The organism is Woronichinia naegeliana WA131 (assembly GCA_025370055.1).
Classification (GTDB): Bacteria; Cyanobacteriota; Cyanobacteriia; order Cyanobacteriales; family Microcystaceae; genus Woronichinia; species Woronichinia naegeliana.
Map to the genome: position 1 here is coordinate 4902076 of CP073041.1, position 57671 is coordinate 4959746.

The following is a 57671-nucleotide window of genomic DNA, read 5'->3' on the forward strand; positions in this document are numbered from 1 at the left end:
GGGAAACAATGTTCTAACTGGCAACAGTGCCAATAACACCCTCAATGGCGGCGATGGCAACGATACCCTCAATGGTGGTGCAGGCAATGATAGCTTGATTGGTGGTAATGGCAACGATTATGCCTACTATTACAGTTCAACTGGAAGTGTCACCGTTAACTTAGGAACAGGAATTGCCAGTGATGGTTTAGGAGGAACCGATACCCTCTCTCAAATCGAGAATGTTCAAGGCTCCAATATCGCAGGGGATAATATTACTGGTAGTACTGGCAATAATGTACTGTATGGTTATGGCGGCAATGACATCCTCAACGGTGGCGATGGTAATGACACCTTAATTGGTGGAGCCGGCAATGATAGCCTGATTGGTGGAAATGGTAACGATTATGCTTACTATTACTCAGCAACAGGAGTAGTGACAGTTAACCTTGGCACAGGAACAGCCAGCGATGGGGAAGGAGGAACTGATACCCTCTCTCAAATCGAGAATGTTCAAGGCTCCAATACCGCAGGGGATAATATCACGGGTAGTACCAGCAACAATGTACTATATGGCTATGGTGGTAATGATATCCTCAACGGGGGTGCAGGATTTGATACTCTGATTGGAGGACTAGGTAATGATATTTACCAAGTCGATAGCACTACTGATGTCATTACTGAAAATGCCAGTGAAGGAACCGACACCATTCAATCCTCTGTCACCTTTACCATCGCTTCTCTAGCTAATATTGAAAACCTGACTCTCACCGGTTCTAGTGCCATCAATGGGACAGGCAATACAGGGAACAATGTTCTGGCCGGCAACAGTGCCATTAATACCCTTAATGGCGGCGATGGTAACGATACCCTTAATGGCGGTGATGGCAACGATACCCTCAATGGTGGTGCAGGTAATGATAGCTTGATTGGTGGTAATGGCAACGATTATGCCTACTATTACAGTTCAACTGGAAGTGTCACCGTTAACTTAGGAACAGGAATTGCCAGTGATGGTTTAGGAGGAACCGATACCCTCTCTCAAATCGAGAATGTTCAAGGCTCCAATATCGCAGGGGATAATATTACTGGTAGTACTGGCAATAATGTACTGTATGGTTATGGCGGCAATGACATCCTCAACGGTGGCGATGGTAATGACACCTTAATTGGTGGAGCCGGCAATGATAGCCTGATTGGTGGAAATGGTAACGATTATGCTTACTATTACTCAGCAACAGGAGTAGTGGCAGTTAACCTTGGCACAGGAACAGCCAGCGATGGGGAAGGAGGAACTGATACCCTCTCTCAAATCGAGAATGTTCAAGGCTCCAATACCGCAGGGGATAATATCACGGGTAGTACCAGCAACAATGTACTATATGGCTATGGTGGTAATGATATCCTCAACGGGGGTGCAGGAGTTGATACTCTGATTGGAGGACTAGGTAATGATATTTACCAAGTCGATAGCACTACTGATGTCATTACTGAAAATGCCAGTGAAGGAACCGACACCATTCAATCCTCTGTCACCTTTACCATCGCTCCTCTAGCTAACATCGAAAACCTGACCTTAACGGGTTCTAGTGTTATTAACGGCACGGGCAATACTGCCAACAACATTCTTACAGGCAATACTGCCAACAATACTCTCAATGGTGGTGATGGCAATGACACCTTAAATGGTAATACAGGAGTCGATACCTTAATCGGAGGTTTAGGTAATGATATTTACCAAGTGGATAGCACCACCGATGTCATTACGGAAAATGCCAACGAAGGAACCGACACGATTCAATCTTCTGTCACCTATACGATCACCTCTCTAGCTAACATCGAAAACCTGACCTTAACAGGTTCTAGCGTCATTAACGGTACAGGCAATGCTGCCAATAACATTCTCACAGGCAATACGGCCAATAACACCCTAAATGGTGGTGATGGCAATGATACCCTTAATGGCGGTGCAGGCAATGATAGCTTGATTGGCGGTAATGGCAACGATTTTGCTTACTATTACAGTTCCACTGCCAGCGTTACAGTCAATTTAATAACGGGAACCGCCAGTGATGGTTTAGGCGGAACTGATACCCTCTCCCAAATTGAGAATGTCCAAGGCTCCAATACCGCAGGAGACAATCTCACAGGGGATGCCAATAATAATACGCTTTATGGCTATGGCGGTAATGACACCCTCAATGGTGGGGATGGCAATGATATCTTAATCGGTGGGACAGGCAATGATCTTTTAACAGGTGGTAATGGAACCGATACTGCCTACTATTACACCGTCACAGGAGCAGTAACAGCTAACCTGGCCACTGGAACCGCGAATGATGGAGAAGGGGGAACCGATACCCTTTCCCAAATTGAAAATATCCAAGGCTCCAATACTGCAAGCGATAATCTCACTGGCAATACAGGTGTTAACGTTCTTTACGGTTATGGCGGTGCAGATATTCTCACAGGTGGAGGCGGTAATGATCTTCTCTATGTCGGCAGTGATACGGTTAAAGACACCGTTAACTATACCAGTGGTGATGGGGTTGATACCGTTTACAACTTTGTACGTGGAGTCGGTGGAGATCTGCTCAAATTCACTGGCATAAACGCTATTGATATCCAGGTTTCTGGCACGAGTACCCTGTTTAAAGTGGGTGATGGAGTAACTGGTAACTCTGGCTTTGGTACTGGAACCTTACTATTAACCACCAGTGCCACGTCGGGTTTTGTGGCCGCTGATGTCAATGTCAATCTCCTAGGGGCAACCTTTGCTTTTAGTTAAGCCAAAATTCTGAATCACTACCCCAGGTTTCCTAAGAATGGTATCGTATGGGGTGATTAGTTTAGATCAACAGGAACAGTGACCCAGGGCATGACTTACCAGCGAGTATTACTGAAACTAAGTGGCGAAGCATTAATGGGCGACTTGGGTTACGGTATTGATCCCAAAATTGTGGCTGATATTGCTCAAGAGGTGGCCGACGTGGTCGCGCAAGGTGTACAGTTGGCGATCGTTGTCGGCGGGGGTAATATTTTTCGAGGAGTCAAAGCCTCGGCTGCGGGCATGGATCGGGCAACAGCAGACTATATTGGCATGATTGCCACCGTCATGAATGCCATGACTCTTCAGGATGCCCTAGAACAAATTGATATTCCCACCCGCGTCCTGACCGCGATCGCCATGCAGGAAGTGGCAGAACCCTATATCCGACGACGCGCGATCCGGCATCTTGAAAAAGGTCGGGTCGTTATTTTTGGGGCCGGTTCTGGTAATCCCTTCTTTACCACCGATACCACTGCGGCCCTTCGGGCAGCCGAAATTGATGCGGAAGTAGTGTTTAAAGCGACCAAAGTGGATGGCGTATATGATGCTGACCCCGTTCTTCATCCCAACGCCCGTCGTTATCAAAGCCTTACCTATGCCCATGTTTTGGCCAAGGATTTAAAGGTGATGGATAGTACCGCGATCGCCTTATGCAAAGATAATAGTATTCCTATTATGGTATTTAACCTCTCTGTACCAGGCAATATCGTTCGTGCCATTAAAGGTGAACCTGTTGGAACCATTGTTGGAGGCTCCTGTGAAGTTAGCTGAGATTAAAGAAAATATGACCAAAAGTGTTGAAGCGACCCAACGTTCCTTCAATACTCTACGGACTGGCCGTGCCAATGCCTCTTTATTAGATCGGGTAATGGTGGATTACTACGGGGCAGAAACGCCTTTAAAATCTTTGGCCACGATTAGCACTCCTGATGGAAGTACAATTACCATTCAACCCTTTGATAAAGGTAGTTTAAACCAACTCGAAAAGGCCATTTCCCTGTCCGATATTGGCTTGACTCCTAGTAATGACGGGCAAGTTATTCGTTTAAATATTCCATCCCTGACCACCGATCGCCGCAAAGAACTCGTTAAACTGGCGGGGAAATTGGCAGAGGAAGGTAAGGTTGCTATTCGTAATGTTCGTAGAGAAGCGATCGATGCAGTGCGTAAACAGGAAAAAAGTCACGATATTTCTGAAGATGAAGCCAAAGATCTTCAAGATGAAATTCAAAAAGTGACGGATTCTTCGATCAAAAAAATTGATGAGCTACTAGCAACTAAGGAAAAGGACATTTTAACGGTGTGATACCAAATTCTGTTTTCAAAGTCCTTTTTATTCCATGTAGGGGCTTAGTCTCTAAGCCTTACACTCTATGGATTTGAAAACCAAACCCCTACAAAATATTAACGGTGTTTTACAAGCGGATTTGGTATGAGATTTTAATTTTCTAAGCTGTTAATTCTTTAAAACCTATCTAGGTAGTGGGCTTAAACGGTTATTGATCTCAAACTTATCTAGGCAAGGGGCTTAAGCCCCTTGTTATGAAAATTTAGGTACAAAATATCAGGCAATCCAAATGCGCGATTACTTAAAATAATTATCTATAAATTAACAATAATGAATAATTTCTTATCAAGTAGTGGTTATTTAATCTTTCTGGTTACTTCTACCGCCGTTTATGCCATTTTTGGGCTGGGATTAAATTTACAATGGGGTTTTACCGGATTAATTAACTTTGGTCATGTTGCCTTTATGACCCTAGGAGCCTATGCCACTGCCCTACTGACCCTTAATGGTGTTCTCATGCCCTTTGCTGTTCTAGCGGGTATGATTCTATCCTCCCTATTGGGGTTATTAATTGGCACTTCTACTTTGAGATTAAGAGAAGATTATTTGGCCATCGTTACCATTGGTGTTTCAGAATTAATTCGTTTAGTGGCTCTGAATGAAGAATGGTTAACTAAAGGAGCTTTTGGCATTCAACGTTATCCCTTGCCCTTCGACTTTGAACCCAATATTTTCGTTAAATTTCTCTTTATTGGCAGCTTAACTATTTTAGCCATTTATGCGGAAGCGATTCTATTACGCAGTATTACTAGACAGTTCAAAGAAAATCAGCAAATTCAAGGCAAAAGTTATCAACCTCGTAAACCATTAGCTCTGATTATTTGGGGGGCGATCGCCACTTTTTTGATTGTATTTGCCTATGTGCCAGGAGTCGTTTCCCTTTACAACTATAGCTATAAAGCTGGTTTAATGTTGTTGACTCTTCTAGTTCTGGCCTTAGTTTATACGGGCTTAGAATTTTTGGTGCATTCTCCCTGGGGACGCATACTTAAAGCGATTCGAGAAGATGAAGAAATTCCTAGAGCTTTAGGCAAAAATGTTTTTTGGTATAAACTGCAATCCTTTATGTTGGGAGGCGCGATCGCTGGACTAGCCGGAGCCTTTTTTGCTTGGCAGTTAACAACCATTTATCCTAGCAATTTTGAGCCGTTATTAACCTTTCAAGCTTGGATTATTGTCGTTTTAGGAGGAGCCGGAAGTAACGCTGGAACAATTTTAGGCGCGGTTATTTTCTGGGCCTATGATTCTCTCACTCGTTTTATTCTGCCCCAATTAAATGCTTTTGATCAGAGTCAAGCAGGAGCCTTCCGAGTCATGATTATTGGTTTAATTCTCATGATCTTAATGGTTTGGCGACCCCAGGGGATTTTAGGCAAGAAAGAAGAATTAACTTTGGGACGATAGCCAATGAAATTCATCTGGGTCAGGGCTGGTTAGTCAAATTTCTGTTTCAGCCGGCGATCGCTCAAAATGAAGCCCAACAGACTTCAGACGTTTTAGCTTCCAAAGATTCCAGGGTTTAAACAAGATCTCAACTTGAGTAGAATCATCGACTAAATTCAATAAATGCTATAGATAGACTGCTTATCCCGTGGTGAGAACTTGGGATGACTAGCTCTGCTATGTAAATATTTATGTAAACCCTGGATCTTTTTGGGATGCTTCCCCTATACTCGCAGTTGTTTCTTGGTGCTAATATTAAGAAAAGTGTATTTTTTTATACTTAATTTAACAATTCCTTTATTTTCCTTTAATTAACCTGTGAATCCTTCGCCCTCTTTTTTTCCTGACTCTGATTCAGCAATCGAACAACTGACCCACTATGATGCAGAGGCGATCGCCCAATATTACCGTTATCGTCCTTGGCAACTGATCTGGCGCACCTTAGTTGTACTTTTGTCCTTTTTGCTTTTTTTCTTTCATCTTCAGTGGGATCAATGGCGAAATCAGGTTGAAACCCATAAACTACAGCGAGCTAGTGAACTGCGGGAATTATTAACTCGTCTAGGGCCAAGCTTTATAAAAGTTGGGCAAGCCCTTTCCACTCGTCCCGATCTGGTTCGCCGCGATTTTTTAGAAGAATTAATCAAATTACAAGACCAATTACCACCATTTAATAACGAATTAGCATTTAGCATTATTAAACGAGAATTGGGTTTAAGTGTTGATGAAGCTTTCCGAGAAATTTCTCCCCATCCCGTCGCCGCCGCCAGTTTAGGACAAGTTTATCGAGCCGTTCTTTATACAGGGGAAGAAGTTGCGGTTAAGGTTCAGCGTCCTAACTTGCGTCCCTTACTAACCTTAGATCTCTGTTTAATGCGCTGGGGAGCCAAAAATTTTGCGGGGTTTCTGCCCCTAAATTTGGGTCATGATTTAACGCTCATTGTGGATGAATTTGGCATTAAGTTATTTGAAGAAATTGACTATCTTCACGAAGGCCACAATGCCGAAAAATTTGCTGAGAATTTTCACAATGATCCAGAAGTTAAGGTTCCAGGCATCTATTGGCAATATAGCAACACTAAAGTTTTAACCTTGGAATGGATTAATGGTTTTAAATTGACTGATACGGATAAGATTCGAGCAGCCGGAATTGATCCCAATGTCATTGTTAAAATTGGTGTTACATCGGGCTTACGTCAACTATTAGAATATGGCTTTTTCCATGCCGATCCCCATCCGGGCAACCTTTTTGCCACCCTAGACGGACGCATTGCCTATATTGATTTTGGCATGATGGATCAACTGGAAAACAAGACAAAAGAAATTTTAGCCAGTGCCATTGTGCAATTAATTAATAAGGACTATAAAGCCCTTGCTGATGATTTTGTTGAACTCGGATTTTTAACCTCAGAGACCAATATCCAAGAAATTGTTCCCGCCCTGGAAAAAGTTCTAGGGGCAGCCATGGGGCAAAGCGTCAGGGATTTTAATTTCAAAACCATTACCGATGAATTCTCGGAGTTAATGTATGATTATCCTTTCCGGGTTCCAGCCCAATTCGCACTCATTATTCGTTCTCTCGTCACTCAAGAAGGTTCTGCCCTCAGTCTAGATCCCAATTTTAAAATTGTGGAAGTGGCCTATCCTTACGTTGCCCGTCGTTTGTTAACAGGGGAATCACCTCAATTGCGTCGTCAATTATTAAATGTTTTGTTTAAAGATGATCATTTCCAGTGGCAACGTTTGGAAAATATGCTAGAGATAGCCCGTTCCGACGAGAAGTTTGATATTTTGCCCACCGCTCAACTCGGCATTCAATATCTCTTTTCTGATGAAGGTCTGTACCTACGTCGTCAACTACTCTTAGCGTTAACGGAGGATGAACGGCTACATACGGCGGAAGTGCAAAGGCTTTGGAGTCTGATTAAAGATGATATTAAACCTCAACAAATTTTTACCGTCGCCATTAATGCAATTCGAGAGTTTTCGTTAATCAGAGGCTAAAATCAGAGGTTAGGTTATTGGCTAGGGGGAAAAATCTTCAGAGCAGGAAAAATCATCAAAGACTTGTTCAAGGTATCTCCTTAGCGAAAAAAATCTTCCTAGTAAACCGTCATTTTCGAGGGAGAGAGTTTTGTTGAAGACCCTCTGATTTAGGCAATAAGTCTTGTTGTAAGACGACCGCAACTCCTAGACTAAATAATGCCATTAGTAGAAGAATAATTAGAAAAACTTCGTGGTGAGGTATATTTATTGGGTTTATTTTAGTGAGTTTTCCGCCTAGCAGTCGATGGAACCAAGTGGGCAGAGGAGTGGAAATATAGTAGGGGATTTGGGGATCGACAGTTTCCATTTCGCCTTGACGCGATCGATGAATATTAGAAAATAACCAATAAATGGGTGTGCCTACACGGGTAAGCTGCAAGGTCGAAACACCATCTATTTCCGTGATCGGAATTTCTGAATAAAATAGCTGATAATTGGCTTGCCACTCTTGCAGACGTGTAACCAAAGGATTTAAGGCTTTTTTCAGCCGTTGCCAGAAAAGGGGATGGGGAGGGAGTTGATCGCATTTTGTTAAAATGATCGCCAAGGGTAAGGATAAGCCTTGATTAACAACTAATTCCACGACAGATTCGAGGGGCTGAAGCAATTTAGTGAGAGAAGCGGGATCATCGGCCGTTTGTACTAAAGAAGGTGCGTCCAAAAATAAGCAACAACCATCACTATGGTTCAACATGGCAGTGAAAGCTGGATTATGGACATGGCAGGATTCTCCTGGTACATCCCACCAACGAACTTGGCCTAACGTTTGATGCCCCCATTGGCTACGTTGTTTCAGTAGAAACTCAAAATTGGTGATTTTTAGGGTGGCGGGGGGATATTCTCCAGTTTTAGCTACATAAACTAAAAGATTATCAATGGTTCTTCGGGCATCTCGATCTTCACAGTCAAACCAGAGAAGACGCTGCTGCTCCGTATCCTGGTGAGATTCTAGGTAACAGGCCGCCAAAAAGACGGTTTTCCCAACTCCCCGTTGGCCAATACTTAGAAAACTATAAATAGGTTGTTTTGGTTGGCTGGTCATAGATTTGGACAGGAAGACGACGGTTCTATTAAAGCTGCAATTTTTCTGAAAAAGCAATATACATCTTCGTGAATCTCATCGGAAGTCATATTATTAGCAACAGTTTCACGAGTTAATTCAATTGGATAGGGTAAGGCAAGTTTAACTGCCTCTTGCTTTAACTGTTGGAATAAAGCATTATTATCTTGAAAGAGCAGTTTTTTGCCATCAACCACTTTAAAAATATTTGCTTTTACTTCATGCCAGGATTGATGAGGAGGAAGAGTCAAATTTTCACTACTAAAAAAATCCATAATGATTGGCTTAATTGGGTGATTGATAGACTGCTCGGAATTGCTGATTCCACTTTTTTGCAAGTAAGCTCTTAACCAGGCATCGGGAACTAACAAATAATTTTCAATGTTTTTGCGTTGCCATTCATAAAGACTAGGATTATTCGGTGGTGGATGAAAAGCCGTTTCGCTACTATCATAATCAAATAAAATTAAGCGTTTGGTTTTAGGAATAATTTGTCTCACTCCCTCAAAATGGCGATCGCTGTCCGACTTCATTTTATCTTTAGAACCACCACGCATCACCCGAAAACAAAGTTGACTGAGGATTGCTTGATATCCTAAAACCGAGGCCCATGATCGCAATAATCGTTCATCAGTTTCACCTTCCACATAAACAAGCAGGGGTGTTTCTAATTCCGTTAGCTGAGTGATTTCTAGATTAGAAACCTCTGCCATTGCACTCAAAATTGCTGGTTTTGCTTCAACTCGCTTCGGTATTTTTTCCAGTAATGAGATTACTTGCCTAATATCCACACCTTGAATAAATTCTTCTGCATGGGTAGCAATTAAAAATTGTGATTTCTTATTTCTTAAACTCTTATTTTTGAAATAGTCTAGAATTTCTCTTTGTAAATTGACATGAAGATGGGCATCTGGTTCATCTAATAAAATAGTCGTAGGACGATAGCCATAAAAAAAAGCCAATAGGGTTAAAATCTGATGAAACCCACTTCCGCCTGCAATGATGTCATATAATTTATCAAATTGTCGATATTCGCACTGTATCTTAGTATCGCGTTTGGAATTATATCTAGGTTCATTGAGATCAACATTAAACCAATTTTTAAGGACTCGTTGAATTTCTTGCCAATCCTCACGATTATTTTCCCAAACTCGCAATAATAAATTTCTAAGTACACTGCCTGGTTGAGCCTTGCCAATTTGTTGTCTAATGGGGCCATCATCACGTCTTTCTTCACTAGGTTCCAAGCCAGAAAAAGGAGGAACATAGGCAATTATCGGCAAGCATGAATTAATATTTTTTTCATCTCCTTCTAGTTGACGAAAACGCGCCCATCCTTCCGCAGGAATGGCATAGATTGTTTGTGGTGAATTATAGCGCAATCTTACGCCGAATGTATGACATTGAGGATTAGGTTCTTCTGTCATCCAAGTAACATCAATATCAATCAAAATATATTCTGGTTTTTTGGTTCCTTCTGGTGTTAAGGAATAGCGACGATCGGTTTTTTCCCGCCATAGGAGGTTAAATTCAGGAACAGGTAGAGCCGTAAAGTTAGGTAGAACAATTTGTGTTCCATTTTTGCCACGACGGTTGGTTTGGCGAAATTCATCAATACAGAATTGCCAAATAGTTAAAGCTTGTAAAATCGTGCTTTTCCCACTATTGTTTCGACCTACCAGTAGATCAAATTCCGAAAATTCGTATCGCTGCTCTGTAATACTTTTAAAATTTTTGAGGGTCAAATAAGTAATCATTGTTAGGAGATTGCTCAATATTGTGCTAGATGATTTTTTACATCAAAAAAGTTATCCCAAACAATATAGGGGGATGATTTTCGGCTTCTAAATAACCGACCAGGCGATCGCGGATAAGAACTAAGTAGCTGGTTGCAATTAAATATAAAACGTGGGATGGGCATCCTGCCCGTCCACAGGCTTCTAGCCTGTTCCACTATCTAACAATTAATTAAGCCCACTTACTTAGTCCCAAAAAGGTGATCAATGAACACAACGCTGGGACTTCAAAAATCCTACCATCCTTAAATTGATGATCCAGAAAAAGGATTACCCCTAAGTCCACTCATTCTATATAAAATAATCACACTAGTCATCCACCTCTAACGGGCCCCTATGAATCTTACCTGTCAACCTACGGAAGTATCGACGACAGAAGCAGGCATGGAAACGAAACCCAAGGCTGCTTGTTTCAACCTCATGGAACTTTTCTACCTGTAAATAATGCGTTGATAAATTATCCTGTGAAACGGTACGATAGGGCTTTCGAGCTCGCGTCAGATGTAATCAACGAAAATTTTACAGCAAGGAAAAATTTTGTCTAAATATCTTCAGTCCATATTCAGTTTTGTTACAGAATCCTAAAACTGTCGCGATCGCCGTCCTTAAGAATAGTAAAATAAGACGGTAATATTGAGAGTAGTCTTGTGATTGAACGTTATACCCTGCCTGAGATGGGCAACCTTTGGACTGATGCCTATAAACTCAAGACCTGGTTAGATGTAGAAATTGCTGTTTGTGAGGCCCAGGCAGAGTTGGGGTATATTCCCGCAGCAGCAGTGGAAGAAATTAAGGCTAAGGCCAATTTTGACCCCCAACGGGTTCTCGAAATTGAAGCAGAAGTTCGCCATGATGTGATTGCCTTTCTCACCAATGTCAATGAATATGTCGGAGATGCCGGTCGTTATATTCATCTCGGATTAACCAGTTCTGACGTTTTAGATACTGCCCTAGCCCTACAATTAGTGGCCAGTTTAGACCTCATCCTAGAACGCTTAGAAGATCTCATTCAAACCTTACGTTACCAAGCCCAGCAACATCGCTATACGGTGATGGTTGGTCGTTCTCATGGTATTCATGCTGAACCGATTACCTTTGGTTTTAAACTAGCCGGTTGGTTAGCTGAAGTTCTCAGAAACCGCGATCGCCTGGTGCGTTTACGACAAACCATTGCTGTGGGTAAAATATCAGGGGCGGTGGGAACCTATGCCAATATTGATCCCAGGGTAGAAGCGATCGCCTGTCAGAAATTAGCACTAGAACCTGACACAGCTTCTACTCAAGTTATCTCTCGCGATCGTCATGCCGAATATGTTCAGCAATTGGCCTTATTAGGAGCCTCATTAGAACGCTTTGCCGTAGAAATTCGCAATTTGCAACGCACTGATGTATTGGAGGTGGAAGAGTACTTTTCCAAAGGACAAAAGGGTTCCTCGGCCATGCCCCATAAACGCAATCCGATTCGCTCCGAACGCTTAACGGGAATGGCGAGAATTGTTCGTGGTCATGCAGTGGCTGCGTTAGAGAATGTGGCTCTTTGGCATGAACGGGATATTTCCCATAGTTCAGTAGAGCGGGTGGTCTTTCCCGATAGCTGCATTTTGACCCACTTTATGTTGCAAGAGATGACCAACTTAGTCAAAAATCTGCTCATCTATCCCGAAAACATGAAGCGCAATATGAATGTCTATGGAGGAGTCATTTTTAGTCAGAAGGTGCTGTTAGCTCTTGTGGAAAAAGGCATGAGCCGAGAAGCGGCCTATCAAGTTGTTCAGGGTTCTGCCCATCAAGCCTGGAATCAAGAAGGTGGCGATTTTGAAGCCTTGATTCGTCAAGATCCCAAAATCACTCAATACCTAACACCCGCAGAAATCACCACTTGTTTTGATCCTCAAGAACATTTGAAAAATTTAGAGCAAATTTACCAACGCCTAGATATTTAAGCAAAAACAATTAAAAACGGTTATCCTAGGCTTAAACAAAAAAATAGCTCAAAATCTTTCACCTCTATCAGCTAAAAATGTTTAAAAAGTGGAATGTTGATGATTGGATGAACCATATCTTAATGCTGGTAACGCTTTTGGGGTTGGCCTATATCTGGTTTGGGCATTAAACCTGGATTTGAAGCCATTAAGTCTGTTTTTTTGTTGTCCTTAACCTTCGGAGTGAAAAAACGATGATTAATCCGAGAACCGTCTTTGCCTCAGGGATAATTTCTGCGTTAATTGGGGCCATGATTGGCTATGGGGCCGGTTATCTAGCCTTGAATCGTCATGGCAACAGCCAAATTTATCGTTATAACAGTCAAGCTTACGAACAGTTATATACACATAAATTTGTCTGGATTGGGGCGATCGCTGGTTTGTTGATCGGTATGGGCCAGGATTGCGTTCTACAGATGAAAAGGGAACAGGAAAAGGAACAGAAAAGCTCTCAAGATTCCTATTAATTTAAACCCGAAGGCGGATCGCCTTAAACCCTCCTAAAGTTCCAGATCTCGATGGCTAAAAGCTTTAGCCTCTGAACCACTATAGTGAGCAACAATTTGACCATTGCCCTGAAGTTGATATTTGTAAGTGACAAGACCTTCTAAGCCCACGGGGCCACGGGGCGGCATTTTCTGCGTGCTAATTCCCACTTCTGCTCCAAAACCGTAGCGGAAACCATCGGCAAAACGAGTACTGCAATTGTGATAAACGCCCGCCGCATCCACTTGATTTAAAAATAGTTGGGCAGTTTCCTGATTTTCGGTGACGATCGCCTCAGTATGTTTAGAGCCGTAGGTATGAATATGTTCAATGGCAGCGGCCAAAGAATCAACGACTTTAATAGCAAGAATTAAATCACTATATTCGGTACGCCAATCCTCCTCTGTTGCTGCCTCACAATTAATGAGTGTTTGAGTAATGGGATCTCCTTTTAAAACGACCTGTTTTTCCTGTAGAGCTAGGGCCAGTTGGGGTAACAGAGTAGCTGCAATGGCTTGATTAACGAGCAAGGTTTCCACCGCATTACAGGCCGCAGGATATTGGCTTTTAGAATCGACGGTAATGGCGATCGCCTTGGTAAAATCGGCTGCTTCATCTAAATACAGATGACAAATACCATCCGCATGACCTAAGACGGGAATACGAGTATTTTCTTGAATATATCTGACAAATTCGTTAGAGCCTCTAGGAATAATCAGATCCACATAATCATCTAGGGTTAATAATTCACGAATTTCTGCCCTCGTGGTGAGGAGTTGAATCACCTCAGGATCAACGTTTGTTGTGGCTAATCCTTGCTTAATGATTTCTACCAATACCTGACAGGAACGAAGGGCTTCTTTGCCGCCTTTGAGAATGACACCATTTCCTGATTTAATCGCCAAACTACTGATCTGGATCAGAGCTTCAGGACGAGCTTCAAAGATTACCCCCAACACTCCCAAGGGACAAGCCACTCGTTTGAGAACTAATCCTTCGTCTAATTCTCGATGCAGTGTGATCGCGCCCAGGGGATCGGCCAATTTTTCCACATCCCCCACCCCAGCAATCGTCGCTTGTAATTTGCTCTCACTCAGTTTTAAGCGATCATAAAGCGGTTTACTAATGCCTTCACCTTGGGCTGCTTCACAGTCGGCTTGATTGGCTGCTAAAATTTGGGGACTGGCCACCCTTAAAGCCTCTGCCATAGCCGCGATCGCTTGATTACGATCAGCCAGGGAAAGACATCCCAGCGCCAAGGCCGCCTGACGAGTTTTTTGGGCAAGGATTCGTAAACTATCGGGATGATTCATAAGAGGAGCTTCAGGACGTAAACTAATTGCTTTACTGGCTATCAAACAATTCTTTTGGGTTCCCTCTCGAATGTAGCAAATTTTATCTGTATTTTGCTCCATCAAAAATAAACCATTGCAGCCGGTAGGGATAATAATTTCACCATTGATAATCGCTTCATTAATGAGTCGTTCTTGAGTTTTCAGGTCGTCGGGATAACCACTACGAATCGCCTGTATTTTTTGTCTCCATTCTTTAATAATCAGCTTCCTTTTTTTTAACTCCTGTTCAAAGGCAAAGGGGAGTCCAAAATCCCAGATTTTAATTTCGATCACTGTTTCTAACAAACTGATTTCAATCTCAATGGGGGTTTCAGGCAATAAGTTTTGATGAGCATATTTGATGATATTTGTAAATGCTTCTGACAGAATTAACTTGATAATATTGAGATCATATTCTTGTAGATAATCTTCAAAGTAACGATGAAAACGATCTAAAATATAGGACAACTGAAACATTTCCGAGTTTACCTCTAGGCGTAACTGTCGGAAAGAAGAAGAGTTCGGGTCGGAAAAATCGTTAGACTGCACCACTATTTTTATGAAAAAGGATGAAAATAGTTTTTAAAATGAGCTGTAAATCATACCAATGACTCCAGTTCTCTTGATAACGTAAATCTAATTTAATTACGTCTTCAAAATTTTGAATTTTGGAGCGGCCATTCACTTGCCATTCTCCCGTCATCCCTGGTTTCACATCTAAACGTTGCCAGGCTGGTACTTCGTAACTATCCACTTCTTCTGGGGTGGGTGGCCTTGTCCCCACTAAACTCATTTCTCCTTTTAGAACATTCCAAAACTGAGGCAATTCGTCTAAACTAGTTTGTCGGAGAAATTTTCCCACTTTGGTAATACGAGGATCATTTTTATTTTTGAAAATTGCCCCCTCCACCTCATTCGGGACTTGTGATTTTAGTGCTTCCGCATTTCTGCACATGGAGCGGAATTTGAGCATTTTGAAGGTTTTTCCCAGCCAACCACAGCGCGTTTGGGCAAAAAAGATCGGCCCCTTACTATCTAATTTGATAGCGATCGCGATCGGAATGAAAATCAGCCCCGTGATACTTAAACCGACTAACGCTCCCACAATATCGACAGCGCGCTTCAGACCAGAACGAATGGAAGGATGGGTTTTAGGGGGTTGTAAGCCACCAGTACCAGTACCGGCGATTATTTTTGCACTGTTGGCATCCGGCTGATGAGGTGGAAGCGTCGTAGAGAATAGAGGATCTAGACTATTTTGAAGAGTAAAAACTCGATCCAGTCCAGTCATGGATAATACCGACATGACATTGGGATTAACCTTGAGCAAGACTAATTGAATATTTTTACTTTTAGCAACTCTCAAAATCTGAACCAGGGAGCCAATACCGCTACTGTCCATAAATTGAGTCAGACTAAAATCCAGGATTAACCAAGCAGAAGTTAGATCCGTTTCTAACAGATGACAAGAAACTTCTTTAAACCGGATTGCCTCAAGAACGGTTAAGCGTCGAGGAATGGTAATGACGGGTATTTGATCTACAAAGCGAATCGCAAAATCCGACGCAGGAGGCTCTAATGTCATGAATTAACCCAAAATCAATTTGACACTCTCAGGTCTGAAGACACTGAGATTCTTGAATAGCCCAAAGTTTGAGCCTCAAAGGTGTAGTCAAAGCACCTCTATCACTCAAAACAACTACCTCGCGGTGCTGCCATTGTGTTTACCTTTCTTTTTTTGCTTGTTTTCAGAGTCCATCACTCAGCCAGTTTGGTACGCTCCCCCACCTGCCATTGCTTGCCATTGTCTGTGTCACCTCTCAATAGGCTTACTCGATTAGCTGGGATTTCACCACACTAGGAGGGTTCAATGCGTAGATAGTTGTTCCTACTCACACCTAAATTATAGCGCAAGGGGAATAAATTCCCCTGAGTCGTTTTTCCTCTCAGGTCTAAAGACGCTGAGTTTCCAAACTCCCATCCTTTTCTTATGAGTAGTGAGTCTGCTAAGTTAATTGGTTATTGATGCCATCTCAAGTTCTTGTTAATTCCTTTACACTTGACCCACTGGTTTGGTTTTAGCTTTCATTTTAGCGGCACTTTGTCTGAGAGCCTGGAGGCGGGATTCATAATATTTCCGTTGACGACGATTGGGGGTTTGGTCAATCATGGCTTTAAAGGCACTGCCCAGACTTTTATAGGCATTGGGTAAGGTATAACCGAAACGGGTGGCTAGGGCGATCGCCTTTTCGTCTGCATCAATCGCTTCTTTCAGTTTTTTATCACCATTATTTTTTTGCCAGAGCCGATAACCGGAAATCCCGCAAAGGGCCAGAGCCAAAAGCAGCAACAAACCATCCTGTACCCACAACTCACCTACCGCACCACCTAAACCAATGGCTAGGGCCGCCATCTCCCAACCTTCACGGGGAATGGTATCGTTTTGAATGCGGGCAACTTCGTGCCAGAACAGCAAATTACGTTGATCGATCGCTAAATTTTCCCACTTTGCCAAATCCACTTGAATTTCGATTTCATCTCGCCCCAACTCTTCTGAGCGAATTAACGGCGGATTAATTTCCGTGCTGCCCTCTACCATGACCCAACTTTGTAGTTCAGGTGGAAGTAGGCTTTTTAGCCGCCGAAGTTCACTCATTTCGGCTCTTGCAGTAGCAGATGCGTAGGATGTCATGGTTAACAATGGCTTGAAAGATTTGCTCCCATCTATTTTAACTTGATTTGAACTTGGATATTTCTGGATGCAAATTTGTCATGATGGGAATAGCTATCATAATAGCCTTTTTAGATTTTCTTTTCTGTTTCACCAGTGGACTCGGCCCAGCGTAATTTAGCCGATCGCGATCGCGGATTCTGATTCTGTTCCAGGGAAGACGGCAAGATCGGTTTTTTGGTTAGCACCTGAAGCCAGGGAGATTCTCGAAAACGGTGTTTGACTAAACGGTCTTCTAAACTGTGGAAACTGATAATACCCAAACGGCCCTGGGGTTTTAACCATTGGGGAGCTTGGGCTAGAAATCGTTCGAGGGAACCTAGCTCATCATTTACCGCAATGCGTAGAGCCTGAAAAACACGGGTAGCAGGATGAATGCGACCATAGCGATATTTCGCTGGCACACAACGGGCGATCGCCTCTGCCAGGGTTGTCGTAGTCGAAAAAGGACGATTTTGGACAATCTGACGGGCAATACGCCGAGATAATCTTTCCTCTCCATATTCAAAGAAAATTTTGGCCAATTCGACTTCCTGCCAATGATTAATAATCTCCTGGGCTGAGAGGGACTGGCCTTGATCCATGCGCATATCCAATGGAGCCTCTTGACGAAAACTAAATCCCCGCTCTGCTTGATCCAATTGGGGAGAACTGACTCCAAGATCAGCAATAATGCCGTCAAATTGTTGAGCCTGACCTGGAAAATCCCCAAAATTCCCTTGCCAAAAACTGACCCGTTCACCAAAGCTCTGAAATTTCTCCCGCACAACGGCGATCGCCTGGGCATCTCGATCAATAACCGTGAGACGAAGCTCAGGAAAGGCTTGAAGAATAGCTAGACTATGACCGCCTGCCCCAACAGTGGCATCCAAATAATTCCCCTGGGGTTGAATCGCTAACCCAGTGATCATTTCCGTTAGCAAAACCGACAGATGGGCAAAAGATCTAGACCCAGAGAGCGATTCAGCTTTAGAGGCGACTATCGACTGGGGGTGCGGCCGGGCCGCTTCAGGGAAAGAGGAAAAATTCATGGCAAGCCGTAAAGAGAGTACAAAAATAGAGGGAATTCTTGTCAGGAACTTATCCCAGACAAAATAATTCAAACAAGCAAGAACGCCTTTGTCGGAATCTTTCGATATCATTCTACCTTGAGCGACTAACGCGCATGATGATTAGCTCCCATTCCCTATGCGACTTGAACAAGTTTCTGAGTCGATTTTTTATTGTTAATTCACTGGCTGCGATGGGGATTCTTTGCGGTGTTGTTCCAGAAGTCGCCTGGCACCCTTCTCGCTTACTGTTTACCCCGATCGCCTACAGTCAAGAATTTAGCCAAACCCAGATTAGTCAATACGCTCAGGCCATTTTGGCGATCGAAGTGGAACGCAAAGCTACCTATCAAAAAATTCAAAATCTCCTCGGTCGAGTTCCGCCTCAAATTGCTTGTAATCAGAAAGATAGTTTAAGTAAATTGCCAAAAGAAGCTCAAGTAATTGTTGTTTCGTTCTGTAATCAGTCTAAAAAAATTGCCAAAACCAGTGGTTTAAATCCAGCCGATTTTAATGCGATTACGGAAGCGGCTAGAAAAAATCCTAGCCTGAAAAAACGGATTCAAACGATGATTATTCAAATTCGGACTTCTTCTAAAGTACCCTAGCCTTGGGGATGCTTACCAAATTAATCAGAATAAGACCTAGCCGATGTCAGAATCCATCCTCATTGCGACTCAGAAAATACCTACCGCCGCCCTTAGCTCTTCACTTCCTCGCCTTACCCTTGTCTTAACGGCTGAAGAACGCACTCGCAGTCGTCATCATTTTGAATTAGCCAATGGTCAATCCCTATTATTGCGTTTACCCAGGGGAACGGTGCTTAAGCATCTTGATTATTTAGAAACTGAAAATAATGTGGTGATCGAAATTCAAGCTAAACCTGAACCTGTATTAACTGTCACCGCCGGCGATCGCCTCACCTTGTTAAGAGCCGCCTATCACCTAGGCAATCGCCATGTTCCCATCGAAATTACCCCCGATTACCTCCGCTTTTCCCCCGATCCGGTTCTAGAAAAAATGTTGCACCATTTAGGATTGGAGATCCAAGCTGAGATCGTCCCCTTTTTTCCTGAAGCAGGAGCTTATGTTCATGCTCATTAAACGATTTGAATCAATTTAATTTTCCACCATGAAACCCCTATTCAAGCATCCTCAAGATTGGGAACAGGCAGAACTCCTGATGCAGCCCGCTTTAATTCGAGTTGTGGATAATCTTGGTAAACAATTAGAAGCCTCTGAGTGGCAAGGAACCTATCAAGAAGTCTCCTCTCCCTATCCAGGTCATCAACTTTGTTTAAGTCGTCATGAACAAATCTTGACCTTGGATCTATGGGATCTCTGTTTTCAAGTTTGCTTTTTGGACTATCATCCCCAACCTTGGATTTCTGAAAACAATGACCATCAACGTGAATTTACGGTGACGATTGATTCTAGTTTATTTAATCAAGAAGGGGAAGTTGACTGGAATCAACTAGATCATAAAACTCAAGCTATTGTGCAAAAACTATTTGCATCATTGCCTTAAAATTGAGGGGAGATCTAATCTATCTCTGCAATGGTTATCTCTTTAAAAAGGATATTATACCAAATCCTGTTCTCATATCCCTTTTTTATTGAATGTAGGGGCTTAGTTTCTAAGCCTTATGCTCTATGGATTTGGAAACCAAACCCCTACCAGGTTTTGGCAAGAGGATTTCGTATTAGAGAGATTGAGCAAGAGAGATTTTAAAATGCTTTGTATTTTATGATTTGTCAACACCTTTGGAGCTATTGTTATGTCAACCCATTCCCTAGAAACTGACCTTAAAACCCTGACTGCTATTAAGGAAGCTAGAACCTTCTATGTTCCGCCTCAAATCGGTTTATTAGAACTAAAAGGAGCCGATCGCGATCGCTTTTTACATAACCAAACAACAAATAACATTAATGCCTTAGCGGTTGGTTGTTATTGTGATACCGTTTTTGTCAATTCCACTGGCAGAACCCTCGATTTGACGAGAGTTTATAAACAAGAAAATGCACTTTGGGTCAAAACCTCTCCTCAACGACGACAATTTTTGTGGGAATGGATGGATCGTTATCTTTTTCCAATGGATAAGGTGGAGTTAACAGATCTTTCCAATCAATTTACCTGCATGAGTTTAGTTGGGCCAACCGTAGCGGAAGCTTTACAATCCCTAGACTTTCCATTACCTGAAGTCAATCAATTTGTCACCGTTCCCTTGGGGACTGATCCAGTGCTACTAACGGCCAGCAATGATCTCGATTTACCTGGCTATACCTTGATTGTTCCCCTCACAGCCCTACCCCCGCTAGAGAATTTACTCCTTGAAAAAGGTTTTCTTACCATCAGCGATCGCCTCTGGGAACATTGTCGCATTATGCAGGGCAGACCGATACCTGATCAAGAATTGACGGAATATTATAACCCTTTGGAAGCAGGACTATGGCGAACAGTATCTTTTGAGAAAGGCTGTTATATTGGTCAAGAAACCATTGCTCGCTTAAATACCTATAAAGGAGTTAAACAAAGACTGTGGGGAGTGCAATTAAGCGAAGTCGTATCGCCTGGCACGGTAGTAACCATCGGAGCAGAAAAGGTGGGTATTTTAACCAGTATGACTGACTTAGAAATGCCCTTTGGTTTGGCCTATATTCGCACCAAAGCCGGTGGTGAAGGTTTACAAGTTCAGTTAGGAAATGCTTCGGGAAAAGTGGTTGCTGTGCCTTTTTTAAGCCATGAATACTATCAGCCCAATCGTTAAATTCAGGTTTTTATTAAAGCTAAAATTTGAAAAAGATCCTATTGCCAGGTGGAAATGGGACGTAAAACCTCAGGAATGATTTCTCCTAAGGGAAACTCCAGAATCGTTTCCGAAAACCCCAGATAACCCGATTGAGCAAAAAAAGCGATCATTCTCGCCAAAGCTGGCCAAACCTCTGGATCAAATTCCCAATCCTGTTCCTTCCTGGCGTAACAGGCGATCGCTTTCAATGCCCAAAAATAATTATTTCGCACCACCGAACCGCCTTTTTTAAAGGGAGGTAAATCTTCCGTTGCAATGATCAAAATATTTTCCTTTAGCCAAACTTTCATGCTGATTGCTCCTGCGAATTTTTCTTTACAATTGCGCTAGAAAACGCCTTTCCGTCACGGTAAGTTCTCGCCATTCCCCTGGCTGCAAACCGTCAATACTCAACTGCAAAGCCATTTTACCCTGACCAACGGCGATCGCCCTCCTGACTAAACGTAGCGTGGGAAAACCAATTGCTGCGGTCATGCGACGAACTTGACGATTGCGGCCTTCCGTCAGAGTTAATTCTAGCCAACTAGTTGGCACATTTTTACGGTAACGAATTGGTGGCTCACGGGGCGGTAAATCCGGTTCTGTGGCTAGAATATTTACCCAGGCAGGGCGAGTTTGATAATCCTGAATAGAAATCCCTTGACGTAACGGCTCTAAATCCTGATCGGCAGGAATTCGCTCCACCTGCACCCAATAGGTACGGGGATGGGCAAACTGACGATGGGCTAAACGGTGCTGTAAAAGTCCCTGATCGGTTAATAACAATAACCCTTCGCTGTCGTAATCTAATCTGCCAACGGGATAAATATCAGGCAGGGCAATAAAATCCTTAAGGGTTTTGCGAGGTTGATCGCCACCATCGGCATCGGTAAATTGGCAAAGAACATTGTAGGGTTTATAAAAGAGAATCGTGCAGGCCATTATTTCTCCCATTTACCAACTATTGTTACATCCTAATCAGCAGGGGATCGGGACGCGATATACTCAGTTTCGTGAATATTGACGGACTCATTGGGACAAACAAGCATGGTCGCAGTAGCAATTTTAGCGGCGGGTAAGGGAACTCGCATGAAATCCACTCTGCCCAAGGTTTTACACCAACTTGGTGGGCGATCGCTGGTGGAACGAGTGTTAGACAGTTGTCAGGGGTTAGCTCCAGAACGAAAATTAGTGATTATCGGTTATCAGGGGGAGGCGGTTAAAGCCCAGTTTCAATCCCAGCCGGATGTAGAATTTGTCGAACAGCGCGAACAGCTAGGCACAGGCCATGCTATCCAGCAACTCTTACCCTATCTCAAGGATTTTACCGGAGACTTACTGGTTCTCAATGGTGATGCTCCCCTGCTCAGGGCTGAAACCCTAGAAAAACTGTTAGCTACTCATCAAGCTAATGGCAGTATGGCTACCCTATTGACAGCGAACCTCCCCAATCCCAAAGGCTATGGCCGGGTTTTCTGTGATGGTCATAATCTGGTTACTCAGATTGTCGAAGATCGTGATTGTAACGATGCTCAACGCCAAAACCATCGCATTAATGGCGGTATTTATTGTTTTAATTGGCCCAAATTAGCGGAAATTTTGCCCCAATTAACCCCCAATAACGATCAGCAGGAATATTACCTCACCGATGTTGTTCATTTTCTGGCCCCTGTGCTGGCCGTTGATGTGGACGATTATTTAGAAATTACGGGGATCAACGATCGCAAACAATTGGCCGCCGCTAACGAAGTCCTTCAAGAACGGATCAAGGATGATTGGATGGCTGCTGGAGTAACACTAATTAATCCCGACACCATTACCATTGACGATACTGTCACCCTAGAGCCTGATGTGATCATTGAACCCCATAGTCATCTACGGGGAACGACAAAGGTAGGTAAGGGGAGTCGCATTGGGCCAGGTAGTTTGATTGAAAATAGCACCCTAGGTGAAGATGTGACCGTTCTTTATTCTGTGATCACCGATAGTCAAGTTAGTTCTGGCTGTCGGATTGGCCCCTATAGTCATTTACGAGGTGAAGTAGAGGTCGGCGCGAATTGTCGGATTGGCAATTTTGTTGAAATTAAGAAAACGTCTTTGGGAACTAAGACCAATGTGGCCCATTTAACCTATCTCGGTGATGCCAGGCTCGGCGATCGCGTCAATGTGGGAGCGGGAACCATTACGGCTAATTATGATGGTGTTAATAAACATCAGACTATTATTGGCAATGGCACAAAAACAGGAGCCAATAGTGTCTTTGTCGCGCCAGTCAGCTTAGGAGAATCGGTGGTAGTCGCGGCTGGTTCGGTTGTCACCAATAATGTGCCTAATCATGCCCTGGTCATTGCCCGCCAACGTCAACGCATTATCGAAAACTGGACAACTCAATCCCAAAACTGGCAATCCTAGCCATTTCTATTTGTTTATTTATCTTGACTAAAAAATTTTATGTTAACTATTGCCTTACCGAAAGGGGTCTTGCTCAAGGATAGTATTGATCGCTTTCAACAGCTTGGGTTAGATTTTAGTGCTTTTTTAGAGCCTAAGAATCGTCAACTTCAGATTGTCGATCCCACTCAAACCGCCAGAGCCTTGTTAGTGAGAACCCACGATGTCCCTGTTTACGTGGAATATGGCCAGGCCCATCTGGGGATTGTGGGTTATGACGTTCTGCTGGAGAAAAATCCGGCGGTAGCCCATTTAGCTGACCTTCAGTTTGGTAGCTGTCGTCTATCGGTGGCCGTGCCTGAAAAAAGCCCCTATCGTCGTTCTATTGAACTTCCCCCTCACGGTAAAGTTGCGTCAAAGTTTGTTAACTGCGCTCAAGAACATTTTCGACGTTTAGACTTACCGGTGGAAATAGTACCTCTTTACGGCTCAGTCGAATTGGGGCCGATTACGGGGATGTCCGAGGCCATTGTGGATTTAGTTTCAACGGGGAAAACCCTTAGAGAAAACGGCTTGATCGAAATTGAGGTCTTGTTTGAAAGTACCGCTCGCCTAATTGCCAATCCTCTCAGTTATCGTCTGAACCGCGATCGCCTTTCCGACTGGGTAGGAAAATTGCGTATTAATACTTAGTCGTGGAACTCCGTAATTTTCCTTTTAATCTTTTCTGTAACAAAAATTAACATAAAATACTAAGAGTATCTGCGTGCTTAAAGTGAGGCATATTGTTATAGTAAAGTTCAGGAGTCCTGAAGCAATATAAGGAGATAACTCTGATGGAATCAATGACCCGTGCTCAACAAGAGCTTTACGATTGGCTTGTGGAGTATATCGAAACAACCCAACACGCCCCTTCTATTCGCCAAATGATGCGAGCGATGAATTTGCGATCGCCTGCTCCGATTCAAAGCCGCTTAGAGCGATTAAGAAGCAAAGGCTATATTGATTGGACAGAAGGAAAAGCCCGTACCCTTCGTATTCTGCACCAAAAACCCAAAGGCATTCCCATTCTGGGTGAAGTCTCTGGAGGTAGTCAGGTGGAACCCCGTCCCGAAGCCGAAACCACAGAAAAATTAGATCTAGCCAGTATCATCAAGCAGCCCAACTGCTATGTTCTCAAAGTGGCTGAGGATAGCTTGATCAATGACCTCATTGCCGAAGGTGATATGGCCATTCTGCGCTCACTCAATCCCGAAGAGGTAGTTCCCGATGGCGCGATCGTTGCCGCTCGTGTCGAGAATCATGGAACAACGCTCAAACATTTCTACCAAGAGGATGAAAACGTTGTGCTCAAAGCTTCTAACGGCAAATCCGAGAACATTGAAGTCCCAGCCTCTCAAGTAGAAGTTCAAGGTATTTTGATTGGCGTTTGGCGAAGTTACTAGCTTGCCGACTCTTTTGTTTCCATCTCCCTATTGATCATTTGATTGATAGGGAGTTTTTTAGGTCAATACAACTCATATTTTAATAGAGTACAAGGCAGAGAACCATTAAACAGAGGAAAACGGCGAGCCGCTCTTAACCCAATCCGTTTCGCCAATTCTCGATTTCCAGTCAGAATGTAAGCCGTCCAGCCCTTAAATCGCTGTTTTAAGATATCTCCTAATTGTTGATAAAAACTCTCTAACTCTGAGGTTTCTCCCAGACGTTTGCCATAGGGCGGGTTGCAAATGATTATCCCAGATGAGGCGGGAGCTTCTAGATCCGCTAAGGATTTTGTTTGAAACTGGATATGCTGATCTAGATAGCAAGCTTGGGCATTACTTTGGGCCTGTTTGATAACTGCTGCTTCTTGATCACTTCCCCAAATGGGTGATGCCAGTTGAGAGAGTTCTCCCTGTTGGGCCTGAGTTAAAAGAGCTTGCCATAAATCAGGATCATAGTCTGGCCATTGCTGAAAACAGAATTGGGAATGAAACTTACCGGGCGCGATTTTTAAGGACTGTAAACCGGCTTCAATGGGGAGGGTTCCCGATCCACACAGGGGATCTAAGAAGGGTTGGGAAGGAGTCCATTCCGCGATCGCTAACAGGGCTGAGGCCAAGGTTTCCTTAAGAGGTGCTAACCCCATGGCCGGACGATAACCTCGACGATGCAAACTAAAGCCAGAACTATCCAAACTTAACTGGCAGTTATTTTGTTGAATATGGGCATTAATGACAATATCTGGCTGATTGATATCAATACTAGAGCGTTTTCCTGTTCTATCTCGCTGTTGATCAACGATCGCATTTTTGATCTGGAGAGCGGTGAAGTGAGTATGGTTTAAATGGGCATTACTGCCGGTGCAATAAACCGCAAAACTTTGGTCTAACTGTAAATAGTCAAACCAATCAATTTTTTTGACACTGTGGTAAAGCTGTTGGGCGTTCTCTGCCTTAACTTTGAGTAGGGGAACTAAGACACGAAAAATGACCCTTGACCAGAGGTTAACGCGATAAAGTAGCGCTAAATCGCCTTCAAAGCTCACTCCGGCAAAGGCCGGTTGTACATTCCGTCCCCCTAAGGTTTCGAGTTCCTGAACAGCGATCGCTTCTAATCCTCTCGCAACGGTGGCAAAGTAAGGCTGGGACATCGATAATTTTAATCAATAAATTAGGTGTGGAAGCATTTCCAAAAGAATCGCCTAGCCTTATCCTAAAGCAGATGACTTTCAGTATTACTGATTTGCCAACAAATTTCTATTCAGCTTGTTTACTGCGATAATCTGTTATCTGAGTTGAAGGACTGACAATTTCTACCACTAACAACGGTGGTTCTTCGTTTAAATCAATGACAGCTTCACGATCGCCTAGAGAATCCCATTGCTCAAGGGGTAACACCGTCACATCAGGAATACGAGAAGTCTCCCATCTTCCCCCACGCGGCGATCGCGCAACGCCACTTCGTGATCGCAGTCCTACAGAAAACCGTTGAGCTATCCAGGAAAGTTTTAATCGGGTAATTTCATCATCAAAAAAAAGAAGGCGATCGCGTCTAGAACAGCACTTTTTCCAGAACCATTATTGCCCACAAAAATATTAATATCGGGATTGAGATCAAATTCAAGATGCTCAAAACAGCGAAAGTTTTTAACCATAATGTGTTTAATGTGCATTGTGAGAACCTCCTAGAGGTAGCAGGAAAGAGCTAAAGGCGATCGCGGATTTTCTGACACCATTTTGACCAATTAAAAAAGCAGAATGATTATCAAAAAATATCGAATTTATTAACCCAATAAAATTTGATTTGCGGTTAATACTAACTCAGAAAAAGTCAGTGAAACGATCCGTTCATCCTCACGAAAAACAACCTGATCATACCATCCTTCAACTAGCGTACAAATAACCACACAATCCTGTAGAGGATCAACAATCCAATATTCTAAGATTCCTAAAACAGCATATTCAGCCTGTTTACTGCGATAATCCGTAACCTGAGTTGAAGGACTGACAATTTCTACCACTAATAACGGTGGTTCTTCGTTTAAATCAATAACAGCTTCGCGATCGCCTAAAGAATCCCATTGCTCAAGGGGTAAAACCGTTATATCAGGAATACGAGAAGTCTCCCACCTTCCCCCACGCGGCGAGCGCAGTCCTACAGAAAACCGTTGGGCTATCCAGGGAAGTTTTAATCGGGTAATTTCATCATCAAAAAAAAGAAGGCGATCGCGTCTAGAACAGCACTTTTTCCAGAACCATTATTGCCCACAAAAATATTAATATCGGGATTGAGATCAAATTCAAGATGCTCAAAACAGCGAAAGTTTTTAACCATAATGTGTTTAATGTGCATTGTAAGAACCTCCTAGAGGTAGCAGGAAAGAGCTAAAGGCGATCGCTGTTTATGTTTATCGGTAAGGGGCGATCGCTTTTTAAATGGATAATGGACAATTAACAATGGATAATTATTAACTATTCATTATTAACTATCAATTAATCGGCGATCGCTTTTTTTATTAATCAGGAAAGGGGCGATCGCTTTTTTCTGGTTGAGGAAGGAAGAGAGGCGATCGCTTTTTTGCTTAACAGTAAGGGGCGATCGCTTTTTTCTTAATCAGGGAAGGGGCGATCGCCCTTCATCAGAGAAAGTGATCGTGGCAACTCGACAATTAACCAAAAACACAGTTACCATGTCCCTACAAGATCGGTGATCGCACTGGTGGCTAAGTGTATTCAATAAAGTTCAGGATTAAATTAAATTAATTCCACCTCCAAAACCTGCATACATAACTGATTGGTCGGAAAGTTGATTTAAGCTAACATTAAAGTTGTAGCCATCTGAATAAAGAATGGAAACATCAGAGTTATTGTCAGCAATACTTTCTTGACGTAAAATATCATCTTTACCATCTCCATTGAAGTCATTAATTATCAGGTTAGTACCACCAGCAAAACTGGATACACAAGCCCATGACCACAGGGCAAGAGTAACAGGAGAGTTAAAACTATTCCCATTAGAATAATATATTTCAACGTCTCTGTTCCCATCAGCATATTTTTCCTGGCGCAAGATATCATCCTTTCCATCGCCATTAAAATCCCCAACTAAGAGTTTAGTTCCACCTCCAAAACCTGCATACATAACTGATTGGTCGGAAAGTTGATTTAAGCTAACATTAAAGTTATATCCGTCTGAATAAAGAATGGAAACATCAGAGTTATTGTCAGCAATAGTTTCTTGACGTAAAATATCACTTTTTTTATCGCCATTGAAGTCACCAACTATTAGGTTAGTACCACTAGCAAAACTGGATACACAAGCCCATGACCACTGGGCAAGAGTAACAGGAGAGTTAAAACTATTTCCATTAGAATAATATATTTCAACGTCTCTGTTCCCATCAGCATATTTTTCCTGGCGCAAGATATCATCCTTTCCATCGCCATTAAAATCCCCAACTAAGAGTTTAGTTCCACCTCCAAAACCTGCATACATAACTGATTGGTCGGAAAGTTGATTTAAGCTAACATTAAAGTTATATCCGTCTGAATAAAGAATGGAAACATCAGAGTTATTGTCAGCAATAGTTTCTTGACGTAAAATATCACTTTTTTTATCGCCATTGAAGTCACCAACTATTAGGTTAGTACCACTAGCAAAACTGGATACACAAGCCCATGACCACTGGGCAAGAGTAACAGGAGAGTTAAAACTATTTCCATTAGAATAATATATTTCAACGTCTCTGTTCCCATCAGCATATTTTTCTTGGCGCAAAATATCATCCTTTCCATCACCATTAAAATCGACTTTTCGTGATTTGTATCCCAATATCGGTAATACTGAACCACTAATCGAATATTGTCCCAAACTACCATAATCTGTGTAGCCAGTAGAAAGAGCAGATCCTTTGCCTACCCCATCAATTTTGAGGTAATAGGTTCCCGCAGCGACATTTGCTGTAATATTTGCTGATAATAACTCCGTCGGATTAGATGATGCAATTAAAGTTCCCGCAGAATTGTATAACTCTGCCAAAACATCTAAATTTGGTCCACGATTAAAAGGATTCACCGTCAAACTAATCGCACCTGCACCTGTAGTAAAACTATAGAAATCTACATCCGTATTGCGTTCGATGATGCCACTACCACTAACAGAAGTACCAGAAACCGTTAATGCTTTTGCAGTAGCAATTGTATTACCAGTATCATCATTTCGGTAGCCAAACCCGTTTTGGGTCGTAATAATTTGCAAATCATCTTGAGTATTATTAGCAGAAGCATATTGGCCTTTGCTCCACTGGGATAGGTTCTGATAGTACCCTACTCCCAGAATTGGTGCCCAGCCCGTCTCCCCGCTACCGTGACCTTGGTAGTAACCCTCTGCGGGGCTAATTCGTCCATCATGGGATAGTCCTAGAGTATGTCCCACTTCATGAGAAATAGCTTCAGCCGTATATTTTTCGTTACCATTACCCAGTTGTTCATCAAAAACAAAGGTTGGAGTATCACTATTCCAGTTAAAAGAACCAACGTAGGCGACTCCTCCTGCTCCAGCACCGAACCAATCATAACTGCTCCCACCAATAGCAACACGCACACCCCAGCGAGTGTCACCAGTACCACTTTTAATCAAATCATTGATATCTGCCGGAGCTTGAGTCGTGACATTAACATTAAAGGGGATGAAATCCTCCGCCACGCGCTGCCAAATATACTGGATTGTTTCTAGTTCTGCATTACTAAAAGACCCTGTATTGCCATCGAAATCGAAGGCAGGAGTAACAATATTAGTCTTGTTATAGCTTGTATTCCAAGAAGTGCCAGAAGTAGTATGCCCGTTGAAATCCAGATAAATTGTGTGATTTGCTCCTAGTAAGCTGTTAAGAAAGAAAGTTTGAGATAGATTTAAGGCGGCTGATACAGTGGCGGCTGACTGTTTCGGTTGATTCTTAACTAGATTCGGATCAACTGGAGGAATAGCACAGAATGAGCCGGTACAACCCGCCACGTGTTGTAAGTTACTTGAAACCAGAGAACTTAGAGATTGGCTAATATTAAGCGGTACAGACTGGGAATTTTTTACCTTTAAGCCATTTTCCTGAGCCGACTCAGCTAAAATCGCTCCTTTACGCCTAGACCCAATTAGAGATTCGCCAATACTAGGCGATACAGATGAGGAATTTACTGGCTTTAGGTCATTTTTCTGCACCGACTCAGCTAAAATCGCTCCTTTACGCCCAAGAGGATCTGTGTCATCAATCTGAGCGTTAAGGTAATATCTTCTCTCTTCGTCAATTTTTTTTAAATCTGTAGGTAAAAGCTCGATATCAAGAGGGTTGAGCAAACTGTCACGAACAACGAAATTAGGAAAATTAGTCATCTTTAATTTTCTCCAAGCAAGAGAGATAAATAATTACAATGAAAAATATAACCGTTCAAAGCAGAAATGTTCAATGTTGTAACAAAATTTTATATTTGAAGACGTAGTAACCCCAAAATGACAAAATTAGCTTGCATAGAGAATCCTCCTGAACCAGTGCGATCGCTGATCTTGTAGGATTCATTCAATAAAATATAATGCACCTTTTGATTATTTGCAAGAGAATCCAATTTTGTGCGTCACGCTACGCTAATACACGCTACCCCTACTCCTAAGACAATTTTTATACCATACCTTAATCTGCGAGCTTTTTGTGAGGTGAGGGGGAAAATAGCGATTTCGTTTTGAGAAGTGAAAGGGAAAGTGGCGATCATTTTGGAAATGGCGATCACTCTTTGTAAGTGACGAAGTTTTTCTTAATCGGCGATCGCTTTTTAAATGGATAATTATTAACTATCAATTAATCGGCGATCGCTGTTTATGTTTATCGGTAAGGGGTGATCGCGGTTTATCTTCACGGTAAGGGGCGATCGCTTTTTATCTTCACTTTAAGAGGAGATCTCTGTTTCTGACTTTTCCCGTTATCTTTTTATTTGAGCGATCACCTAATTTTTCCCTATCTCAAAGCCCTATTCTCTCGTTGGCTATCATCATTAAATCCAACTTATTGGAAACAGCAAAGAGTTTAAAACCCTTATTCTGTCGTCGTTTTCAGACTTAACGGGAAAAGTCAGATCTCTGTTTATCTTCACAGTAAGGGGCGATCACTGTTTTCTTTTTACAAAGTAAGGGGCGATCGCGGCCTTGGAGAAGTGTGGTAACGAGCTAAAGCGAAGACCCTGAGTTATGCTATTTTTAGGTGTCATTGCACCGAGTCTTATTTTTTCCTTCTCCCAACACCTCTATGCGTCCTGCGGTTCTCGTTGAACATCTTCAAAAACGCTATGGCACCATCACGGCTGTCAAAGATATTTCCTTTTCAGTGCAGCCAGGAGAAATTTTTGGACTCTTGGGGCCAAACGGAGCCGGAAAAACCACCACGATTCGTTGTCTCTGTACGTTATCTAAACCGGATCAAGGCAAATTAGAAATCGACGGTATTTCCGTGATTAGCCAACCCAAGTTAGCTCGTCGTCACTTAGGCTACGTTGCCCAGGAAGTTGCCCTTGATAAGATGTTGACTGGTAGGGAGTTATTGCAACTACAAGCCTCTTTATACCACCTCACTGTCTCCCAAGCTAAAGAACGGATTCCCCAACTACTCGACTTGCTCGGACTTAGCCAGTATGCAGAGCAAAAAACAGGAACCTATTCCGGCGGACTTCGCAAACGTTTAGATTTAGCGGCGGGACTATTACACCAGCCATCGGTTTTGATTTTGGATGAACCCTCAGTTGGACTGGATATCGAAAGTCGTTTTATCCTCTGGGAATTTTTACGACAGTTACGGGATGCCGGAACCACTGTCTTGATTACCAGTCATTATCTAGGAGAAATTGATGCCCTAGCCGATCGCCTGGCAATTATTGATCAAGGTCTGGTAATTGCAGAAGGAAGCCCGTCTGACCTCAAAGATAGAGTTGGCGGCGATCGCGTTACCTTAAGAATTCGGGAATTTGCTGACTTAGCAGAAACAGAACAGGCTAAACAGCTTTTGAAAACCTTACCTTTTGTGGAAGATATTATTATTAATACAGCCCAAGGTAACTCATTAAATTTAGTGGTTACGGCCCAAAGTAATCCCCTTAGTCAAATTGAACAGACTCTCATTACTGCTGACTTACCGATCTTTAGCCTGGCCCAATCTCGTCCCAGTTTGGATGATGTTTATCTAGCGGCAACGGGAAGAACGCTTATGGATGCAGAAATTGCTGCCGCCAGCCGTCGCGATCTGAAAGCAGAACAAAAACAAGCCATGAAATCCCCCAGTTAAATTACCGCCCCATCTCCCCGTCTCCCCATCCCCCCGTCTCCCCATCCCCCTATCTCCCCTATCTCCCAAACCTCCCCATGACTCAAACCCTGATCTCCCCCAAACCGGCCAACCTACTCGCGCCTAATCCTGTTATTAATAGCCCAGTCAAGGAAAACGCGATCGCCGACTTTATTCAAGAAACCTTGGCCTTAACCAAACGCTTGTTTATCCAATTACAACGGCGGCCCTCAACCTTAGTCGCTGGCATCATTCAACCTTTCATGTGGCTCGTTTTATTTGGAGCCTTATTTTTAAATGCTCCCCAAGGCTTGTTTGGTAATGACTTAAATTATGCCCAATTTCTTGCTCCTGGCATCATTGTTTTTACTGCCTTTTCAGGAGCCTTAAATGCCGGTTTACCCGTGATGTTTGATCGGGAATTTGGGTTTTTAAATCGGTTGTTGGTCGCACCTTTGGCTTCCCGTTATTCCATCGTGGCCGCTTCTACCATTTATATTATTGTTCTGAGTTTTATTCAAACGGCAGTGATTGTGGGAGCAAGTGCTTTACTAGGGGCCGGTTTACCCAATCTAGTGGGATTAACGGCGATCGCCTTAATTGTGCTGCTGATTGTGCTAGGGGTGACTGCCTTGAGTTTAGGATTGGCCTTTGCCTTGCCAGGTCACATTGAACTGATTGCCATTATCTTTGTCACTAACTTACCTCTATTGTTTGCCAGCACTGCCCTCGCACCTCTGTCCTTTATGGCCCAATGGTTACAGATTGTTGCCAGTTTAAACCCGCTCACCTATGCCATTGAACCGATCCGCTATCTTTATTTACAAACCCATTGGGGATTAGACAGCGTTGTTTTGCAATCTCCCTGGGCCGCCATGAGTTTTGGCCAGGTGCTTGGTGTGCTACTCCTCTTCGACGCGCTAGTATTGTTATTAATCCAACCTCTGTTACGTCGCCGTTTTCTGTAAGTGAGGAATCTTTCCGATAAGACTATGAATAACAAACTTTTCGTTAATATTCTCCTAGCTTCTGTGGGGATTGTGGGTGCGATCGCTGCAAGCTCAAAAATAATCCTGGCACAAACCCAATATCAACCCCAACAGCCCCTGGGCTACGAAGCCAGCGAAAAAGATCCGATGAAAAGCTCCGTAGGTGGGTTTGATCCGATGTCTCTCATCCATAATGCTAATTTGAGTCGTAGCCGTACTGGAGAGGATTTTGCCGAAGATAGTCAGCGTAATCTGAGTAAGGCCGCCGAAGCTTTTAAAAAGATGCAGCAGCAGCAGATACAACAAATGTCCCAACCAAGTCAATCCTCTAATTCAACTGTTAATAATGCACCTAAATCCCCCTAGTAGTCCAAGGCGTAAATTTGGGTGCTATAAAATTTAAGCAGCCAAAACCTTCCCCCGATACGTCCATCGAAAGGGCTTCGCCATAGTGCGGTTAAAATAGTCGATGAATTCAAGAATTTGCGTTCTTAGATCATCTTGACTGAGAAAATTTCCTCGTTTCAGTAACTTACGCATTAAAATACCAAACCAAATCTCAATTTGATTGAGCCATGAACAATGCTTCGGTGTGAAGTGAAAAACAATTCGATGATTGGGGTCACTGAGAAAAGTTGCTCTACTCGCCATTGATTGAAGGATGCCACTCTTGCCCTTCTCTCCTAATTCAAGATTAAGTCCCTCAAATTCTGCTACATAGCGAACCAAAGATTCTGACTGATGGGTATTTAGGCAATCCATGCTCAAGTGCCATTTTGCTACATCAGGGCTGGTGGCAATGGTTTTTTGGATATGGCTTAAATAGGGCTTGCTGAAAAAGTCAAAAAACGAAAGAAATGTGGGTTAGGGAAGTATGGACTGAAAAAGCATAGATAACTTATCCTTATGGAAACAAATCAAAATACAGATTTTGTTTAATCTATTGTTCCTTTCTGTCTAAAAAGGTCAACACAAATCACTCCTCACAAAAGAGAGGAAAATTAACACCATTTTTCACAAGAAAAACGACTCTACAACTTTTTACTTTTTGTCTTCTGAAGTAGAGTAGAAAGATTCATTACCAAAAAGTTCATCGCAATTACCGTTTCCGAGGTCTCAGGTAGTTTGGCCATCACTCGACCAAGACTAAATTTCCTCTTTCCCTGTCCGAATTTACCCTCAATGGCATTACGCACTCTTTCATCTGAGCGTGCCTCTTTCTTTTTTTCTTTGCTCACCTCTTTCGGCGGTCTTCCCAATCGGGGACCACTCATTCTTATATCCCTTTCTTTACAATAAGCTCGATTCGCTTTTGTTCGATAGATTTTATCCACATGAACCGATTCCGGATAACATCCTGTTTCCCTTTTATATTCTTCTATTCGCGCTTGTAAATCTCCCGATTCGTTGTAATTATCCCAACTTAATTTGTCTAAGAAGACAAAGCCATTCACATTACTTGCCGATATTTTAGCTCCAAACTCTACTGCTTTTCCCGCTTTTCCACGCACTATTGGACGCACGTGAGGTTGGCTTACACTCACAATTCTGTTTTCTACTTTATTTGTCTTTTTTTCATACATTTCTAACTGTTGCTCATACACTTTTCCTATCGTTACAAGCTCTTCTTGCTCTTTTTTCGTTAGTTTTTCTAACTTTGCTCCCTCTTCTATCATTTTTTCTATATCAGACAAGTTTCTTTTTATATATCCTAGTTGTTTTTTTGTTCCTTTTCTTCTTTCTTTTTTTGACACACGACGTTTTTTTGCTATGGCTAAGTACTCTTTTCTTGCCACTTCCCTATAAGTCCTCGGCTTTTCTTTCCTTTTCTCTTTTATTTCTTCATACAGCTTATCTATTATTTTTTCTGTTTTTTCTCTGGCATCATTCAATATTCCTATATCCGTTGGATATTTTATATCTGCTGGTGTACAAGTCGCATCTAACAATAACTTTCCTTCATTTTCTTTTTTTTCTGACGCTACACCCGTCGCTTTTTTTTCTATTTCTTTATTAATTTTATTTATTAATTCCATTCCTATTTTTTTACGAAAATGAACCATCATTGACGCACTAAATGCTTCTTTGCTACTATAGCTTTCCATTCCTATAAAGTACTGTAAATAAGGGTTCTCTTTTATTTGTTCTACTGTTTCTCTGTCACTTTTTCCTGAAATTTCTTTGATAATTAATGCTCCTAATGCCATTCTAAATGATTTGGCTGGGGCTCCTTTTTTTTCTGTGAAGTTTTTTGCATATTCTTCCTCATATTCTTCCCAAAGAATCATTTTTGACATTTCTATCCAACGATTTTCTTCGTCTAACTGCCCGCCGAACAGATTTTTCAAGTTTTCTGGTGTTTCAATTGAGTACTGTTGCTTTCGGTACATCTGCTTTCTCTCTTCTTAATGCAATGGTTTTGAGGCATTCTACCCTATTTTCGTGCATTCTAGCGGTTCTTAATTCGCCTACTATTTTTCTCCGTAAAGGTTTCAGCTTTTTTCAGCAAGCCCTAAGTACTCTTTTCTTGCCACTTCCCTATAAGTCCTCGGCTTTTCTTTCCTTTTCTCTTTTATTTCTTCATACAGCTTATCTATTATTTTTTCTGTTTTTTCTCTGGCATCATTCAATATTCCTATATCCGTTGGATATTTTATATCTGCTGGTGTACAAGTCGCATCTAACAATAACTTTCCTTCATTTTCTTTTTTTTCTGACGCTACACCCGTCGCTTTTTTTTCTATTTCTTTATTAATTTTATTTATTAATTCCATTCCTATTTTTTTACGAAAATGAACCATCATTGACGCATTAAATGCTTCTTTGCTACTATAGCTTTCCATTCCTATAAAGTACTGTAAATAAGGGTTCTCTTTTATTTGTTCTACTGTTTCTCTGTCACTTTTTCCTGAAATTTCTTTGATAATTAATGCTCCTAATGCCATTCTAAATGATTTGGCTGGGGCTCCTTTTTTTTCTGTGAAGTTTTTTGCATATTCTTCCTCATATTCTTCCCAGGGAATCATTTTTGACATTTCTATCCAACGATTTTCTTCGTCTAACTGCCCGCCGAACAGATTTTTCAAGTTTTCTGGTGTTTCAATTGAGTACTGTTGCTTTCGGTACATCTGCTTTCTCTCTTCTTAATGCAATGGTTTTGAGGCATTCTACCCTATTTTCGTGCATTCTAGCGGTTCTTAATTCGCCTACTATTTTTCTCCGTAAAGGTCTCAGCTTTTTTCAGCAAGCCCTAAATAGTCTGCCTCTGTGCGAGTCTTTCCGACTGTAGAGCAGATTACTTGACCCTTGGCCACATCAACCCACATTCCGCAGGTAAGTCAAGAGACAAAGTAGTACTTTTGACATGAAGAGCCAAGAAAGGAAAGAATATGTTTGTGTTTGGAGGTCAAATTAACGATAGTTTGAATGCCGTCAATCTCTAACCAACGGATAAACAGAAAAGACTGAAAGACCCAAAGCAGAGTGGGAATGGCGGTCGGTTTACCCTTTTGATTAGGAATAGTCTGATGGGCAAGAGCCAAAGCCTGTCGTAGGCGACGTTGTGCCAAAGTATAAACCAATAAAGAGACAACCATAATCATCATCAAAGCCATAATGCGTTGAGGATTCTTGAGAAAAAGAGCAGAGGCAAAAAAGAAAGGGTCTTTGAGAAAGCGAAAGCCGCGCTCGGTGTTTTGTTGAGCCTTATATTCAGCCAACATCTGGTCGGGACTCAAAACCTGAGAATCAAGAACATTAGTAGCTAAAATAAAACGTCCAGCCCGTTTAGATGCGGCTTCCAAGCAAGAGGAATCAAGGCTTAATTGCCCAGTTAAGCGGTAATGAAAACCGAGAGGGGTAGCCCCTTGTTTCGGTCTTCCTCCCTTGGCATAGTAAGGAATAGTCTGAACCTCAACTTGACTGAGTTGATGATAAGTCAAGGTTTTTGGCCAGAGTTGAGCCTCAGTAAGAGCATCGGCCTCACAAGCAAAATTCTGTCCACAAAGTTTCTGCCATTCTTTTTTGACAACTTTATCGGCTTTCTCAATTTTTTGACTTATAGCTTTATTATCGGACTGGAGACGTTGAGCACTTTCGACCACAAGCCATCGTTGCTGTTCACCCCCATATTCCGAAGCCCTCACTTGCCAACGATAACCGTCCTGTTCACCCTGCTGCCATTGGTCTTCTGATATATTTGCCAAAGTCTCAGTGGCTTCTTTCAGAGGGACACGACTTAACCATTGAATTGACCTCGCCATGCCCACATTTTCCGCCGTATAAAAAGCTCCATCCATCACCGATAAACCTTCCATATTCAACGTTTCTTGACAGTCTTTGATTATCTGGGGAAACACCTTTTTATCCGATTCATTGCCATCTCCTAATTGCATAAAGAGAGGGACACCACCATCCATCCGTGTCAACTTAAAGGAATGGGTTCCCAAATTTGTTGATTGAGAGCGGCCTTTTCTCGATGTCGCTTTCTCTCAGCTTTGACCAAACCAAATAACTTAGCACGTTCAGCCAGATAGGTTACTGTATCAGGCTTTTCTCCTCTAGCAATAGCCTTCGCTACATAGTATAGACTCCGAAACACCATCTCTACTGAGATTTTTTCTTTCGGTTGATTTAGAGCAATCGCCACTTCCCCTACCAATTGATTTAAGACCGTATAGAAAATCAAAGTGCAAATAATCTGGATTTGGACACCATTCTTATTCCCTACCCATAAATAGGCTAGTCCTAAAAGTCTTTTCGTTAATAAAAAGGCTTCTTCGATTGTCCATCGTCTTCGATATAAATCACAGACCTCTTCGGCGGACAGTTGTTCGGGAGACAACACATTTGTTAAATACTGATACCAGATTGTTCCCCATAATACTGAGACTAATCTCACCGGATGCTTGCAAGGATTAGAACGGTAATTTCCCATAATGATAATCTCATCTCTGTAATGACTACCTTGAGACAATACTTGTTTGGTTTTGTAAGATGTACCCGCTCTAAATCTGGTTAGAAAAAACTTTTTAGCTTCTGTTAACAAATCAAACCACACAAAGCTAAAAAATCCCATATCTACGAGAATTAAACCATTTTCTGGTAATTTAGCTGCCAATTCTTCACACCATATTTTATCATTTGATTTATCATTTTCTGTGTACCATAAAGTAACGGGTCTTTGGGTAAAGGCTTCCACTACCATCATTATTTTACCCCCCAATTTACTCTTTTCTTCTTTACTTATTTTCATATTTTTCCTTATCTGCTCTAGCGTTGAGCCATCTGCTATCCACACTGCACTAAACTTTTCTCTTATTTTTTCCCATTTTTCTCCTACTTGGAGCTTCTTCCCTTTTTCGGCTGCTTTTTCTAACACTTCTTTTAGTAATATTGCAAATATTTCGGCTGGCACATTCATCATTCTTTTTGATACTGCCTGTTTGCTTACTTTTAATGATGCTACCCATAGAATCATTAAGGGATAACGTTGATCAAGATCTTTTTCAGTAAATCCGCACTTTAAAATAATTAATCTCAGATAGCAAAAAACTCCTGTATTCTGTTAAGTAACTACACCAAACTAAATACATGGAGTTTTTGTGCCCGACCGACTCAATGTCAGCCATAAAGCTTGTGACCCCATTGTAACCTCTTTGCCTTCAGATGAATATACTTTTCTGGAGTCTCTCTCTGAAAAAGATAAACCTTGGGACAAGCATCGGAAAAACGCTGACATCATAAGCAACTACTACAGACAGGGGGGAATGGACTCTCACGCAGAGAGGGTCTCACTCTGTTCTCAGTTACTAGAATTCAAAATAGTTCCTGATAAGCAGCTTGGCCAACAGAAGTTAAAACTAGCTTCTGCTAAATTTTGTCGGGTTCGGCATTGTCCTATCTGTCAATGGCGAAGATCACTTCGTTGGAAGGCAAAAGCCTATGAGAACTTGCCGAAAGTCATTGCTGATTACCCTAATGGGCGTTGGATTTTTCTGACGTTGACTATGAAAAATTGTCAGTTGACTGATTTAAGGGAGACATTGCATCACCTTAATCAGTCTTTCAGGCGGTTGACTCAGCTAAAGGCTTTCCCTGGGATAGGTTGGATCAAATCGGTTGAGGTCACAAGGGGCCGTGATGGTCAGTCAGCCCATCCCCATCTTCATTGTCTGATTCTGCTAAAGGATAGCTATTACAAGGAAGATTATCTATCTAAGTCAGATTGGATCGCTTTATGGAAACAATGCCTTCGAGTTGATTATTCCCCAATTCTTGATGTAAAGGCTGTTCAGGCTGAAAGCTCACCAGTGGGATTGATTGCAGAGATTTTAAAGTACCAGTGCAAGGAAAGCGATCTTGTTGCTGATTGTGACTGGTTTTTGGAGTATGTCAAGCAGGTACATGGTACAAGAGCCGTTGGGGTTGGTGGTGTTCTTCGGGACTATTTCAGAGAATTAGAAGAGGAGCCAGAAGATTTAATTGGACATGATGAGGAGTCGGACGATGAGGTTGAACCAGAGTCTCTCTATTTTCGTTGGAATCGGAAAATCAAAAAGTATGTGATGGTGCGTTCTGACTCAATGGGAGTCGTCTATAAGATCCCTGATAAGGAATATCAGAATACGGAATAGTGAACTACGTAGTAAACCATCAGTGGTTTATGATGGTCTTATTGATTGAAATTTTATAGAGAGGACTGGATAGCCATGCCTAGAGGTGGTAAACGACCAGGATCGGGAAATAGGTTTAAATGGGGCTTGCTGAAAAAGTCAAAAAACGAAAGAAATGTGGGTTAGGGAAGTATGGACTGAAAAAGCATAGATAACTTATCCTTATGGAAACAAATCAAAATACAGATTTTGTTTAATCTATTGTTCCTTTCTGTCTAAAAAGGTCAACACAAATCACTCCTCACAAAAGAGAGGAAAATTAACACCATTTTTCACAAGAAAAACGACTCTACAACTTTTTACTTTTTGTCTTCTGAAGTAGAGTAGAAAGATTCATTACCAAAAAGTTCATCGCAATTACCGTTTCCGAGGTCTCAGGTAGTTTGGCCATCACTCGACCAAGACTAAATTTCCTCTTTCCCTGTCCGAATTTACCCTCAATGGCATTACGCACTCTTTCATCTGAGCGTGCCTCTTTCTTTTTTTCTTTGCTCACCTCTTTCGGCGGTCTTCCCAATCGGGGACCACTCATTCTTATATCCCTTTCTTTACAATAAGCTCGATTCGCTTTTGTTCGATAGATTTTATCCACATGAACCGATTCCGGATAACATCCTGTTTCCCTTTTATATTCTTCTATTCGCGCTTGTAAATCTCCCGATTCGTTGTAATTATCCCAACTTAATTTGTCTAAGAAGACAAAGCCATTCACATTACTTGCCGATATTTTAGCTCCAAACTCTACTGCTTTTCCCGCTTTTCCACGCACTATTGGACGCACGTGAGGTTGGCTTACACTCACAATTCTGTTTTCTACTTTATTTGTCTTTTTTTCATACATTTCTAACTGTTGCTCATACACTTTTCCTATCGTTACAAGCTCTTCTTGCTCTTTTTTCGTTAGTTTTTCTAACTTTGCTCCCTCTTCTATCATTTTTTCTATATCAGACAAGTTTCTTTTTATATATCCTAGTTGTTTTTTTGTTCCTTTTCTTCTTTCTTTTTTTGACACACGACGTTTTTTTGCTATGGCTAAGTACTCTTTTCTTGCCACTTCCCTATAAGTCCTCGGCTTTTCTTTCCTTTTCTCTTTTATTTCTTCATACAGCTTATCTATTATTTTTTCTGTTTTTTCTCTGGCATCATTCAATATTCCTATATCCGTTGGATATTTTATATCTGCTGGTGTACAAGTCGCATCTAACAATAACTTTCCTTCATTTTCTTTTTTTTCTGACGCTACACCCGTCGCTTTTTTTTCTATTTCTTTATTAATTTTATTTATTAATTCCATTCCTATTTTTTTACGAAAATGAACCATCATTGACGCATTAAATGCTTCTTTGCTACTATAGCTTTCCATTCCTATAAAGTACTGTAAATAAGGGTTCTCTTTTATTTGTTCTACTGTTTCTCTGTCACTTTTTCCTGAAATTTCTTTGATAATTAATGCTCCTAATGCCATTCTAAATGATTTGGCTGGGGCTCCTTTTTTTTCTGTGAAGTTTTTTGCATATTCTTCCTCATATTCTTCCCAAAGAATCATTTTTGACATTTCTATCCAACGATTTTCTTCGTCTAACTGCCCGCCGAACAGATTTTTCAAGTTTTCTGGTGTTTCAATTGAGTACTGTTGCTTTCGGTACATCTGCTTTCTCTCTTCTTAATGCAATGGTTTTGAGGCATTCTACCCTATTTTCGTGCATTCTAGCGGTTCTTAATTCGCCTACTATTTTTCTCCGTAAAGGTTTCAGCTTTTTTCAGCAAGCCCTAAATGGCATCATGGAAAAACTGTGACCATTAGAGTACCTATTGCTTTGGTTGATAGAATCATTGAGATAGCTCAAGGATTAGATCGGGGCTTATCCTTTATTGAAAAGGGAGAAGAGCCAAAAACAGCCACAATTGATTGTGGCACACAATCTAAAGTCATTGATATGTCTGGGGTGTCAATTACTGTTATCTCTGGTCAGATGGGCGTAAAACTTAGCGATTTAGTCCGTAAAGGGTACAAAATAGAGCCTAAAAGCCTTAATGATGTTGTTTTAACTGCTTTAACTAAGGAATGGTAACTTATGGGTGAGATAGCTGTCGCTGCTTATGAAGATAGTGCTTTGGTCGTTGACTCTCGTTTAATAGCCCAAGAGCTAGAGATCAACCACTCTGATTGGATGCAGAACATTATTAAAAAGTATCAAGCTCAGACGGAGCAATCGTTTGGGGTTCTCCGTTTTGAAAACGGAAAACCCGAAGTTGGCTCAAAAGGTGGACGACCAGAACTTTTTGCTTGGTTAACTGAGGAACAATCCCTTTTTTATGTAACCCTTAGCAAAAATTCTCCTAGAGTCGTTGAATGTAAAGCTAATTTAGTTAAAGCTTTTATAGCGTATCGGCAGGAATTAAGGCGTAGAGGTGTTTTACTTCAGCCTCATAGTACGGTGTATATTCAGCGATTGGAAAATATGGCTGATCACAAGGTTCCTGATCATTTGTGGACTACTTTTCGTGAAGGTGCTGAAATTTTACTCTTAGTTGAAAAACAATATAAAGTTCCAGTTAATAATTTTGACTTGTGTGATGGAAGTATTGGTAGTCGATGGAAAAATTATTGTGAAAAAAAAGATGCTGATGGTAATCCTAAGTCATGGTTGTGTGAGATTGGAGAATATACACACAAGTTTCGTGATAAACGTGGCCCTAGAAGTTGTAACGCTTATCACTATAATGAAATCCCATATTTTAAGGCATGGTTGAGAGATCAGTATGTTCCTCTGCACCTCCCCGCTTATCTGCTTAATAAATATGGCAAGCTTGCTGTTAGACAAATATATGAGGAACAAAGATTGCTTAATGACTACATAATTCAGCTTACTGAAATAAAGAGAGCTTCTGTTAATGAACAAGAAAAGTATGAGCTATTCTTAGCCGCTAGGGAAGCAATAGTAAGTCGTTATTTGCCTTTCAACCCAACATAGTCATTGGTTTATAGCATAATTAATAGTATTCCACTTAGTGGCTTACTATTATGCCTACTGACAACCCTAAAATTTCAGCTTACGTCCCACAGGTAATCTATGACTGCTTTGATGAGTTCCGCCGAGACTCTGGGCTCTCTATGTCGCAGTCGGCGGCAGTGATCTTTGCTAAATTCTTTGGGTTGGAGGATATTGTTAAGGAGATTACTGGGGAGACCACAACCGATAATAGTGCGTTGGATAGGATTAAAGTTTTAGAGTCTCAGGTTAGCGATTTATTTGGGAGGCTCAGTAAACTAGAAAATAAACCTTATAGTGAACTACCTGATTCTATAGTTGCTCAGCCAGAAATTCCAGGGATAAACGGTGGCGCAGAGAACGATATACTAAGTGAATTACCTGTCAGTTTACCTATTCAGACAACCGATGCGTCAAATATTTATATAGACAATCTATTGGGAGAACCACTAGGGGAATTACCTAAGATAAGTCCCATTAAGGGAAAAATATTGGAAAAAAGATTGATTCTGTCAAAGACAGGGAAAAGTATTGGCGAATCTAAACTGAGTACCGAAAATAAGAGAGCTACCGATGACTTCTCTCAATGGACAATGGAGCTAGATATTGACAACATTGGATGGGAATATAAGGGCAGAAAGATTGGCTATGTTCCTGCCAGTAAATTGTCCACTGAGCTACAAAGTAAACTACTTAAGTGGATTCAGGAAAATCCGTAATCACTTCTTGATCGTGTCGTTGAAATGCGAATCGAGATCTGCTTAAGTAGTTCGTTTCTTGTAATCCTCTAAGTGTCTTAGTGAAGTTCTAGAACTTCACATTAGGATTTGGACGATCGCCAAACTCTGTACTTCTCCCTTTATGTCGGTTGAAAAACTCATCCGATAATCTATAATCGAAGACAATACGCTCTGGTGGAGACCAACGTAGGAACCGACATAAAGCCTTCATAGTCCGTAGCCACTCGGCAGGAGGCTTGGAAATATTTGTTTCCCTACCGCCAAAATCACCGCGCATTTGGCGACCTTTAGCGCGACAGCGCGACTTGAAAATTCGCCTCGACTGTCAAAAACGGTGAACAACTCATCGAAAATCAAGCCAAAATAATCTCTTAAAGTAGAAGAACAAAAAATTGGCACACTCAATCCGCTCAGCTTGTCTCCAAAAGCTGAACTTAAAGAATAAATTATCTTGAATAAGTTATTCTGTTTTCATCTCCACCTTAGTTTTTAACTCTTTTGTTTCTAATTCGTAGTTATAAATACCTGCTATTAAATTTGCTCTTAAACCGAACCTACGATGTCTCTTTCTATAGGTTGAAGAGGGTGTGACCTTTAGTTGATGAAGGAAAAGAAAAGTGTTAACATGGGATGAAAAGTGACAAAGAGGAAACAATGATGACAGCAAAACTAATTAATGTAGAGGGTTCAAAGATAAAAATAGAACTAACATTAGAACTCAGTCGTTCAATGTTGGATACAGAAATAAATATTCAAAAAGGCTTAAACGAAGTAGGTTGCATCGCCAGCAAAGAAGCCTTGAAATATTTAGATACAGATGGTTCACCCTTAAAAATCGGTGAAGAAATCTGGAAGAGTAAGGGAGAGCAACCGAAAGAATATCAAACACCTTATGGTGAGGTTATAGTGAATCGTCATGTATATCAGCGTTCACCTTTGAGGAAAAACGTATTGCCCCTTAGAAAGAGAAGCAAGGATAATCATAACATCAACGCCATTATTGGCAAAACAGGTATCCTCAAAAATGTCAGGGATGGCAGGCAAAGAGGTGAAAAATGATTTATTAGAAAATCATGGTAGAAAAGTAGCGCTATCCTATATCCAAAGATTGAGTGAAGCAGTAGGAAGTGTGGTACAGGCAAAAGAAGAAGCGTGGAGTTATGCCCCGCCCAAGGAGGATAGCCAAATTGCAACAGTGGGAATAGGATTAGATGGAACCTGTATGCTGATGTGTGAGGATGGCTACCGTGAAGCAATGGTGGGAACCGTTTCCCTATACGATAGTGAAGGCGAACGTCAACCTACAATCTATCTAGGTGCGGCACCAGAGTATGGAAAAAAGAGTTTTCTAGAAAGATTAGAAAGAGAAATTGAGCGAGCGAAAAACCGTTATCCAGAGGCAACATTGGTCGGGATAGCAGACGGGGCAGAATCAAATTGGAAGTTTTTAGAAAAGCAAACGGAAGAACAGATATTAGATTTCTATCATGCCTCTGGTTACTTAGGTGCCTTGGCAGAAGCGTTGCATCCGAATACCGTGTCAAAACAAAAAGAATGGTTGACTGAAAATTGTCGAGAACTCAAGCATGAAAAAGGAAAAGCAGGAGAACTGCTAAATCTGATGAAAGAAGTCAAAGAAGAAAAAAGTCATTCTAAGAATCTTACCGAGAAACTACAAGCGGCGATTACTTATTACGAGAATCATCAGCATCAAATGGATTATGCTGAATACATAGAGAAAAAGTATCCGATTGGTTCAGGTGTTACGGAAGCAGCTTGTAAGACGTTGGTCAAACAACGATTATGTTGTTCAGGGATGCGATGGAAGGAAAAAGGAGCAGGAATTATTTTGAGCCTACGAGCTTTGGTATTGACGAAGGAACGATGGAGTCAATTTTGGGCAAAACTTGATCAATATGGGTTCCCTGTAGAACCCTGATTACAACAGCTTTTATCAACTAAAGGTCGCACCCGTTGAAGATAATATTCTGAAAATTTTTAATCGTCGATTAACGTGTTCTACTACTACTCGAAGACGGTTTAACAACCGATTATATTGCTTTTCCTCTTTACTTAATTTTTTACCCTTTTTTCTCTTAATCGGTGTTTCACTTAATTTATGAATTTTGGCAATTCCTTGATATCCCTTGTCCGCTATCATTTTTATCAAATCTCCTACTCTTACTCCACTATTTTGGAATAGCTTGAAGTCATGCACTCTCCCTTTACCACTCGCTAGACAGATGATTTTCTGGCTTTTAAGGTCAACAATTATTTGCGTCTTTAATGTATGTTCTTTTTGCTTCCCACTATAATAATTTTTCTGATTTTCTTTTGGTTTTTCTATCGGACTCTCTGTTACATCCATTGCCACTACTTTTTCTTCTGTCCCTTGGGTGCGACCTTTAGTTGATAAAAGCTGTTGTAATCAGGGTTCTACAGGGAACCCATATTGATCAAGTTTTGCCCAAAATTGACTCCATCGTTCCTTGGTCAATACCAAAGCTCGTAGGCTCAAAATAATTCCTGCTCCTTTTTCCTTCCATCGCATCCCTGAACAACATAATCGTTGTTTGACCAACGTCTTACAAGCTGCTTCCGTGACACCTGAACCAATCGGATACTTTTTCTCTATGTATTCAGCATAATCCATTTGATGCTGATGATTCTCGTAATAAGTAATCGCCGCTTGTAGTTTCTCGGTAAGATTCTTAGAATGACTTTTTTCTTCTTTGACTTCTTTCATCAGATTTAGCAGTTCTCCTGCTTTTCCTTTTTCATGCTTGAGTTCTCGACAATTTTCAGTCAACCATTCTTTTTGTTTTGACACTGTATTCGGATGCAACGCTTCTGCCAAGGCACCTAAGTAGGGCTTGCTGAAAAAGTCAAAAAACGAAAGAAATGTGGGTTAGGGAAGTATGGACTGAAAAAGCATAGATAACTTATCCTTATGGAAACAAATCAAAATACAGATTTTGTTTAATCTATTGTTCCTTTCTGTCTAAAAAGGTCAACACAAATCACTCCTCACAAAAGAGAGGAAAATTAACACCATTTTTCACAAGAAAAACGACTCTACAACTTTTTACTTTTTGTCTTCTGAAGTAGAGTAGAAAGATTCATTACCAAAAAGTTCATCGCAATTACCGTTTCCGAGGTCTCAGGTAGTTTGGCCATCACTCGACCAAGACTAAATTTCCTCTTTCCCTGTCCGAATTTACCCTCAATGGCATTACGCACTCTTTCATCTGAGCGTGCCTCTTTCTTTTTTTCTTTGCTCACCTCTTTCGGCGGTCTTCCCAATCGGGGACCACTCATTCTTATATCCCTTTCTTTACAATAAGCTCGATTCGCTTTTGTTCGATAGATTTTATCCACATGAACCGATTCCGGATAACATCCTGTTTCCCTTTTATATTCTTCTATTCGCGCTTGTAAATCTCCCGATTCGTTGTAATTATCCCAACTTAATTTGTCTAAGAAGACAAAGCCATTCACATTACTTGCCGATATTTTAGCTCCAAACTCTACTGCTTTTCCCGCTTTTCCACGCACTATTGGACGCACGTGAGGTTGGCTTACACTCACAATTCTGTTTTCTACTTTATTTGTCTTTTTTTCATACATTTCTAACTGTTGCTCATACACTTTTCCTATCGTTACAAGCTCTTCTTGCTCTTTTTTCGTTAGTTTTTCTAACTTTGCTCCCTCTTCTATCATTTTTTCTATATGAGACAAGTTTCTTTTTATATATCCTAGTTGTTTTTTTGTTCCTTTTCTTCTTTCTTTTTTTGACACACGACGTTTTTTTGCTATGGCTAAGTACTCTTTTCTTGCCACTTCCCTATAAGTCCTCGGCTTTTCTTTCCTTTTCTCTTTTATTTCTTCATACAGCTTATCTATTATTTTTTCTGTTTTTTCTCTGGCATCATTCAATATTCCTATATCCGTTGGATATTTTATATCTGCTGGTGTACAAGTCGCATCTAACAATAACTTTCCTTCATTTTCTTTTTTTTCTGACGCTACACCCGTCGCTTTTTTTTCTATTTCTTTATTAATTTTATTTATTTATTAATTCCATTCCTATTTTTTTACGAAAATGAACCATCATTGACGCATTAAATGCTTCTTTGCTACTATAGCTTTCCATTCCTATAAAGTACTGTAAATAAGGGTTCTCTTTTATTTGTTCTACTGTTTCTCTGTCACTTTTTCCTGAAATTTCTTTGATAATTAATGCTCCTAATGCCATTCTAAATGATTTGGCTGGGGCTCCTTTTTTTCTGTGAAGTTTTTTGCATATTCTTCCTCATATTCTTCCCAGAGAATCATTTTTGACATTTCTATCCAACGATTTTCTTCGTCTAACTGCCCGCCGAACAGATTTTTCAAGTTTTCTGGTGTTTCAATTGAGTACTGTTGCTTTCGGTACATCTGCTTTCTCTCTTCTTAATGCAATGGTTTTGAGGCATTCTACCCTATTTTCGTGCATTCTAGCGGTTCTTAATTCGCCTACTATTTTTCTCCGTAAAGGTTTCAGCTTTTTTCAGCAAGCCCTAAGTAACCAGAGGCATGATAGAAATCTAATATCTGTTCTTCCGTTTGCTTTTCTAAAAACTTCCGTGAGGATGGCTACCGTGGGTAGTGTTCTGAATCTGTGGAAGCACATCTAAATAAGACATCCAAATTCAAAGCGATTGATAAATAATCCAAGGACAATATCGTGCATCACAATAGATTTGGAGAAACAAATCGTTTTTCTCGCTAATCTCTTTATTCGAGTTCTCAATGTCAAGTGCTTTCGTTCGATTTTTTGAGTATTATACTTACCCACCTCATGCAATGCTGGCTCAATATGTCGTTCGTAAGCCCCCCATCCATCTGTATAATATTGAGTAATACCAAAAGGTTCTAACAACTCTTTTAGCCTTAGAAATGCTTCGTCTTTGTGACCAGACAAAACATAAGCTAATATCTCACCTGTCTTATGAGCAATAGCGTGCCATAACCATCTTTGCTCTTCACAAAACCCCACATTTCGTCGAGTTCTGCTTCCACGTCATTCCATTGGCAGAGCGTTACAATACTCTGACTGGGTTCCAGTTCTGCTAGTTTTTTTTCGTTGACGAATACTAAACTAGACTCTTTTTTTTTAGTTCACTAATCACTGTTGATGGACTAATCCTCAGCACACGGGCTGTATCCCTTATGCCACTACCATTCATTGCCATTTCGGCAATCTTTTCCTTTACTTCTGGCAAATAACCTTTATAAGTATAGTTTAAGATAAATGTGCAACGCTTACATTCTGTATTACGACATCTGTAACGCTCTTTCCCCTCCCCAGAGGGGCCGTGTTTCACAATATCCGTACTTTGACAACTTGGGCAAACAATTGCTTTGAATAGCATGGCACACCAATTTTAAGATTTACATTTATTTATTATTACTCTTTTCCACAGGTTTAGAACACGACCCTGACTACAATACGGGCAATGTGATGGTAATCCAGCTCAAATCCTGAGAAAAAGCGTTGTAAGCGTTTGTAATGAGAATCCACCAATGCCCGACCTTCAAAACCCAGGGCCAATTCTTTAAGGTTAACCGTTTTCACTTTGAGGAGGGCGAGTAAGAACAAGGCTAGGAAGGAGAGTCTGGCACCATGCCATCCCAAATGGGGTTTTAGGGCTTGTTTCAATGCGTTATATTGGTTCATGGGTTTTTTTACATTACGTTCATCTTCCATGAAACCCCTTTCTCGTATACTTTTCAAGCCTTTTGTCCTGTACTTAGGCTAGTTTTAGTTAGAATAGAGTGATTATCAAGAATACTTCAGTTAAGTTTAGAAAATATTTTTACTGTTTGTAAAAGAGCAAATAATTTTAATTAATGTTAAGTTATTTTTACTGTTCGTCTGCTTTTTAGTTAAGATATTAGGTGCGATCGCCCTAGTTTTCAAACTCCCGTCCTTGACCTATGAATACCCCCAATCCGCTCTGGCTTTACGACACAACTCTTCGGGATGGAGCACAGCGAGAAGGCATTTCACTCTCTTTAGAAGATAAACTCAAAATTGCGCGTAAGCTAGATCAAATGGGGATTCCTTTTATTGAAGGAGGCTGGCCCGGTGCCAATCCTAAGGATGTTCAGTTTTTCTGGAAATTACGAGAAGAACCTCTATCTCAAGCGGAAGTCGTTGCCTTTTGTTCAACCCGTCGTCCCCATCAATTAGCGGCAGAAGATCGAATGCTTCAGGCGATTTTATCTGCTGGAACTCGCTGGGTGACGATTTTCGGTAAATCCTGGGATCTGCACGTTACGGAAGGACTCAAAACTAGTCTAGCTGAAAATTTAGCCATGATTAGCGACACGATCGCCTATTTGCGCTGTCAAGGCCGTCGAGTCATTTATGATGCTGAACATTGGTTTGATGGTTATAAAAATAATCCTGAATATGCCCTCAAAACCCTTCAAAGCGCGAAGGAAGCCGGAGCAGAATGGTTAGTTCTCTGTGATACCAATGGTGGAACCCTGCCCCACGAAGTTCAAGCCGTTACGCGGAAAGTGATGCAAACCTTAGAACTGAATTCCCAAGCTGACAACCTGCCAAAATTAGGAATTCATGCCCACAATGACGGCGGTACAGCAGTGGCTAATTCTTTGGCTGCTATTTTAGAAGGCGTTAAAATGGTACAGGGAACCATCAATGGTTATGGCGAACGTTGTGGTAATGCCGATTTATGTACCCTCATTCCAAACCTTCAGATCAAGCTAGGTTATGAATGTATTCAATCCCATCAATTAACCCAATTAACAGCGACCAGCCGCTTTGTTAGCGAAATTGTAAATCTGGCCCCTGATGATCATGCCCCTTTTATTGGTCGTTCGGTCTTTGCCCATAAGGGCGGCATTCATGTGTCAGCAGTGCAACGTAATCCCCTCACCTATGAACATATTCAACCAGAACAAATTGGCAATGAACGACGGATTGTGGTATCCGAGCAAGCGGGTTTAAGTAATATTTTATCGAAGGCTAAACTTTATAATATTCATCTTGAAAAAGAAGATCCTGCCTGTCGTCAAATTCTAGAAAAATTGAAAAAATTAGAGCAGGAAGGTTATCAATTTGAGGCCGCAGAAGCTAGTTTTGAATTGTTGATGCGTGAGGCCATGGGAGAACGACAAGCCATGTTTAAAATTAAAGGTTTTCAGGTGCATTGTGATATGTTACAAAATGGAGGGATGCCCTACAGTAATGCTTTAGCTACGATTAAATTAACGGTAAACGATCACGAAATCTTAGAAGCCGCCGAGGGAAATGGCCCGGTATCGGCTTTAGATTCAGCATTACGGAAAGCTCTGGTAAAATTTTATCCCCAAATTGCCGATTTTCATTTAACTGACTATAAGGTAAGAATTCTCGATAGTGGTTCAGGGACATCGGCCAAAACCCGTGTTTTAGTGGAATCTAGTAATGGTAAAGAACGCTGGACAACAGTGGGAGTTTCGGGCAATATTTTAGAAGCTTCTTATCAAGCCGTTGTCGAGGGAATTGAGTATGGCTTGCGCCTTTTGACCTGTTCAATTTGTGTGTGAGTCAATTCTGGGTAATGCATAATGTGAGATTTGCATCACTATCTAGGGCTTGCCAAAAAAGGCTAAAACCCTTATAGAGAAAAGAGCATAGCCATAATAACAACGTCAAAGATGCAGGAAAATAAGCTAGAATGAGTCGGAAACCTTGCATCCCTCCCCTCAACAGTATGTATCGCAAAGAACAGTACACAGAAAAAACACTGGAAAACTTCAAAAACCTGTTTGAGGGGAAATTGGACGAAGAAAATCGTTGGATAAAAATGTCAAAAATGATTCCCTGGGAGGAATTTGAAGGAGAATATGCTAAAAATTTCAAAGAAGAAAAAGGAGCACCAGCAAAGTCATTTAGAATAGCATTAGGGGCATTAATCATTAAAGAAAGGTTAGGAATAAGTGATAGAGAAACAGTAGAGCAAATAAAAGAAAATCCGTATTTATAATACTTTATCGGAATAGAGAGCTACAGTAGCGAGGAGCCGTTTGAAGCATCAACGATGGTTAATTTTCGTAAAAGAATAGGGATGGAATTAACAAATAAAATCAATAAAGAAATGGTAAAGAAGGTTGAGGGAGTAGAAAAAAAAGGAAGAAAATGAAGGTAAGTTATTGTTAGATGCGACTTGTACACCAGCCGATATAAAATATCCAACAGATATAGGAATATTGAATGAAGCCAGAGAAAAAACAGAAAAAATAATAGATAAGTTGCAAAAGAAATAAAAGAAATAAAAGAAAAAAAGAAAGAAAAGCCGATAACCTATAGAGAAAAAGGGAGAAAAGACTACCTAACGGTAGCGAAAAAACGTCGTCCGTCAAAAAAAGAAAAAAGAAAAGGGATTAAAAAACAGCTACAATATATTAAAAGAAACTTATTGTATGTAAAAAAAATGTTAGATGAGGGAGCAAAATTGGAAAAACTAACAAAAAAGGAGAAGGAAATGATTATAACCATAGAAAAAGTGTATGAACAACAACTAGAAATGTATGAGAATAAGACGAATACAGTAGAAAATAGAATTGTGAGTGTAACGCAACCTCATATCCGTCTAATAGTGCGTGGAAAAGCGGGAAAAGCAGTAGAGTTTGGAGCTAAAATATCGGCAAGTAATGTGAATGGCTTTGTTTTCTTAGACAAATTAAGTTGGGATAATTACAACGAATCGGGAGATTTACAAGCGCGAATAGAAGAATATAAAAGGGAAACAGGATGTTATCCGGAATCGGTTCATGTGGATAAAATCTATCGAACAAAAGCGAATCGAGCTTATTGTAAAGAAAGGGGAATAAGAATGAGTGGTCCCGGATTGGGAAGACCGCCGAAAGAGGTGAGCAAAGAAAAAAAGCAAGAGGCAGTCTCAGATGAAAGAGTGCGTAATGCCATTGAGAGTAAATTCGGACAGGGAAAGCGAAGATTTAGTCTTGGTCGAGTGATGGCTAAACTTCCTGGGACCTCGGAAACTGTGATTGCAATGAACTTTTTGGTAATGAATCTTTCTACTCTACTTCAGAAGACAAAGAAGGAAGCAAAAAGTAAAAAGTTGTAGAGTCGTTTTTCTTCTGAAAAATGGTGTTAATTTTCTTCTCTTTTGTGAGGAGTGACTTTTGCTGACCTTTTTAGAAATAAAAGTACAATAGATTAAATAAAACCTGTATTTTAGCTTCTTGTCATAAGAATAAGTTATCTTCATTTTTTCAGTTCATACTTCCCTAACCTATATTTCTTTGGTTTTTGACTTTTTCAGCAAGCCCTAGTTAATAATTGATAGTGAATAGTTAACAAATTTTATGTTGATCAAAGTATTCTTGCTTTTTGGGTTTGATCTCGTCTAAGATAGACAAATAAAAATTTTAGGACAGATTTATTATGGATATTATGCTGTTAGTGAGTTTATGGCACTGGTATCGTCTAGCTAGAAGCTACAAACGTTGCAATACGAGAGGTTCAAGAAATCAGGCGAATTTGGAGTAAGTCCTCCCAAGTTAACCCTTTTTCAATTATACCGAGAGCTACAGCAGGAACTTCTCTAGTCGTAAAATGGCTGCGAACAAAGTTATGAACCATCCAGAAAATATCTAGGACTCGCTGTAATCCCACAACAGATTTAGCATAAGTATTTGTACGACGACGAAAGGCGGCTAAATAGCGTCGGATAGCACTATTAAATGCCTCAACGTGGTTGGCATGGACGGGGAGCATCTCACTTATGCAATAAGTATTAATACTTAGGGCTTGCTGAAAAAGTCAAAAAACGAAAGAAATGTGGGTTAGGGAAGTATGGACTGAAAAAGCATAGATAACTTATCCTTATAGAAACAAATCAAAATACAGATTTTGTTTAATCTATTGTTCCTTTCTGCCTAAAAAGGTCAACACAAATCACTCCTCACAAAAGAGAGGAAAATTAACACCATTTTTCACAAGAAAAACGACTCTACAACTTTTTACTTTTTGTTTTCTTTTTTGTCTTCTGAAGTAGAGTAGAAAGATTCATTACCAAAAAGTTCATCGCAATTACCGTTTCCGAGGTCTCAGGTAGTTTGGCCATCACTCGACCAAGACTAAATTTCCTCTTTCCCTGTCCGAATTTACCCTCAATGGCATTACGCACTCTTTCATCTGAGCGTGCCTCTTTCTTTTTTTCTTTGCTCACCTCTTTCGGCGGTCTTCCCAATCGGGGACCACTCATTCTTATATCCCTTTCTTTACAATAAGCTCGATTCGCTTTTGTTCGATAGATTTTATCCACATGAACCGATTCCGGATAACATCCTGTTTCCCTTTTATATTCTTCTATTCGCGCTTGTAAATCTCCCGATTCGTTGTAATTATCCCAACTTAATTTGTCTAAGAAGACAAAGCCATTCACATTACTTGCCGATATTTTAGCTCCAAACTCTACTGCTTTTCCCGCTTTTCCACGCACTATTGGACGCACGTGAGGTTGGCTTACACTCACAATTCTGTTTTCTACTTTATTTGTCTTTTTTTCATACATTTCTAACTGTTGCTCATACACTTTTCCTATCGTTACAAGCTCTTCTTGCTCTTTTTTCGTTAGTTTTTCTAACTTTGCTCCCTCTTCTATCATTTTTTCTATATCAGACAAGTTTCTTTTTATATATCCTAGTTGTTTTTTTGTTCCTTTTCTTCTTTCTTTTTTTGACACACGACGTTTTTTTGCTATGGCTAAGTACTCTTTTCTTGCCACTTCCCTATAAGTCCTCGGCTTTTCTTTCCTTTTCTCTTTTATTTCTTCATACAGCTTATCTATTATTTTTTCTGTTTTTTCTCTGGCATCATTCAATATTCCTATATCCGTTGGATATTTTATATCTGCTGGTGTACAAGTCGCATCTAACAATAACTTTCCTTCATTTTCTTTTTTTCTGACGCTACACCCGTCGCTTTTTTTTCTATTTCTTTATTAATTTTATTTATTAATTCCATTCCTATTTTTTTACGAAAATGAACCATCATTGACGCATTAAATGCTTCTTTGCTACTATAGCTTTCCATTCCTATAAAGTACTGTAAATAAGGGTTCTCTTTTATTTGTTCTACTGTTTCTCTGTCACTTTTTCCTGAAATTTCTTTGATAATTAATGCTCCTAATGCCATTCTAAATGATTTGGCTGGGGCTCCTTTTTTTTCTGTGAAGTTTTTTGCATATTCTTCCTCATATTCTTCCCAAAGAATCATTTTTGACATTTCTATCCAACGATTTTCTTCGTCTAACTGCCCGCCGAACAGATTTTTCAAGTTTTCTGGTGTTTCAATTGAGTACTGTTGCTTTCGGTACATCTGCTTTCTCTCTTCTTAATGCAATGGTTTTGAGGCATTCTACCCTATTTTCGTGCATTCTAGCGGTTCTTAATTCGCCTACTATTTTTCTCCGTAAGGGTTTCAGCTTTTTTCAGCAAGCCCTACTTAGAGAAAAAGTATCCGATTGGTTCAGGTGTTACGGAAGCAGCTTGTAAGACGTTGGTCAAACAACGATTATGTTGTTCAGGGATGCGATGGAAGGAAAAAGGAGCAGGAATTATTTTGAGCCTACGGGCTTTGGTATTGACGAAGGAACGATGGAGTCAATTTTGGGCAAAACTTGATCAATATGGGTTCCCTGTAGAACCTAGTGGTCTGTCAATTTTCTATTTGTGGATAAAGACGCTTGAGACGGATACGAGCCTCAGCCGTCGTGAATTGCCAATCTACCGACTTTTGGGAATGATTGCGCTGAGTGTACCAAGCCGTTGTTTCTTGCTCTAAAGTTTCCCGATCTGGAATTCGACGAGCTAGGCATTGCCGAGTCATTGCGGACAGCTCGTTTTCAGCAATATTAAGCCAACTGCCATGTTTTGGGGTATGGTGAATTTCCAACCGTTCGACTAGACGACGAGCCGTGGAAGGCTCAAATGCTTCATATAGTGAGCAGCAATTCCAAATTCAGAATGTAGTCAAAGATACAAAAGGCTCAATGTATTTACTGGCAAGGGTTTTGCTATGAAAATTGCCAATTAATCAACTAGGAAGAATTCGAGACAGCGAGAGAAACTGAGTCATCAAGCATAAAATCTAAAAGATGATGCCAGCTTTCAAAGAACAGATATTTGGTCAAAGAGAGAATATCTTGAAAGAATCCCTTACGAGTGCCGCGTTGGACGCGAATTCTCTGGTAACGTTCATCAACCAAACCTAAAACCGTGTGCAAGAGAAAAGCCAGCAAATTCAGGGTAAGCAAAACAGAGGCGAGGTGTTGTTTACCATGCCCAAAATTATGCTCTAAGTGATAGCCTCGATTTTTGAGAATATTGTGATTCTCGTTCTCAGTACGCCAACGAGTCCGTCCAGCACGACAGACATCAAGAACGATGTGAGGGGTGAGAAAATGATTGGTAATCCAACTATTGTGATAAAGAAGTTGAGCATCGGATTCGCGGTGGATTTTTAGCTCACACCAGTTAACCAACAAAGCAGGCTGTTGGTCTCGCAGGGGAATCTGATTGAGATAACGGCAGTGCCAAATCTCGAAATACTTCCCATTCCAACGTCGGTGTTGAGTGGTTTTGACTTCTCCATTAGCTTCTAAATAGTTTAACCATTCATAGAGTGTGGGATGAGAAGTCGGTAAACAGACGAAGATAAAGTTGAAATCGTGGTCGAGACAGTGCTGACAAGTGGGCTGACGACTGTACAAGTCATCCCCTAGCAGAGTTATCTTCTGTCCCGCAAACAAACTAGCATGGTTACTTATCCAACGTTTCGCCGCATTTTGCTCACAATCTTGCTTTTCAGAACCGTCTTGAGGGGTGATAAATTCAGGGGGTAAGGAAAAAACTGATTCATGGTCTGGGGAAACAATCACGGGCAATAATGCCTGATGGAAGGGGTGCGACCTTTAGTTGATAAAAGCTGTTGTAATCAGGGTTCTACAGGGAACCCATATTGATCAAGTTTTGCCCAAAATTGACTCCATCGTTCCTTGGTCAATACCAAAGCTCGTAGGCTCAAAATAATTCCTGCTCCTTTTTCCTTCCATCGCATCCCTGAACAACATAATCGTTGTTTGACCAACGTCTTACAAGCTGCTTCCGTAACACCTGAACCAATCGGATACTTTTTCTCTATGTATTCAGCATAATCCATTTGATGCTGATGATTCTCGTAATAAGTAATCGCCGCTTGTAGTTTCTCGGTAAGATTCTTAGAATGACTTTTTTCTTCTTTGACTTCTTTCATCAGATTTAGCAGTTCTCCTGCTTTTCCTTTTTCATGCTTGAGTTCTCGACAATTTTCAGTCAACCATTCTTTTTGTTTTGACACGGTATTCGGATGCAACGCTTCTGCCAAGGCACCTAAGTAACCAGAGGCATGATAGAAATCTAATATCTGTTCTTCCGTTTGCTTTTCTAAAAACTTCCAATTTGATTCTGCCCCGTCTGCTATCCCGACCAATGTTGCCTCTGGATAACGGTTTTTCGCTCGCTCAATTTCTCTTTCTAATCTTTCTAGAAAACTCTTTTTTCCATACTCTGGTGCCGCACCTAGATAGATTGTATGTTGACGTTCGCCTTCACTATCGTATAGGGAAACGGTTCCCACCATTGCTTCACGGTAGCCATCCTCACACATCAGCATACAGGTTCCATCTAATCCTATTCCCACTGTTGCAATTTGGCTATCCTCCTTGGGCGGGGCATAACTCCACGCTTCTTCTTTTGCCTGTACCACACTTCCTACTGCTTCACTCAATCTTTGGATATAGGATAGCGCTACTTTTCTACCATGATTTTCTAATAAATCATTTTTCACCTCTTTGCCTGCCATCCCTGACATTTTTGAGGATACCTGTTTTGCCAATAATGGCGTTGATGTTATGATTATCCTTGCTTCTCTTTCTAAGGGGCAATACGTTTTTCCTCAAAGGTGAACGCTGATATACATGACGATTCACTATAACCTCACCATAAGGTGTTTGATATTCTTTCGGTTGCTCTCCCTTACTCTTCCAGATTTCTTCACCGATTTTTAAGGGTGAACCATCTGTATCTAAATATTTCAAGGCTTCTTTGCTGGCGATGCAACCTACTTCGTTTAAGCCTTTTTGAATA

41 protein-coding genes and 16 pseudogenes (2 of these 57 only partly in view) are annotated in these 57671 nt (G+C 41.1%); 25 read left to right on the forward strand and 32 right to left on the reverse strand.

All coding sequences use genetic code 11. The annotated features are described in order from the left end of the window. From KA717_24520 to KA717_24540, 5 genes are all read left to right on the forward strand, one after another. Nucleotides 1–2767 carry the 3' end of a hypothetical protein gene (locus KA717_24520; protein ID UXE64771.1) on the forward strand. It extends 2981 nt beyond the left edge of the window, so 2767 of the gene's 5748 nt are visible here — the last part of the coding sequence; its start codon lies off the left edge, out of view; it ends in the stop codon at nucleotides 2765–2767. A 90-nt stretch (nucleotides 2768–2857) separates the two neighbouring features. Then, complete coding sequence (gene pyrH, locus KA717_24525; GenBank protein UXE59097.1) at nucleotides 2858–3580, forward strand: UMP kinase; 723 nt, start codon at nucleotides 2858–2860, stop codon at nucleotides 3578–3580. After that, nucleotides 3567–4115: a ribosome recycling factor gene (gene frr, locus KA717_24530; GenBank protein ID UXE64772.1), complete on the forward strand. Its 549-nt coding sequence runs from the start codon at nucleotides 3567–3569 to the stop codon at nucleotides 4113–4115. Before pyrH ends, frr begins: the two co-directional genes overlap by 14 nt. Before the next feature lie 312 nt (nucleotides 4116–4427). Further along, a complete protein-coding gene (locus tag KA717_24535) occupies nucleotides 4428–5561 on the forward strand; it encodes a branched-chain amino acid ABC transporter permease (protein ID UXE59098.1) in 1134 nt (377 codons plus the stop codon). Nucleotides 5562–5918: 357 nt separating this feature from the next. After that, nucleotides 5919–7604: an AarF/ABC1/UbiB kinase family protein gene (locus KA717_24540; protein UXE59099.1), complete on the forward strand. Its 1686-nt coding sequence runs from the start codon at nucleotides 5919–5921 to the stop codon at nucleotides 7602–7604. Nucleotides 7605–7713: 109 nt separating this feature from the next. Here KA717_24540 and KA717_24545 read toward each other — a convergent pair whose 3' ends face one another. Both KA717_24545 and KA717_24550 read right to left on the reverse strand, forming a co-directional pair. Then, a complete protein-coding gene (locus tag KA717_24545) occupies nucleotides 7714–8688 on the reverse strand; it encodes a hypothetical protein (protein UXE59100.1) in 975 nt (324 codons plus the stop codon). Next, nucleotides 8685–10463 carry an ATP-binding protein gene (locus tag KA717_24550; protein ID UXE59101.1) on the reverse strand — a complete coding sequence of 593 codons (1779 nt, stop codon included), beginning with the start codon at nucleotides 10461–10463 and terminating at the stop codon, nucleotides 8685–8687. Before KA717_24550 ends, KA717_24545 begins: the two co-directional genes overlap by 4 nt. Nucleotides 10464–11149: 686 nt before the next feature. On the opposite strand from KA717_24550, the gene purB reads away from it, so the two are divergent. Both purB and KA717_24560 read left to right on the forward strand, forming a co-directional pair. Beyond that, nucleotides 11150–12445 (forward strand): adenylosuccinate lyase, encoded by a 1296-nt coding sequence (gene purB / locus KA717_24555; GenBank protein UXE59102.1) that lies wholly within the window; start codon nucleotides 11150–11152, stop codon nucleotides 12443–12445. A gap of 233 nt (nucleotides 12446–12678) precedes the next feature. After that, nucleotides 12679–12951: a hypothetical protein gene (locus KA717_24560; GenBank protein ID UXE59103.1), complete on the forward strand. Its 273-nt coding sequence runs from the start codon at nucleotides 12679–12681 to the stop codon at nucleotides 12949–12951. A gap of 33 nt (nucleotides 12952–12984) precedes the next feature. On the opposite strand, the gene proA is transcribed toward KA717_24560, so the two are convergent. The 5 genes and pseudogenes from proA to rsmH form a co-directional block, all read right to left on the reverse strand. Beyond that, nucleotides 12985–14283 carry a glutamate-5-semialdehyde dehydrogenase gene (gene proA, locus KA717_24565; GenBank protein ID UXE64773.1) on the reverse strand — a complete coding sequence of 433 codons (1299 nt, stop codon included), beginning with the start codon at nucleotides 14281–14283 and terminating at the stop codon, nucleotides 12985–12987. Between the two features lie 96 nt (nucleotides 14284–14379). Continuing rightward, nucleotides 14380–14781, reverse strand: a pseudogene (locus KA717_24570) (ATP-binding protein). 61 nt (nucleotides 14782–14842) lie between these two features. Continuing rightward, the gene (locus tag KA717_24575; protein ID UXE59104.1) at nucleotides 14843–15889 is read right to left on the reverse strand and encodes a sugar transferase; all 1047 of its coding nucleotides are present in this window, start codon (nucleotides 15887–15889) and stop codon (nucleotides 14843–14845) included. Nucleotides 15890–16357: 468 nt separating this feature from the next. Continuing rightward, nucleotides 16358–16996, reverse strand: coding sequence for a DUF3318 domain-containing protein (locus KA717_24580; GenBank protein UXE59105.1), 639 nt, complete (start codon nucleotides 16994–16996; stop codon nucleotides 16358–16360). A gap of 110 nt (nucleotides 16997–17106) precedes the next feature. Next, entirely contained in the window at nucleotides 17107–17946 is an 840-nt protein-coding gene (gene rsmH, locus KA717_24585; protein ID UXE59106.1) for a 16S rRNA (cytosine(1402)-N(4))-methyltransferase RsmH, read from the reverse strand. 332 nt (nucleotides 17947–18278) lie between these two features. Between rsmH and KA717_24590 the strand changes: the two genes are divergently transcribed. From KA717_24590 to KA717_24605, 4 genes are all read left to right on the forward strand, one after another. Beyond that, entirely contained in the window at nucleotides 18279–18692 is a 414-nt protein-coding gene (locus tag KA717_24590) for a DUF4168 domain-containing protein (GenBank protein ID UXE59107.1), read from the forward strand. A gap of 43 nt (nucleotides 18693–18735) precedes the next feature. Next, complete coding sequence (ureE, locus tag KA717_24595) at nucleotides 18736–19188, forward strand: urease accessory protein UreE (protein ID UXE59108.1); 453 nt, start codon at nucleotides 18736–18738, stop codon at nucleotides 19186–19188. A gap of 28 nt (nucleotides 19189–19216) precedes the next feature. Next, a complete protein-coding gene (locus tag KA717_24600) occupies nucleotides 19217–19612 on the forward strand; it encodes a hypothetical protein (protein ID UXE59109.1) in 396 nt (131 codons plus the stop codon). A gap of 250 nt (nucleotides 19613–19862) precedes the next feature. Continuing rightward, the gene (locus tag KA717_24605; GenBank protein UXE59110.1) at nucleotides 19863–20852 is read left to right on the forward strand and encodes a folate-binding protein; all 990 of its coding nucleotides are present in this window, start codon (nucleotides 19863–19865) and stop codon (nucleotides 20850–20852) included. A gap of 38 nt (nucleotides 20853–20890) precedes the next feature. Here KA717_24605 and KA717_24610 read toward each other — a convergent pair whose 3' ends face one another. Together KA717_24610 and KA717_24615 are read right to left on the reverse strand one after the other, a co-directional pair. After that, the gene (locus KA717_24610) at nucleotides 20891–21184 is read right to left on the reverse strand and encodes a hypothetical protein (protein UXE59111.1); all 294 of its coding nucleotides are present in this window, start codon (nucleotides 21182–21184) and stop codon (nucleotides 20891–20893) included. A 25-nt stretch (nucleotides 21185–21209) separates the two neighbouring features. After that, complete coding sequence (locus KA717_24615) at nucleotides 21210–21815, reverse strand: pseudouridine synthase (GenBank protein ID UXE59112.1); 606 nt, start codon at nucleotides 21813–21815, stop codon at nucleotides 21210–21212. Between the two features lie 105 nt (nucleotides 21816–21920). On the opposite strand from KA717_24615, the gene glmU reads away from it, so the two are divergent. The 3 genes from glmU to lexA all read left to right on the forward strand — a co-directional run bounded on the left by glmU (nucleotide 21921) and on the right by lexA (nucleotide 24709). Further along, the gene (glmU, locus tag KA717_24620; GenBank protein ID UXE59113.1) at nucleotides 21921–23285 is read left to right on the forward strand and encodes a bifunctional UDP-N-acetylglucosamine diphosphorylase/glucosamine-1-phosphate N-acetyltransferase GlmU; all 1365 of its coding nucleotides are present in this window, start codon (nucleotides 21921–21923) and stop codon (nucleotides 23283–23285) included. Between the two features lie 39 nt (nucleotides 23286–23324). Next, nucleotides 23325–23957, forward strand: a complete 633-nt coding sequence (hisG, locus tag KA717_24625; protein UXE59114.1) for an ATP phosphoribosyltransferase — start codon at nucleotides 23325–23327, stop codon at nucleotides 23955–23957. A 143-nt stretch (nucleotides 23958–24100) separates the two neighbouring features. Beyond that, entirely contained in the window at nucleotides 24101–24709 is a 609-nt protein-coding gene (gene lexA, locus KA717_24630) for a transcriptional repressor LexA (protein ID UXE59115.1), read from the forward strand. A 62-nt stretch (nucleotides 24710–24771) separates the two neighbouring features. On the opposite strand, the gene KA717_24635 is transcribed toward lexA, so the two are convergent. The 6 genes from KA717_24635 to KA717_24660 all read right to left on the reverse strand — a co-directional run bounded on the left by KA717_24635 (nucleotide 24772) and on the right by KA717_24660 (nucleotide 30134). Continuing rightward, nucleotides 24772–25899, reverse strand: coding sequence for a THUMP domain-containing protein (locus KA717_24635; protein ID UXE59116.1), 1128 nt, complete (start codon nucleotides 25897–25899; stop codon nucleotides 24772–24774). A gap of 106 nt (nucleotides 25900–26005) precedes the next feature. Then, nucleotides 26006–26146, reverse strand: a complete 141-nt coding sequence (locus KA717_24640) for a Uma2 family endonuclease (GenBank protein UXE59117.1) — start codon at nucleotides 26144–26146, stop codon at nucleotides 26006–26008. Between the two features lie 110 nt (nucleotides 26147–26256). Next, nucleotides 26257–26421: an AAA family ATPase gene (locus KA717_24645; protein UXE59118.1), complete on the reverse strand. Its 165-nt coding sequence runs from the start codon at nucleotides 26419–26421 to the stop codon at nucleotides 26257–26259. Between the two features lie 111 nt (nucleotides 26422–26532). Next, nucleotides 26533–26901, reverse strand: coding sequence for a Uma2 family endonuclease (locus KA717_24650; GenBank protein UXE64774.1), 369 nt, complete (start codon nucleotides 26899–26901; stop codon nucleotides 26533–26535). A 35-nt stretch (nucleotides 26902–26936) separates the two neighbouring features. Beyond that, on the reverse strand, nucleotides 26937–27101 hold the full coding sequence (locus KA717_24655; GenBank protein ID UXE59119.1) for an AAA family ATPase: 165 nt from the start codon (nucleotides 27099–27101) through the stop codon (nucleotides 26937–26939). Nucleotides 27102–27497: 396 nt separating this feature from the next. Next, the gene (locus KA717_24660; protein UXE59120.1) at nucleotides 27498–30134 is read right to left on the reverse strand and encodes an FG-GAP-like repeat-containing protein; all 2637 of its coding nucleotides are present in this window, start codon (nucleotides 30132–30134) and stop codon (nucleotides 27498–27500) included. Between the two features lie 904 nt (nucleotides 30135–31038). Between KA717_24660 and KA717_24665 the strand changes: the two genes are divergently transcribed. From KA717_24665 to KA717_24675, 3 genes are all read left to right on the forward strand, one after another. Beyond that, nucleotides 31039–32067, forward strand: a complete 1029-nt coding sequence (locus KA717_24665; protein ID UXE64775.1) for an ABC transporter ATP-binding protein — start codon at nucleotides 31039–31041, stop codon at nucleotides 32065–32067. 77 nt (nucleotides 32068–32144) lie between these two features. Beyond that, the gene (locus KA717_24670; protein ID UXE59121.1) at nucleotides 32145–33035 is read left to right on the forward strand and encodes an ABC transporter permease; all 891 of its coding nucleotides are present in this window, start codon (nucleotides 32145–32147) and stop codon (nucleotides 33033–33035) included. A 24-nt stretch (nucleotides 33036–33059) separates the two neighbouring features. Beyond that, nucleotides 33060–33422, forward strand: a complete 363-nt coding sequence (locus KA717_24675) for a hypothetical protein (GenBank protein UXE59122.1) — start codon at nucleotides 33060–33062, stop codon at nucleotides 33420–33422. Between the two features lie 159 nt (nucleotides 33423–33581). Here the strand turns inward: KA717_24675 and KA717_24680 are convergent. The 5 genes and pseudogenes from KA717_24680 to KA717_24700 all read right to left on the reverse strand — a co-directional run bounded on the left by KA717_24680 (nucleotide 33582) and on the right by KA717_24700 (nucleotide 38514). After that, nucleotides 33582–33818, reverse strand: a pseudogene (locus tag KA717_24680) (transposase). Between the two features lie 290 nt (nucleotides 33819–34108). Further along, nucleotides 34109–35446 (reverse strand): annotated as a pseudogene (locus KA717_24685) (IS5 family transposase). Between the two features lie 108 nt (nucleotides 35447–35554). Then, a pseudogene (locus KA717_24690) lies at nucleotides 35555–36184 on the reverse strand (transposase). Nucleotides 36185–36394: 210 nt separating this feature from the next. After that, nucleotides 36395–37474: an IS1634 family transposase gene (locus tag KA717_24695; GenBank protein ID UXE59123.1), complete on the reverse strand. Its 1080-nt coding sequence runs from the start codon at nucleotides 37472–37474 to the stop codon at nucleotides 36395–36397. Nucleotides 37475–37479: 5 nt separating this feature from the next. Further along, nucleotides 37480–38514: pseudogene (locus tag KA717_24700) on the reverse strand (IS4 family transposase). 310 nt (nucleotides 38515–38824) lie between these two features. Here KA717_24700 and KA717_24705 point away from each other — a divergent pair. Beyond that, a complete protein-coding gene (locus tag KA717_24705; protein ID UXE59124.1) occupies nucleotides 38825–39691 on the forward strand; it encodes a protein rep in 867 nt (288 codons plus the stop codon). 349 nt (nucleotides 39692–40040) lie between these two features. Here the strand turns inward: KA717_24705 and KA717_24710 are convergent. Continuing rightward, nucleotides 40041–41378 (reverse strand): annotated as a pseudogene (locus KA717_24710) (IS5 family transposase). Nucleotides 41379–41523: 145 nt separating this feature from the next. Between KA717_24710 and KA717_24715 the strand changes: the two are divergent. From KA717_24715 to KA717_24730, 4 genes and pseudogenes are all read left to right on the forward strand, one after another. Beyond that, the gene (locus tag KA717_24715) at nucleotides 41524–41802 is read left to right on the forward strand and encodes a hypothetical protein (protein ID UXE59125.1); all 279 of its coding nucleotides are present in this window, start codon (nucleotides 41524–41526) and stop codon (nucleotides 41800–41802) included. A gap of 3 nt (nucleotides 41803–41805) precedes the next feature. Next, nucleotides 41806–42705, forward strand: a complete 900-nt coding sequence (locus KA717_24720; GenBank protein ID UXE59126.1) for a Rha family transcriptional regulator — start codon at nucleotides 41806–41808, stop codon at nucleotides 42703–42705. 50 nt (nucleotides 42706–42755) lie between these two features. After that, nucleotides 42756–43442 (forward strand): hypothetical protein, encoded by a 687-nt coding sequence (locus KA717_24725; protein ID UXE59127.1) that lies wholly within the window; start codon nucleotides 42756–42758, stop codon nucleotides 43440–43442. A gap of 678 nt (nucleotides 43443–44120) precedes the next feature. Continuing rightward, nucleotides 44121–45402: pseudogene (locus KA717_24730) on the forward strand (ISKra4 family transposase). Nucleotides 45403–45441: 39 nt separating this feature from the next. On the opposite strand, the pseudogene KA717_24735 reads toward KA717_24730, so the two are convergent. From KA717_24735 to KA717_24760, 6 genes and pseudogenes are all read right to left on the reverse strand, one after another. After that, nucleotides 45442–45849 (reverse strand): annotated as a pseudogene (locus tag KA717_24735) (transposase). Between the two features lie 42 nt (nucleotides 45850–45891). Further along, the gene (locus tag KA717_24740; GenBank protein UXE59128.1) at nucleotides 45892–46320 is read right to left on the reverse strand and encodes a hypothetical protein; all 429 of its coding nucleotides are present in this window, start codon (nucleotides 46318–46320) and stop codon (nucleotides 45892–45894) included. 239 nt (nucleotides 46321–46559) lie between these two features. Beyond that, a pseudogene (locus KA717_24745) lies at nucleotides 46560–47900 on the reverse strand (IS5 family transposase). 235 nt (nucleotides 47901–48135) lie between these two features. Then, on the reverse strand, nucleotides 48136–48501 hold the full coding sequence (locus tag KA717_24750; protein UXE59129.1) for an IS1 family transposase: 366 nt from the start codon (nucleotides 48499–48501) through the stop codon (nucleotides 48136–48138). 97 nt (nucleotides 48502–48598) lie between these two features. Continuing rightward, nucleotides 48599–48727 (reverse strand): IS1-like element transposase, encoded by a 129-nt coding sequence (locus KA717_24755; GenBank protein ID UXE59130.1) that lies wholly within the window; start codon nucleotides 48725–48727, stop codon nucleotides 48599–48601. A 218-nt stretch (nucleotides 48728–48945) separates the two neighbouring features. Beyond that, a pseudogene (locus tag KA717_24760) lies at nucleotides 48946–49182 on the reverse strand (IS4 family transposase). 260 nt (nucleotides 49183–49442) lie between these two features. On the opposite strand from KA717_24760, the gene cimA reads away from it, so the two are divergent. Both cimA and KA717_24770 read left to right on the forward strand, forming a co-directional pair. Next, complete coding sequence (gene cimA, locus KA717_24765) at nucleotides 49443–51062, forward strand: citramalate synthase (GenBank protein ID UXE59131.1); 1620 nt, start codon at nucleotides 49443–49445, stop codon at nucleotides 51060–51062. A gap of 167 nt (nucleotides 51063–51229) precedes the next feature. Then, nucleotides 51230–52606: pseudogene (locus KA717_24770) on the forward strand (IS5 family transposase). A gap of 398 nt (nucleotides 52607–53004) precedes the next feature. On the opposite strand, the pseudogene KA717_24775 reads toward KA717_24770, so the two are convergent. Together KA717_24775 and KA717_24780 are read right to left on the reverse strand one after the other, a co-directional pair. Then, nucleotides 53005–53247: pseudogene (locus KA717_24775) on the reverse strand (IS1 family transposase). Between the two features lie 280 nt (nucleotides 53248–53527). After that, nucleotides 53528–54864: pseudogene (locus KA717_24780) on the reverse strand (IS5 family transposase). Between the two features lie 141 nt (nucleotides 54865–55005). Here KA717_24780 and KA717_24785 point away from each other — a divergent pair. Next, a pseudogene (locus tag KA717_24785) lies at nucleotides 55006–55179 on the forward strand (ISKra4 family transposase). A 24-nt stretch (nucleotides 55180–55203) separates the two neighbouring features. Here KA717_24785 and KA717_24790 read toward each other — a convergent pair. The 3 genes and pseudogenes from KA717_24790 to KA717_24800 all read right to left on the reverse strand — a co-directional run. After that, a pseudogene (locus KA717_24790) lies at nucleotides 55204–55491 on the reverse strand (transposase). A gap of 94 nt (nucleotides 55492–55585) precedes the next feature. Next, nucleotides 55586–56431: a hypothetical protein gene (locus tag KA717_24795; GenBank protein ID UXE59132.1), complete on the reverse strand. Its 846-nt coding sequence runs from the start codon at nucleotides 56429–56431 to the stop codon at nucleotides 55586–55588. A 50-nt stretch (nucleotides 56432–56481) separates the two neighbouring features. Then, a pseudogene (locus KA717_24800) lies at nucleotides 56482–57671 on the reverse strand (ISKra4 family transposase) (it continues 92 nt past the right edge of the window).

What these genes read in the sequence shown, in the direction of transcription:
- KA717_24605 (UXE59110.1), top strand. Translation starts at nt 19,863, where the DNA reads ATGTCAACCCATTCCCTAGAAACTGACCTTAAAACCCTGACTGCTATT.
- KA717_24720 (UXE59126.1), top strand. Translation starts at nt 41,806, where the DNA reads ATGGGTGAGATAGCTGTCGCTGCTTATGAAGATAGTGCTTTGGTCGTT.
- KA717_24610 (UXE59111.1), bottom strand. Translation starts at nt 21,184, where the DNA reads ATGAAAGTTTGGCTAAAGGAAAATATTTTGATCATTGCAACGGAAGAT.
- KA717_24550 (UXE59101.1), bottom strand. Translation starts at nt 10,463, where the DNA reads ATGATTACTTATTTGACCCTCAAAAATTTTAAAAGTATTACAGAGCAG.
- KA717_24590 (UXE59107.1), top strand. Translation starts at nt 18,279, where the DNA reads ATGGGGATTCTTTGCGGTGTTGTTCCAGAAGTCGCCTGGCACCCTTCT.
- proA (UXE64773.1), bottom strand. Translation starts at nt 14,283, where the DNA reads ATGAATCATCCCGATAGTTTACGAATCCTTGCCCAAAAAACTCGTCAG.
- KA717_24665 (UXE64775.1), top strand. Translation starts at nt 31,039, where the DNA reads ATGCGTCCTGCGGTTCTCGTTGAACATCTTCAAAAACGCTATGGCACC.
- KA717_24580 (UXE59105.1), bottom strand. Translation starts at nt 16,996, where the DNA reads ATGACATCCTACGCATCTGCTACTGCAAGAGCCGAAATGAGTGAACTT.
- KA717_24645 (UXE59118.1), bottom strand. Translation starts at nt 26,421, where the DNA reads ATGCACATTAAACACATTATGGTTAAAAACTTTCGCTGTTTTGAGCAT.
- ureE (UXE59108.1), top strand. Translation starts at nt 18,736, where the DNA reads ATGTCAGAATCCATCCTCATTGCGACTCAGAAAATACCTACCGCCGCC.
- rsmH (UXE59106.1), bottom strand. Translation starts at nt 17,946, where the DNA reads ATGATCACTGGGTTAGCGATTCAACCCCAGGGGAATTATTTGGATGCC.
- KA717_24600 (UXE59109.1), top strand. Translation starts at nt 19,217, where the DNA reads ATGAAACCCCTATTCAAGCATCCTCAAGATTGGGAACAGGCAGAACTC.
- lexA (UXE59115.1), top strand. Translation starts at nt 24,101, where the DNA reads ATGGAATCAATGACCCGTGCTCAACAAGAGCTTTACGATTGGCTTGTG.
- KA717_24705 (UXE59124.1), top strand. Translation starts at nt 38,825, where the DNA reads ATGGACTCTCACGCAGAGAGGGTCTCACTCTGTTCTCAGTTACTAGAA.
- pyrH (UXE59097.1), top strand. Translation starts at nt 2,858, where the DNA reads ATGACTTACCAGCGAGTATTACTGAAACTAAGTGGCGAAGCATTAATG.
- KA717_24575 (UXE59104.1), bottom strand. Translation starts at nt 15,889, where the DNA reads ATGACATTAGAGCCTCCTGCGTCGGATTTTGCGATTCGCTTTGTAGAT.
- KA717_24695 (UXE59123.1), bottom strand. Translation starts at nt 37,474, where the DNA reads ATGGATGGTGGTGTCCCTCTCTTTATGCAATTAGGAGATGGCAATGAA.
- KA717_24560 (UXE59103.1), top strand. Translation starts at nt 12,679, where the DNA reads ATGATTAATCCGAGAACCGTCTTTGCCTCAGGGATAATTTCTGCGTTA.
- KA717_24635 (UXE59116.1), bottom strand. Translation starts at nt 25,899, where the DNA reads ATGTCCCAGCCTTACTTTGCCACCGTTGCGAGAGGATTAGAAGCGATC.
- KA717_24675 (UXE59122.1), top strand. Translation starts at nt 33,060, where the DNA reads ATGAATAACAAACTTTTCGTTAATATTCTCCTAGCTTCTGTGGGGATT.
- KA717_24655 (UXE59119.1), bottom strand. Translation starts at nt 27,101, where the DNA reads ATGCACATTAAACACATTATGGTTAAAAACTTTCGCTGTTTTGAGCAT.
- KA717_24670 (UXE59121.1), top strand. Translation starts at nt 32,145, where the DNA reads ATGACTCAAACCCTGATCTCCCCCAAACCGGCCAACCTACTCGCGCCT.
- KA717_24615 (UXE59112.1), bottom strand. Translation starts at nt 21,815, where the DNA reads ATGGCCTGCACGATTCTCTTTTATAAACCCTACAATGTTCTTTGCCAA.
- KA717_24545 (UXE59100.1), bottom strand. Translation starts at nt 8,688, where the DNA reads ATGACCAGCCAACCAAAACAACCTATTTATAGTTTTCTAAGTATTGGC.
- cimA (UXE59131.1), top strand. Translation starts at nt 49,443, where the DNA reads ATGAATACCCCCAATCCGCTCTGGCTTTACGACACAACTCTTCGGGAT.
- KA717_24660 (UXE59120.1), bottom strand. Translation starts at nt 30,134, where the DNA reads ATGACTAATTTTCCTAATTTCGTTGTTCGTGACAGTTTGCTCAACCCT.
- glmU (UXE59113.1), top strand. Translation starts at nt 21,921, where the DNA reads ATGGTCGCAGTAGCAATTTTAGCGGCGGGTAAGGGAACTCGCATGAAA.
- KA717_24535 (UXE59098.1), top strand. Translation starts at nt 4,428, where the DNA reads ATGAATAATTTCTTATCAAGTAGTGGTTATTTAATCTTTCTGGTTACT.
- hisG (UXE59114.1), top strand. Translation starts at nt 23,325, where the DNA reads ATGTTAACTATTGCCTTACCGAAAGGGGTCTTGCTCAAGGATAGTATT.
- KA717_24725 (UXE59127.1), top strand. Translation starts at nt 42,756, where the DNA reads ATGCCTACTGACAACCCTAAAATTTCAGCTTACGTCCCACAGGTAATC.